Below are 54,588 nucleotides of genomic sequence, written 5' to 3'. Positions count from 1 at the left end.
CCCCCCCCCCCCCCCCCCCGCGTCCGTGGGGTGCCGGACCTGGCAGCACGGACCGCCTGCCCGTCCCACGCCTGAAGGGCGACCTGTCGGCGCGCTCCTCACCGTGCCCTCCGACATGACGGTGCCGCCGTCCCGAGTCAGCTCGGGACGGCGGCACAGGCGGCAGACGTGGCGGCTACCAGCCCCAGGCGTCGCGGAGGGGGAAGCCGAAGGTGCGCTCGAGCGACTCGACCTCGGGGGCGAGCGCACGGCGTACGGTCGCGACGTCGTCGGACGCAGGACGGACCGCCTGGCGGTCCAACGGCTGGTAGAGCACCTTGTGGACCACCGGCGAGCGCTTGACCGCGCCCACGATCCGGGCGCCGTCGTGCTCCCGCACCCAGTCGGCCGTACGGCGCGCCAGCGACGCGAGCGCCACCGAGCGGGCACGCGCGGCCGGCAGCCGGGCCGCCAGGTCCTCCTCGGCGAGCGGGAGCCGCTCCACGTCGAGGAAGTCGGTCACCCGGTCCAGGAAGCCCTGAGGATCTGCCGAGAGGTCGTCGAAGAGGGCGACGTGGACGTTCTCGCGCGGCAGCAGCTCGAGGAAGCGGTCGAGGCCGGTCGCGTAGCGGCCGTGGTCGAGCAGCTCCGGGCGGACCCGCAGCGCCTCGCCGAAGGTGTCGGGGCCGATGCCGTGCTTGCGCATGTAGAGATAGGACGACCAGGCACGCTCGACGGGGTCGCGCAGCGACACCATCACCTTGACCTCGCCCAGCGTCTCGTGGATGCGGGCGGCCGCCTGGGGGTGGAAGAGGTAGTCCTGGCACACCTCCCCCACGACCGGCTCGTCGCGCGCGTCGCGGAACTGGTCGGCGTACCAGCCGGTGCCGCGGTCGTAGTAGCGGTCGAAGTAGTAGAGGTCCTTGGCCGGGGTCAGGTAGACGTCCGGGTGCTTGAGCAGGACCTCGTGGAGCCAGGACGACCCGGCCTTGTCGGGTCCGATGTAGAGGAAGTTCGGCAGCCGGTTCACGACAGGCCACGTCCCAGCCGCCGGGCACCGGTCAGCAGCCGCCGGGGCTCGATGCCCGGACCGGCGACGGCCAGCGCCAGCCACGCGTGCGGGGCGGCCGGGTAGCGGCACAGGGCACGGCCCGCGAGCCGGGCGCCCGTACGGCGCTCACCGGCGCAGGCCCGCGCATAGGCGATCTGGCCGAGGATCCGTGCGTGTCCGCGCCGCGAGTCGGCGAAGTCGGGATGCTTGTCGAGCATGTACTCGAGGGCCGTCGCCGTGTTGACCCAACGGTCGCGGAACCACGACGGCACGTCCTTGCGGATGTCGGCCAGGATCTCCTGGACCGCGCCCACCGACCCGACCCGGCTCGCACGCAGCAGCCAGTCGTAGTCCTCGCCGTAGCCGTGCGGGAGGTCCTCGTCGTAGAGGCCCGCCGTGTCGAACGCCGACCGGCGCATCATCAGGGTCGAGCTGTGCAGCTCCTTGACCCGGTTGCGCAGCAGTCGCTCGTGGGAGACCACGGCCTCCTCGGCCGGCCAGTCGACGTCACCCCGCTCGCCCATGAGGAGCCGGATGCCGGCGCCCACGGCGAGCAGGTCGGGGTCGGCCACCAGCCGTTCCACCTGGCGGCTCACCTTGCTGGGATACCAGAGGTCGTCGTCGTCGCAGCTGGCGACGAGCTCGCCCCGGGCCAGCAGCACCCCGGTGTTGCGGGCACCGCACAACCCGCCAGTGCGGGTGTTGACCACGGGTGTCACCTCCCGGCCGGGGCGCGAGAGCTCCGACAGCGAGGGGTCGATCTCCTCGCGGTCGTGGACCACGATGATCTCCATCTCGCCCGGGTAGTCCTGGCCCACGACGGTGGCCAGGGTCTCCCGCAGCAGCTCCGAGCGGCCGTGGGTCGGGATCACCACCGTCACCAGCGGCGAACGTCTGGTCATGCGTAGCTCCTGTCGGGTCGGGACGTGCGGGCCCGCGGACCACCGGCGTAGCCGTAGGCCGCGAGCATCGGAAGCGTGAGCGCGGTGACCACGGCGCGGTCCCGCGTGGACATGGCGACGGTCCAGCGGTCGTCGCTGCGCAGCTCGATCTCCCCGGACCGGAACCGCGAGGGGTTGCCGGAGAGGCCGTGGCTGGGGGCGAGCACCAGCCGGCCGTCGATGACCGGGAGGTCGGCGGCCGTGAGCGGCAGCCCCAGGTCGGCGGCCGCGGCGAGCAGCGATGCCTCCGGGTCGGCCACGAAGTCCTCGTAGCGCAGTCGCGCGGAGGGCGCCCGGCCGAAGCCGCGGATCGCGGCGACCTCGAGCTGCAGGGCGCTCCACTGGGCCGCGGCGCGGTGGGGCGGGATCCGCCACATCTCGGCGGCGCCGCCCGCGGCGGCGTGCGGGCGCTCGACCTGCTGCCCCCACGACCACGCCACCGCCCGCGGGTCGCGGACCACGTTGAGCAGTCGCAGGTCGATCCCGTCGGCGCCGGCGAGCGCCTGGCCGAGGGCCGGGCCCTTGGAGGCGTCGACCACGACGGTCGCGCCGGTGACCGCGGCGACCGCGGCGTAGAGCCGCCCGTAGGCCTCCTGCAGGTCGAGCAGCGGCCGTGGCGTCGTACGCCGGGAGGAGAGCAGGGCGGGCAGGTGCCGCTGCCGCGCGGCGGCCCGGTGGAGCCCCGCCAACCGCTCCAGCAGCTCCGTCGTCCAGCCGCCGAACGCGACCCGGCCGACCTCGGTCCACACCGGGCACTCCGAGAACGCGAGGCCGCAGCCGCACCGTTCGTCGGCCGGGGCGACCGAGCGCGCGAGGTCGACGAGCTCGCCGACGTTGACCCAGCCGGCGGCCGCGCCGAGCACCCGCTCGACCAGCGTCGACCCGGAGCGTCCGAAGCCCCCCAGGTAGACGACGGTGGTCCGTGACATCAGCCAAGCCCCCTCAGGCTCTCCCGTTCCCGTCGGATCGACGGGTTGTCGAGGTCCAGCCTCGCGACCCCGGCGGGGCCGTCGGGCCACCCCGCGTGAACCTCACTCATATGAGGTAGTCAGCCGGCAGCGGCGAACCGGTGGAACCGCGGGAACCGGTGGGGACGCCGGGCGATCAGGCCGTCGAGCTCGGTCGCGAGCCGGGCCCGCGAGGCCTCGCGCTCGGTGTCGAGCAGCATCGCCGCACCGGGCCGGGCCGCGCGCTCGAGGGCGGTGACGAGCTCCACCTCGAACCGGTCGTGGGTCGTCACCGACCGGACGACGCCGGTGCGGTCCATCATCGCCGCGAAGCGCTGCTGGTGGCCGTCGACGTGCTCGCCGAGGCCGGGGTCGCGCGGCACGCACAGCGGCACGTGCCCGGCGTCACGGGCGTCGAGGATCGTGCCCGGCCCGCCGTGGCACACGACGACGGACGCCTCGTGCAGGAGGGCGACCAGCCGGTCGTGGGCGAGGTAGTCGTGACCCTCGGCCGCCACCGGCGCGGCGGTCGCGCCGTGCTGGACGACGAAGTGGACGTCGCGGTGGTGCCACGCCGCGCGGTCGATCCAGTTGACCATCCGTTCGAACGGGTGGTGGTCGGTGCCCACCAGAGCCAGGACCAGCCCGCTCACAGCCCGCACCGTTCGCTCGGTCGGTCGCTCGCGCCTCGCTCGACTCCGTCGTTCACAGCAGAGGCCCCACGAGGTGCGCGTCGGGGTAGAAGTCCAGCTGGCTCTGCCACTGGACGATCCGGCGCGTGGTGAACGGGCCGCAGAGTCGGCCGGTCATGGTCGGGGTGTCCACCCGGTCGTAGACCTCGATGAACACGGTCGGGATCCGCAGCAGCCAGGCAGCGACGAAGAACGGGACCGCGACGCCGGCGCCGGCGCTCACCACCAGCCCGGGTCGTTCCCTGCGCAGCAGGCGCACCGCGAGCGCGGCGTTGCGCGCGAGGTTGGGCAGGTTGCGCGTGGTCGGCGAGTAGGACGTCACCACCCGTTCGCCGACGAGGCGGTCGACGACGTCGGGCGTGCCGGGACAGACCCACAGCCGTTCGTGGTCCTCCCACCAGCCGCGCATGGCGAGCAGGTGGGTCAGGTGGCCCCCCTGGGTGGTGACCAGGAGGACGTCGGGGCGTCCGGCGGCAGTGTCGTTCATGGTGATCGAATGCTCGGTCGACGGCCGGTCCGGACGGCGGGCGCGGCCGATCCTTCCCCCATTTAGGGCACCCTGAACCCGTGCGCCGGTCCAGACCCGTCGCGCTGCCTACGGTCACGGCATGACGATCGCTCGGCGCGACCTGCTCGGTATCGGCGCCGCCGTCGCACTCTCGATGACGGCGGCCTCCTGCCGTGCCGTGGACGGCGCCGTCGGCAGGGTCCCCGAGCCCGACCCGGGACCCCACGGCGCGGACGGCTTCCTGCCGGAGCAGCTCCCCGACGGCCTGATGTTCTACGGCGCCTCGGTGCCGTGGCACCGCCCGGTCCGGCCGTGGGAGCAGTCGCTCGGACGGCCGCTGTCCACCCACCGCTCCTACTTCACCCCCGGCGCGGAGGAGGTCCAGCACCTGCTCGACCAGTGCCGGGACGACGCCCTCCACCGCCGGCTCCCCCACGTCTCGCTCAAGGCACCGGGTCGCTGGCGTGACGTGGCCGCGGGCAGGAACGACGACTGGCTCCGCAGCATCCTGGTGCCGCTGGGGCGGACGGGGCACCCGGCGCTGTTCACCCTCCACCACGAGCCGGAGAACGACGCGTCGCCGGACGGCCGCACCCCGGCCGACTTCGTCGCCATGCAGCACCACGTGATCCGCCTCGCCGACGAGCTGGCCCCGCGCGTGACCGTCGTCCCCGTCCTCCAGCACTGGACCTTCGACCCGCTGCGCGACGACATCGACCCGTCGGTGTGGGTCGTCCCCCGGGCGAGGGTCCTCGGGCTCGACCTCTACAACCCGTGGTCCGAGGACAACGGGAAGGAGTGGCGCACCTTCAGCGGCAAGCTCGACGAGGTGATCGGCTGGTTCGGCGACAGGCCCCTGGTCATCGGGGAGTACGGCTGCCGCGCGGATCCGGAGAACCCCGGCCGCGCGGCCCAGTGGTTCCACGACGCCGCCGACCACGCGCGGACGCGGGGCGTGATCTCGATGTCCTACTTCAACTCCTCGATCAACGCCGAGGACGGCACGTGGGAGCTGAGCGGCGAGACCGAGGAGGCGTTCAGCGAGCTGCTCGCGGCCGACTGGGTCGCCCGCCCGCCCGCCGTCAGGGCCTGAGCCTCACTCGACGCGGGCGCTCGACCCCAGCTCGAGGAAGACGTCGTCGATCGCCCCCGAGAACTGGTCGTCGCCGTCGTTGACCCCGGGGCTCCCGACCCGGATCGGCTCGCTGCTGGCCAGGGCACCCGACGGGCCCGACTCGCGGGTGACCTCTCCGTCGACCGCGACGCTGACGCCCTCGTCGTCACGGTGACAGACCACCCGGTGCCAGACGTCGTCGGCGACCGACACGGTCGAGGTCACGACGAGCGCCCCCGCATCACCCCGGACCCGGCAGCTCGGCAGCCCTTCGTCGCCGTCCACCTGGAGCTTCCACTGCCCGCCCTCGCTGGCGAACCGACCCTGCTGGACGACGTTGGACCCGTCGGTCGTCTCCGACGGCGAGAGCCTCACGCTGGCTCCCCAGGAGAAGGGCTCGGAGCCGGGTGCCAGCGCCGGGTCGGGCGCGACCTCCACGAGTGCCATCGGGCACCCGGTGTCGTCAGCGCACACGCCGGGAAACTGCAGCGCCCTCCCCCGGCCGTCGGCTCCCTCGACCTGCTCGACCCCGCCGCCGTTCGCCTGGACCACGACGCCGCTGTACGGCGCGTCGTCGCCGGCCGGGAACTCCTCCGAGCCGTCATCGGCGGCCACGGCCTCGTCGAACGGGAGCCACAGCGCTGCCGAGGAGTAGTCGGGCGCGTCGTCAGGGCTCGGGGGCCCCTCCGGAGCACCGCCGTCGGTACACCCGACGAGAGCCAGCAGCGCCGTCGGAACCAGCAGGCCCAGCGCCCGGATCGGTGAACCGTGTCGCACGTCGTCTCCCGTCTACCTCAATTGGGGGATGGGTGGCGCGACCCGGCCTCCCGGCCCCCGTCGAGCCCTAGCGTCGTTCCCACGGCGGCTCCCCTCGAGGACCGCTCGGGGGAATCATCGATCCTGGGGGAACGTGGATGAAGGTCCTCTACATCGTAGGGGTGGGCAGGTCCGGGAGCACGCTGCTGGAGCGCGTGCTCGGGGCCGTGCCCGGCTCCGTCAACGCCGGCGAGGTCAACGCGATCTTCTCGCGGGTCTCGACCCAGGACCAGCGCTGCGGCTGCGGCGAGCCGTTCTCGACCTGCTCCTTCTGGGCCGCGGTCGGCGACCGGGCCTTCGGCGGCTGGGGCGACGTCACCGCGCGGATGGCCCACCTCCAGCCGCGCCTGGTCCGGCAGCGGTTCGTGCCGCAGCTGGCCACGGGCCGGTTCGGGGCGACGTACGCCCGCGAGCTCGACGACTACCTCGACGTCCACCGGCGGCTCTACGACGCGATCGCCGAGGTCGCCGGGGCCGAGGTCGTGGTCGACGCCAGCAAGTCCACGGCCCAGCTCTTCGCCCTCCGCCGCATCGAGGGGCTCGACCTCCGTGTGGTCAACCTCGTGCGCGACGCCCGCGGGGTGGCCCACTCGTGGAGCAAGGCCGGCATCCGCAAGCCCCAGTCCCAGCAGGGTGAGGACATGGGGACCTACGCACCCCACCGCCTGGCCGTGCTGTGGGCGGGGCTCCAGCTGGAGTGCTCGGTCCTCGGCGCGGCGGCGGAGCACCACGCGCGCGTGCGCTACGAGGACCTCGTCGCCAGTCCGCGGCCGACCGTCCGGCGCCTGCTCGAGGAGGTCGGCCTGCCGCCGGCGGCCGACGCCCTCGACCACGTCGACGAGCACAGCGTCCACCTCACGCCCAGCCACGGGGTGGCCGGCAGCCGCACGCGGTTCACCGACGGAGACATCGAGCTGCGGGTCGACGACGCCTGGCGCTCGACCCTGCCGGTCGGCGCCCGCCGTGTGGTGACGGCCGTGACCCTCCCCCAGCTGGTGGGCTACGGCTACGTCGGGCGGCGCACCCGCGACGCCGCGGTGGGGGTAGCGTGATGACGACCGTCCCGACGACGCACTCGCGCGTCCACCCGACCCCGCCACCGGTGGCACACACGCACCGGTCGCGCCCGGGGTGGCCGCTGACGCTGCTCTACATCGGGTTCCCGGTCTGGTGGGCCCTGGGGCTCGCCCAGCTGATGTTCTTCGTCGCCGCCGCCGCGATGGCGGTCATCCTCGTCCGGCGTCGCGAGCCGTTGCGCGTGCCGCACGGCTTCGCCCTCTGGGCGCTGTTCCTGGTGTGGGTGCTGCTCGGCATGGTCGTGCTGCGGGCGCACGCACCCGACACGCTTCCCGGCTTCGGGATGGCCCGGGTGGCCGGTTTCGTCATCCGCGCCGGCTGGTACGCCGCAGCCACCGTCGTGATGCTCTACGTCGTCAACACGGCCCGCGAGGTCACCACGCAACGGATCGTGCGGCTGCTCGCCTACATGTTCGTCGTCACGACCTGCTTCGGCGTCGTCGCGAGCGTCGCCCCGCAGCTCGAGTTCAGCTCGCCCGCCGAGCTGCTGCTCCCCCACGGCATCGCCAAGGCCAACTTCGTCTCGACCCTCGTCCACCCGACGCTGGCCTCCACCAGCGAGTTCCTGGGCTACGAGCAGCCGAGGCCCACGGCCCCGTTCCCCTACTCCAACGCCTGGGGCAACAACCTCGCCCTGTTCCTCCCCTTCTTCGTCCTCGCCTGGTGCGGACGTGACGCGGGCTGGCGGCGTCACGTCGCGCCGTTCGTGCTCCTGGCGGCGGTCGTGCCGATCACCTTCTCCCTCAACCGGGGCCTCTGGATCGCCCTGGCGGTCGCGGCGGCGTACGCCGCGTTCCGGCTGGCCGCCAACGGCCGCCGCCGCGCCCTCCAGGTGCTGGTCGCCGCCGTGCTCGTCGGCGGGACCGCCTTCATGGCCTCGCCGCTCTACGACACCGTCACGCTGCGGGTGGAGACGCCCCACAGCAACGAGCGACGGGCCAGCACCGCCGAGACCGTCGTCGCGGTGACCGCCGAGGGCTCCCCGATCGTCGGCTACGGCAGCACGCGCACGATGCAGGGAAGCTTCAGCTCCCTGGCCGGGGGCGAGACCGACTCGTGCCACCAGTGCGCGGCGCCGCCCCTCGGGACGCAGGGATTCATGTGGCGGCTCGTCCTCACCACCGGTTTCATCGGCACCCTGCTCTGCCTCGCGTTCCTCGGCGTGCAGTTCGTCCGGCGGGCACGCGGCCCGTCGCCGTTGGACGTCGCGACCTGCAGCGCGCTGCTCGTCGCCGTCCTGTGCTTCTTCGTCTACGACTCGTTGGGCTCCGCGCTCTTCACGGTGTGCATCGCCGTCGGCCTCATGGCCCGCGCCGACGCCGAGGAGGCGATCCGATGACCACGGCCGCACCGTCGTCGACCGAGTCCTCGGCCTCCTACGCCGTGGAGGTGGCCCGCCTGCTCTGGCCCGAGCCCTGGGAGCAGCCACGGGTCGTCCGCGGCCGGCGCGCGAACCGGAGGCTCGGCCACAACGCCTACGTCTTCCCGTCCGCGCGACGGCCGCGCATGCTGGTCCCGGCCGACCTCCCGGCCTCGGCCGTGATGGTCGGACACCTGGGGGGTCCTCGCCACGGCGCGATCCGCCCCCTCCGCGCCGTCCTCGCGCGCTCGGTCCGATCGGGGGCGCTCGCCGCAGCCGGGTGGCCCCTGCTGACGGTGCGGGGCGAGGACGCCGGCGCCGACTCGATCGAGCGTCATCTCAGCAGCGCGCTCGGCACCCGGGTCCGGGTCGGGGTGATGCTGGGCACTCGCCGTGTCACCCAGAAGCCGGTGCTCCCCGTCTTCGCCGTCGAGGGCGGCCTCCTGGGCTATGCGAAGGTCGGCCACAACGACCTCACCGCCCCGCTCGTACGACGCGAGGCCGCTGCGCTCGCCGCGCTGGCCCAGCGACCGCCGGCCGGTTTCCGGCTCCCGACCCTGCTCCACCACGGTCGCTGGTCGGGGCTCGAGGTGCTGGTGCAGTCGCCGCTGACGTCCCGGCCGGGGGAGTCCGTGCCGGCAGCGGCCCGGATCGCGGCCACCCGCGAGCTCGCGGGTCTCGGCGGGACCGAGCGCTGCGACCTCGGCGACTCGGCCTTCACCCGACGGCTGGTCCGCGAGGTCGAGGTCCTGCCTTCGTCGCCCGAACGCACCCGACTGGCGCGTGCACTCGACTCCGTCCTGACCGGTCACGGTGCCGATGCCCTCACGTTCGGCGGCTGGCACGGCGACTGGGGCCCGTGGAACATGGGCATGGCCGACGGGACCCTGCTGGTGTGGGACTGGGAGCGCTACGACCCCCGCGTCCCGCTGGGCTTCGACGCGCTCCACCACTGCGCCCAGCGGCTGCGGCCGGGCAAGCCCGGCGCGATGGAGCGTCGTCACGAGTTCCGCCTCGCCGTCCCCGAAGCACTGTCCGCCGTGGAGGTGCCGGCGGCCGAGCACGACCTCACCTCCGCGCTCTACCTCGCCGAGATCGGAGCGCGCTACGTCGAGGCGCTCTCCCACGGCGAGACCCCTGATCTGCACCGGCGGACCGCCTGGGTGCTGTCCCTGCTCGAGGAGCTCGCCGGGCTCCCGACCCCGCCCTCGTCGGAAGGACGACCATGACCGTGCGCGCTGCCATGCCCCACCCCGTCAAGACCTGGGGGCGGGCCGTCTCCGTCAGGGTCGGCACGGCCACCTCGTCCCAGCGCCAGCTGCCCGGCTTCGTCATGGTGGGTGCCCAGAGGGCCGGGACGACCTCGCTCTACCGCGCCCTGATGGCCCACCCCCAGGTCCACGCCGCCAACTTCCACAAGGGCGTCAACTACTTCGACGTCAACTACCACCGCGACTTCTCGTGGTACCGCGGACACTTCCCGACCTCGGCCTCGCTCCGCGCACGCACCCGCGGAGCCGCCGGACCGCCGGTCACGTTCGAGGCGAGCGGCTACTACATGTGGCACCCGTGCGCACCCGAGCGCCTCGCCCGCCACCTGCCCGACGTGAAGGTGCTGGCGATGCTCCGCGACCCGGTCGAGCGCGCGTTCTCCGCCTGGAAGCACGAGCACGCGCGCGGCTACGAGACCGAGTCGTTCGAGCGGGGCCTCGAGCTCGAGGACGAGCGCCTGGACGGCGAGGTCGAGCGGATGGTCGCCGACCCGGGCTACCAGAGCTTCAGCCACCGCCACCACGCCTACCGGCGTCGGGGGCAGTACGCCGAGCAGCTCGCCGCGCTGCGTCGTCACCTCCCCGCGGACCAGATCCACGTGGTCGACAGCGAGGCCTTCTTCGAGCGGCCCGAGGAGACCTTCTCCGACGTCCTCTCGTTCCTCGACCTGCCGATCGCGTTCCCGGAGACCTTCGACCGGTGGAACGGCAGGCCGAGCTCTCCGATGTCGGCGGAGACCCGTGAGCAGCTGCGCGACCACTTCGCACCGCACGACAGGGCACTGGCCGCCATGCTGGGACGAGAGCCGGCATGGCTGACCTGACTCCGCGACCGGGCCTCCCGCTCTGGTCGGACCACCTGAGGTTCCTGCGCCGCCACCGTGCCGTGGTCGAGGCCTCCGTGGCGCTCGGCATGCTGGTCGGCGTCGTGATGGCGCTGACCCAGCAGGCGACCTGGTCGTCGACCGCCTCGATCTCCCTGACGCCGGTGCCGGTCTACGTGAAGACCACGGCCGACGAGCTGGTGCCTCCCGAGGTCACCATCGACACCGACGCCCAGCTGCTCGGCAGCCCGGAGGTGCTCGGGGCGATCGCCCGCGAGCTGGACGTGGACCCGTCCGAGGCCGCCGACCACTTGGCCGTCTCGGCATCGCCGCAGACCCACGTCCTGCACGTGACCGTGTCCGGGGCCTCCGCGACCTCCGCCCAGGCCGCCACGGCCGCGGCCACCCAGGCGTTCGTCGCGCTCCGGGGCGAGACCCTGGGAGCCCTGGCCGAGGAGCAGCTCCAGCAGCTCCGGCTCGCCGTCACGGACCGCGAGAGCGAGCTCGTCGGCGTCACCGGGCGACGCATCGTCCTGGCCGACGACGAGCTGCAGCAGGAGGTGAACGACCTGCGCACCGCCCTCGAGGAGCTCGAGGACGCCCGGACCAACCCGGCGGCCGTGATCGACCCGGCCGACGTTCCCCGCACCGTCGACTACCCCAACCTTGAGGTCCCCGTGGTGTCGGGGGCAGGGCTGGGTCTGATCGCCGGCCTGCTCCTCGGGGCGGCTCGCGACCGGCTCGGCACCCGGGCACCGCCACGCAGGCGGGCCCACCACGACCACCTGTTCGTCACCAGCCACGAGGACCACCACCATGCACACTGAGCACACACGTCCACCGGCTCACCCGGTCACGCGGGCCGTCCGGCACCACCTGGTCCTCGTCGTCGTGTGCGCGCTCCTCGGCGGCGCGCTGGGCTGGGCCTGGCTCGCAGCCGCACCGCCGACCTACACGAGCACGGCGACGGTCCTGGTCAACCCGGCCGACGGCAATCCCTACTCCTCCTCACCGTCCTCCGTGCGTCAGGACGAGGCGACCAGCCTGGAGACGGAGGCCCAGGTCGCGGGATCGGTCGAGGTCCTGAGCGAGGTCGCCGACGACACGCAGGTGCCGCTCGCCCAGCTGGAGCGGGGGGTCGCCGTGACCGTCCCGCCGAACACCCAGGTGCTGCAGTTCAGCTTCACCGCGGCCGACCCCACCGTCGCGCGCACGGTCACCGACGCGGTGGCAACCACCTACCTCGACAACCGCGACCGTCGCTTCGACGACCTCAACGACGCGCGGCTCGACCGGGTCGAGCAGCGGACCCTCGAGGTCGTCGACGACCTGCGGGCCGCCACTGCTGCTGCCCAGGAGGGGCGCCCCGGGGAGCAGGCCTTCCAGCGTCGACTGGCCGACACGCTCAGCAGCGAGCTCGTCAGCCTGCGCGCCCAGCGCACCGCGCTGGAGAACAACCGGTCCCCCGGTGGAAGTGTCATCTCCCCGGCGTCGCGGCCGACCGGCTCGGGAGGACTCGTCGGGCTGGCCTTCCCCGTCGGCGGCCTGCTGCTCGGACTCCTCGTGGGAGGTGTGATCGCCTACGTCCACGACCGGACCCGGGGCCGGGTCCACACGGCTGCCGAGGTCGCCCGTGCCGGGCTCCCCGTGGTGGCCGCGGTCGGCCGGCCCGGGGCCCATGGCAGCGCGTCGGGCTCGCCGGACCAGGAGGCCGAGATCGCTGTGCGGCGCACGCGGACGGCCCTGCTCGAGCACGCTCCCCGTCCCGATGTCATCGCCGTGGCTCCGGCTGGCGGCGGACGGCCCGACGCCGGCGTCTCCGAGGCCGTCGCCGCGTCGCTGGCGCGGTCGGGCCACCGGGTCGTCCTCGTCCAGACCGAGCCAGCACCCTCCTCGGGGGGTCTCGCCGTCGGTGAGCGCGGCCTCGCGGAGGCCCTGCTCCACGACCGTCTCAAGCCGCTGGAGCTGCTCCAGCCCAGCGTCGACCCCTTGCTCTGCCTGCTGCCCGCGGGCAACGTCGACGACCAGAGCCGTGACCTGCTCACCTCCGACCGGGTGCGGACCGTGCTGCAGCCACTGGTCGACGCGGGACACCTCGTGGTCCTCGCCGCCCCGGGCCTCGAGAGCGCCGACGGCGAGGAGATCCTCGGCGCCGCCGACCTCGGACTCGTCGTCGTGACCCGGGGCCGCACCCGGACCCGGTCGGTCTCCCGCGCGGTCGACGTCACCTCCACCGTCGGACCTGAGCTGGTGTCCTTCGTGGTGGAGCCGAGCACCTCTGCCCGCCTGCACCGGCAGGCCTCCGGCTCCGGTCCGCGGCACGTGCCCGACACCGGTGACGTCCCCCTCCCCGACCTGGTCGGCGAGACGACCACGGAGCGGTCGGCCACCCTCCCCTCGTCCATGCCGGGCTCGGGCACCAAGTCGACGTCGAAGCGCAACCGCAGATGACCGTCGTCGACGCCACCGCCCCCGGTCACCACGGCCAGCTCGAGAAGCTGGCACGCCGGGGCACCGCCAGCGTCCTCGGTGCAGCCTGCAGCGCCGTCTTCGGCGTGCTCGTGGTCGTCATCGTCACCAACGGGTTCGACCCGACCGTCGCCGGCACCCTCTTCGCCGCCACCTCCGTCTTCCTCATCCTCGAGGCCGTCGCCGTCCTCGGCACCGACACCGGCCTGGTCAAGTGGCTGCCGACGCTGCTGGCCACGGGGCGCGGTGTCGACGTGCGCCGCACGCTGGTGGTGGCGACGGTCCCGGTGCTGCTCACCTCGGTCGCGACGGGGGTCGTCCTCCACCTGGTCGCCGGCACCCTGGCCCCTGTCATCGTCGGCGACGACGCGGCAGCCACGGGCCAGGCGATGCTCCGCGCACTCGCGGTGGTGCTGCCGGTGGCCACGCTGCACGCGCTGCTCCTCGCGGCGACGCGGGGCATGGGCACGATGCGCCCCACGGTGGTCGTCGAGAACGTCGGGCGCTTCGGGCTGCAGGCCCTCGCCGTCCTGGCCGTCCTGCTCCTCGACGGTGGCTCGACGGCGCTGGCGCTTGCCTGGGGCCTGCCCTACCTCCCGGGCCTGGTGGTCACGGCGGTGTGGCTGCACCGCCTGGTGCGCCGCGCGAGCCCCCCCGCCACAGCCGGGGCGGTGCCCGAGGCATGGTCGACCTTGGCCCGCGCGTTCTGGGCCTACACCGCGCCGCGGGCGCTCGCCCGGGTCGTGCAGGCGGGACTCAAGCGCTCCGACGTCGTGATGGTCGCCGCGCTGGCCTCCCCCGCGGCCGCTGCCCTCTACACCGCCGCCACGCGGTTCGTCGTGCTCGGGCAGCTCTTCGTCCAGGCCGTGCAGCAGGCGCTCTCGCCCCAGCTGAGCTCACTGTTCGCCAAGCGCGAGACCCGCGCGGCCGACTCGGTGTTCCAGGCGGCGACGCAGTGGAGCATGCTCGCCGCCTGGCCGCTCTACCTCGTCATGGCAGGGTTCGCGCCCACCTTGATGCTCGTGTTCGGCGAGGGCTACGACGTGGCCTCGGACGTGGTCGTGATCTTGTCCCTGACCATGCTGCTCGCCACGGCGTGCGGGCCGGTCGACTCGGTGCTGCTCATGTCGGGCCGGAGCTGGTTGAGCCTGGCCAACAACGCCGGCGCCCTGGCGCTCAACGTCGGTCTCAACCTGGCCCTGATCCCCCTGCTCGGCATCCGGGGGGCTGCGATCTCCTGGTCCGTGGCCATCGTCGTGCGCAACCTGCTGCCGCTGGTCCAGGTCAGACGTCAGCTCGGCATGAGCCCGCTCACCCGCAGCAGCCTGCTCGTGGCGCTCACCGCGGTCGCCTGCTTCGGCGTCATCGGAGTCGTCGGCCTCGTGCTCGACCCTTCGACGGTGGTCGCCTGTGCCCTCATCGGCCTCGGGGTCGCCGCCTACGGTGCCAGCACCTGGTCGCTACGCGACCGGCTCGGACTCGCGGCCTTCCGCTCCACCCTGCGCACGCGGCAGTCCCGGACCGCCGCCGTTCCGCGCTGAGGGTCCGCGGGGCTACATCGCCCGCGGGTCCTCGAGCGTGCGCTGGAACGCGCGCAGCCGTGCTCCGTCGAGCCGCCAGTCACGCTCGTCGGTGGAGTTCCAGATGCAGCCGAACCAGACCCGGTGGGTGCTCAGGAGGGCCTCGCCCGCGCTCGCCACCGTCTCCGCCGAGTGGCCGTTGTACTCGCCGACACCGATCGGCATGTGTCGGTGACCCCGGCGGCGCAGGTACCTGCGCAGCGCCTTGATCCGGTCGCCGGGTGCCATGGGACCGGGATTGTCGGCCGTACCGCCCTGGTAGGTGTCGATGCCGAACCAGTCCCACAGCCGCAGCATCCGGTCGGTGGCGAACTGGTCCATCACGTCCTCCTGCCGGTCGAGCAGGAACCCGTTCAGGATGGGGCCGACCCGCAGCCGACCCTGCTTGAAGTGGGGCAGGATCTGCCGGTTGGCCCGGACGAACTGCCGGGGCGACATGTCGGTGTAGGGCTCGTGCCAGAACGCCACCGCGGTGGGCTTGTTGAACGCCGCCAGCCGGTCGGCTGCCTGCTGCGCCACGCGGTTCCAGTCGCCGCGGGCTGCGCCCTCGATGTCCCCGCCCACCTTGTAGGAGACGACCGGGAGCATCCCGTCGCGGTGCGCCTGCTCGATGGTCCGGAGCTGGCTCTCGGGACCCCGAGCGAGGTCGGCGTAGATGCGTCGTGCCGTCAGGCCGGGACCGACCTGCTCGACCTTCTGCGCCCACAGGTCGTTGGGGGTGCTCATGCCGATCAGCGGCGTACCGCGCCGGAGGACCGCCTTGAGCCCCGTGCGCTGGCGTCGGCGGGCCTCGCTGCCGGCGAGCGTCTCGGCCAGCGCTCCACCACCGGCCAGCGTGGTCGTGCCGACCACGCCGGCACCCACGGCTCCTCCTGCGAGGCGCAGGGCGTTGCGGCGGGACATGGTTTCCATCGAGATCTCCGTTTCGGTGCACGCGGGACGACGTCCGGGGCACGCAGGCGACACCGGGCAACGCCCCGCAGGGGGGTGTGTCCGGTCCGGCGCCCCGTGGGGGTGGGGCGGGACCGGGTCGGCGCGTCCGCGGCGATGGCCCCCGGCTCGCACGGACTGGCGCGACGACGGACCGGACTCTAGGTGAGTCCCGGCCCGACGAGCGACCCGCGACGCGTCCGCGGGGGCCCGACGTGGGCAACCGCTGGCGTCCTGACCCCGCTCTCACCTGCGGTGTTGCGCGCCGACTAGCGAAAATGGGGGAACCTGCGGACCGGACGGCCGAGCCGTCTAGTCCGCAGGTCCCCGCGAGGTTCGCGAGCGCCTACGGGGTGCCCGCGGTCGCGACGCTCTTGGTCAGGCTTCCCGACCGGCCCCAGACGTCGGTGGTCGTGAGCGTGACCGTGTAGGTGCCCGCCGTCGCGTAGGTCCGGGAGGGGCTGGCGGACGTGCTCGTGCCTCCGTCGCCGAAGGTCCACGCGTAGCGGATGGCGTCGCCCTGCGCGTCGACGGTGCCGGCGCTGCTGAACTGGCAGCTCGTGCCGCTCGTGCACGTGGCGGTGAACTGCGGGACCGGTGCGGTGTTCCCGGCCGGTTCCACCAGGTTCACGGTCCGGGTCGTCGAGGCCGACTTCCCCCATCCGTCGGTGGTGGTGAGGGTGATCGTGTAGCTGCCCGTCGTCGCGTAGACGTGGGCGGCCGGCGCCGAGCCCGTGCTCGCCGTCGTGCCGTCGCCCCAGTTCCACGAGTAGACGATCGCGTCGCCGGTGTTGGGGTCGGCCGTCCCGGCACTGCTCACCGAGCAGGTGAGCCCGTTGCAGCTCTGGGCGAAGGTGGGCACCGGTGCGACGTTGCCGCTGGGCTCGATGATCACGACCGTCTGAGCCGCCGACGTGGCCGAGGCCTGCCACTCGTCCCGGACCGTCAGCGTCACGGGGAAGCTGCCCGGGGCGGTGAAGGTCTTGGTCGGCAGCGGTCCCGTCGCCGTGCCCTGGGTGCCGAAGCTCCACGAGTAGGTCAGCGAGCTGGTGTTCTCGTCGGTCGACCCACGGCCGTCGAAGGTGCAGACGTTCTGGTTGCAGGTGTAGGTGAAGCTCGGCACCGGCGGGTTGTTCGACGGCTGGGTGACCGTGATGCCCGTGGAGATCCGTTCCACACCGATCTGGTTGTGGACGTCGACCGGGCGCACCCGCACGGTGTAGGTGCCCGCAGGGATCACCGGTGTCGTGTAGGAGTAGTTCGAACCGGCGCTGCCCGGGCTGTTCAGGAAGGCCGTCCGATAGCTCGCCGTGGTGCTGGTGAAGGCTCCCGTGGAGCTCATGTAGCGGCCGGCGGAGTCGACCACCGCGACCTGGACGGAGGCGATGCCGGCGTACGGGTCGGCTGCGTCCTCGGCGCGGCCGGTGACCACGATCTTCCCGGCGTCGAAGCTGGCCCCGGTCTGCGGCTGGCCCAGGGTGTCGGACAGGGCCGGGAAGCCGTCGCCCGGGTAGGTCGCCCACGAGGCGGTCGCCGGTGACGCGTCCTGCTGGTCGCGGGTGTCGAAGGCGAGCGCGGTGAAGCGCCAGTTGCCGCCGGAGGGCAAGGTGATCTGCGGCAGGGACCAGGTGGTCGCGGTCCCGCCCGGCGTGCCGAGCGTGGCGGTGCGGTAGGCGGCGGCGGCCGCCATGGTTCCGTTCGCCTGCAGGTAGCGACCCGTGTCGCGGTCCTGGAGGCTCACCTGCACCCGCGCGACGCCGGTCTCGTCGGAGGCCGTGCCGGACAGGTTGACGTTGAGCGAGCCGTCGGTGGGCGGCGTGAAGCTCATCGTCGCGTCCGGCGGGCCGTCACCGGGGTACTGCGCGTTGACCGTGAGACGGCCCTGGTTGGTCGTCGAGGTCGACAGGTCGGTGTCGTCGGTCGCCCGGACCGAGAACGTGTAGGTGCCCGGTCGGAGGTTGAACGGCGTGGTCCAGCTCCAGTTGTAGTTGGCGCCGCTGATGTCGACCGGCGAGATCCGGCAGCGACCGGCGCTCACCGTCGTGCCCCAGCTGCAGTCGTTGCCGAGGTTCTCCCCCGTGGAGGAGTTGCGCAGCGAGATCTCCACGTTCTTCAGGCCGGTGTCGTCGGAGGCGGTGCCCGCGAACGTCATCGGGCTCCCCGGCTCCACCGTCACCGGGTTCGCGGCGAACGGCGGGTTCATGGCGACCGGCTGGGTCACGGTGACCGACGGGGCCACCGCGTTGGAGTCGACGGTGAAGTCGCGCGTGGCGCTGCGGAGGTCGGCCTGGCCGGCGGTGTCGACGGCCGTCGCGCTCCCCCGCCAGACGCCCTCGTGCGGGAGCACGACGTCGTAGGTCCAGGTCGCGCTGGTCGCGCCGATGACGTCGGGCTGGCCGCGGAAGGTGTTGTAGATGTCGTCGACCGTGCCGTCGTTCTGGAGGTAGCGACCCTGCTCGTCGCGGAACCAGTAGGTGAGCGAGTTGACGCCCTTGTCGTCCGACGCGGTGCCGGTCATGGTGAAGCTGGTGGAGGTCTGGATGCCGCTGGGACCGCTGATCGACGTCGTCGGGGTCTGGTCGGTGAGTCCGAAGGACTCGATCTTCTTCGTCGCCTGCGTGGAGTCGCCGGTGCCACCGGTGGCCGCCGTGAACGCCTGGGCCGAGACCAGCAGCTCGCGGTTCCCGGTGACGGTGGCCGGGATCGTCCAGCCACGCGTGGTGCCACTGCCCGACAGGGTGGCGTCGAGCGTGTTGGCCGTGGTGCCGAAGGTGGTGAAGGACGTTCCGTTGTCCTGGAGATACTGACCGGTGTTGCGGTCGCGCACCTGCACCTGCACCCGGCCGACGGTGCCACTGGCCACGCGGGCCGTGCCGGTGATGTCGAACGGTGTGCCGTCGGTGACCACCCGGCCCTCGATCGGGGCAGTGATCGTGGTGTCGGGCAGCGTCGGCGGGTTCGTGACGGTGTTGAAGTCGAAGAACCCGATCCGTCCGGTGCGGACTCCGCCCTTGAACATGCCGTCGCCACCGACGAGGAGTCCACGCGGGGTGGCCTCCATGGCCTTGTCGCCCTCGAAGGAGTTCGAGCCGCCCGTGGGGTTCCACTCGATCGACTTGCCGTCGGTCGGGTTGAGGGCGGCGATGTGGTCGCGACGCACCACCTGGTCACCGAGCCCGTAGCCCGAGAGACCCTGTCCGGTGCCGTAGCCGACGTTGTCGAGGCCCGGCCACGGGTCGTCGGACGTCGGCGACTCGATCCACGAGAAGTGGCCGCCGACGTAGACCGCGACCTCGGTGATCGCGACCGAGTAGATGCTGTCGAAGTGGCGAGAGATCCACAGCGGCTGCACGTCGGAGTCCTGCAGCGACGACGCGGTGAGCGGGTAGGCGATCGCCGTGTCGCTGATCGGCGGGGCGTCGCCTCCGGAGCCGCTGGTGACCACGAAGTAGGAGTCGTCGGGGGCGATGTCACCGGCGACGATGCGGGTCACTCCGCCGACCCGCGCCAGGTTGGCGTCCCAGAGCTGGCTGCGGAACGGCAGCAGCTCCTTGGTGGCAGTGTCGATGATGCCCATGCCCAGGCGGTCCTGGCCGTCGATCTGGCGGCCGGTGTGGATGACGAGCAGCTTGGTCTCGTCGTGGGTGAGCTTGAGCTGCGGCACGCCGAGCTGGCCGTTGACGCCGATGCCGCCCGAGAGGTTGTTGTCGAAGGACTGGTCGACCACGCCGGACGCCGCGTTGACGGCGGCCACCCCGGTGCGGAGCACCCCGTTGATGCGACTGAACCGGCCACCGACGTAGAGCGTGCTGTTGGTGGCGGCCAGCGACTGGACCGCGTTGTTCGTGCTGTTGGTGAAGCCGAAGGTGCTCAGCGGGGCGCCGGTGGTCAGGTTGAGGCTGGCCACCTTCTGCTTGGCGACCCCGTTGACGGTGTTGAAGGTGCCTCCGACGAACAGCTTGGTGCCGTCCGGCGTCGCCTCGACGGCGGCCACGCCGCCGTTGAAGGTGGGCCGGAAGCTGGCGTCGACGAGGCCGGTGTTGAGGTTGTAGCTGGCGAGCCCCGCCTGGTTGTAGGTCGTGGTGTTGGTGGCGGTGTTGTTCTGGATCGAGGTGAAGCTGCCGGCGATGAACACGCGGTTGAGCGACGGCACGACCTCGATGTCCCAGATCTCGCCGTTGCTGATGCGGGGCGTGTCGGTGCGGGGCCGGTCGGGCACCAGCCGGTTGTGGTTGGGCTGCCCGGTCAGCACGGGCGCCACCGTCGGGTTGGCGGTGCGTGTCGCCGGCGCAGACTGGAGACCCTGGTTGTCGGTCACACGGAGGGTGATCGTCTTGGCACCGCCGGTCACGTAGGTGTGCGTCGTCGACACCCCGGTGCCGGTGGTCCCGTCGCCGAAGTCCCAGGCGTAGGACGCGATGGACCCCGGCGCGGTGTCGGTGGAGCCCGACGCGTCGACAGTGCAGGTCGCCTGCGGGCAGCTCACGGTGAAGGAGGCGACCGGCGCGACGTTGGGCTCGGCGGTCTGGTCGGGGGCGAGCACCACGGTCCACATGGTCGCCTTGCGGCTGGAGAGGGCGCTGGTGGCGGTCACGCCGGCGGCCTGGCCGGTGGACACCGGAGCGCCGAAGTCGGAGGCGACGGCACTGATGCGACCGGTCCCGGTGTTGGCGATGGTGCTGCGCCGGGTCTGGCTCGCGGGCAGGGTCCAGCCGGCCGTCGCGCTGCTGGCCTTGTCGGCCCAGTAGGAGACCTGGTGGGAGCCGGCGGTCGCCACGGGTGCGCCGGGCGTCGTGTGGGTGGTGCGGTTGGTGGTCTCGGCGGCGGACGCGAACGCGTCGACGGGGTCAGCGCCGGTGCCGTCGTAGGCGAGCAGGCTGACGGTCGCCTTCGTGGTGGCCGAGAACGTGACGGCCGCGTTGCGTCCCGCGTCGTTGGCCGCGGCCACGCGGCTGTAGAGCGTCGTGCGCGTGTCGGTGCTGGCGAGCCGCGACCCCTCCAGCGTCCACCCGGCAGGAGGGCTGGTGATCGACACGCCTGCCTTGTTGCTGGTGACGAAGAGCAGCATGCCGTCGCCCTCACGCACCTCGGCCGGGATCGTCGCCCGGGCGGTGCTCTGGTTCCACGCGGCCTGCGCCGCTGCCCGGAAGGTGATGGTGTCGGCCGCCTGCGCCGGCGAGACCGAGACCCCCACCACGGCGAGCGCCGAGGCGACCAGCGCGAGCGCCGAACCCGCTGCCCAGCGACCCCGCTGGACCCTGCCCACATTCCACGATCGCCGCATCACGGCACCCCTGTCGCTCGCACTTCAGCACGCACCGCCGTCGAGGCGGTCCCTGCTGCGGAACGTAGGACCGCGTCAGGGGCGTCATGGCCGGTCGACAAGGGGATCCCCATAATCGATGACCCTCGTCACACCGCCGTCCGGCGGTCCTCGATCGCCCCACAGTGGGCCCATGACACGCGCGCGCCCCCTCCGACTCCTGGCGCTGTGGAGCGCCGCGGCGGCTCTCGCCCTGCCCGTGGCCCCGCAGGCCGTCGGTGCCGACATGCCCCCGGCGCGGATCGCGTCGGCGGCCAGTGCTCCCGGTGTTCCCTGGACCTGGGGAGGCAACAGCTACGGCGAGCTCGGGAGCGGGACGACGCAGTCCCGGCTGACGCCCGGTCCGGTGACCGGTCTGGCCGACGTGGTCGACCTCCACGGTGGGCGCGAGCACGTCGCCGCGCTGCGGGCGGACGGCACGGTCTGGACGTGGGGCAGCAACCAGCAGGGACAGCTCGGCCTCGGCACGACCGGCAACCGGTCGGTCCCGACGCAGGTGACCGGCATCAGCGGTGCGACCGCGGTGGAGACCGGGCACAACCTCAGCCTCGCCCTGATGGGTGACGGCACCGTCCGTACGTGGGGCCTCAACGCCGACGGGCAGCTCGGCGACGGCACCACGACCCTGCGGCGGAGCCCGGTCACCGTCGTCGGCCTCGACGACGCCGTCGCCGTCGCGGCGGGTCGCAACATGAGCTACGCCCTGCGCGCCGACGGCACCGTGGTCGGGTGGGGCCGCAACGACGAGGGACAGCTCGGCGACGGCACCCGGACCCGCCGGCTGACGCCGGTCCGGGTCGGTTCGCTGACCGACGTGGTGGCCATCGCCGGGGGCCGCGACCACGGCCTGGCGCTGAGGGGTGACGGCACCGTGTGGGCCTGGGGGTCCAACGACTACGGCCAGGTCGGCAACGGCACCACCACCGACCAGGACTCCCCCGTCCAGGTCACCTCCGGCGTCAGCCAGGTCATCGCCGGCGCCCACCACTCCTACGCGCTGCGGACCGACGGCACCGTCGCCGCCTGGGGACGCAACTACCGAGCCAACCTCGGCGACGGCACGACCGCGACGCGCACCCGTCCGGTCAGCGTCCGCAACCTCACCTCGATCGTCTCCATCGGCTCGGGCCGGGACACCGGCGTCGCCGTGCGTTCCGACGGCCGCGTCCTGGCGTGGGGCGGCAACGCCTCGGGCCAGGTGGGCGACGGCACCACGACCAACCGGTCGACCCCCGTCCTGGTCCCCGGGGTGACCGACGCCGTCCTGGCCGGCGGTGGCGGCGCGGCCTACTCGGTCGTCCTCGTCGCCGACGGCGCACCGCCAGCACCCCAGGACCCGGTCGCGGTCTTCACCACCTCCTGCTCGGGGCTGACCTGCACCTTCGACGGGCGCGGGTCCTCCGACGCCGACGGTCCGCTCAGCGGCTACACGTGGGACTACGGCGACGGCCAGGGCGCTTCGGGGACCGCGGCCTCGCGCACCCACACCTATGCCGCCGCCGGCACCTACCGGGTGACCCTGACCGTGACCGACGGCAGCGGCGCCACCGGCTCGGTGGGCCACGACGTCGTCGTGCAGGAGGCGTCCCCGGGGACGGGACCGGTGTTCTGGAGGGCGGCCTCCTCCGACTCCAACACGGCCCGGCCCGCCGTCGGCGTCCCGGCCACGGTGCGGAGCACCGACCGGCTGGTGCTGGTCGTGACGACCAACCGGACCGCGACCCTGACCACCCCCAGCGGCTGGACCCTCGCCGGGACGGTCACGGACGGCACCGAGGTGCGCTCCTGGGTCCTCACCCGGGCAGCCGGTGGCGTCGCCGGCACCACCCAGACCCTCACGCTGGACGCCATCTCCAAGACCAGCCTGGTGCTGCTCGCCTACGAGGGCGCCGGCGCACCGTCCGCCGTGGTCGGTCAGCCCGAGACCGGCAGCGGGACCACCCACACCGCGCCGGCCGCCCCCGTGACCCAGGCCGGGTCGACGGTCGTGCGCTACTACGCTGACAAGACCTCGACGGTCCACGGCTGGACGCTGCCGCCGGTGCTGACCCAGCGGGCGACGACGACGGGCAGCAGCGGCGGGATGCTCACGGCGGTGGCCGGCGACCAGGGCGGCGTCGCCGCTGGAACGGTTCCGGCCCTAGCCGCGACCGCCGGGGCGAGCGCCTCCAAGGCCGTGGCGTGGACGATCGTGCTGCCACCCTCGTGAGGCGCGCGATCCTCAGCCGTTGAAGGTCTGCTGGGTGCGCTCGAGCCCGTCGAGCACCAGCGACTCGACGGCATCGGCGGCCCGGTCGACCTGGAACGGCAGCTCCTTGCGCTCGGTCGAGGAGTAGTTCGACAGCACGAAGTCGGCGACGTCCTGGCGGCCGGGTGGCCGGCCGATGCCGGCGCGGACCCGGAAGAAGTCGCCGGTGGCGAGGGAGGACCGCATCGAGCGGAGCCCGTTGTGGCCGTTGTCGCCGCCCCCGAGCTTGACGCGCAGCGTGCCGAAGGGGAGGTCGAGCTCGTCGTGGACGGCGACGACGCGGCCAGGGGGGATCTTGTAGAAGCTCGCCAGAGACTTGACCGGTCCCCCGGTCTCGTTCATGTAGCACCGCGGTCGGGCGAGCACGACCCGCGCGGTGGTCACTCCCGGGCTCCCGAGCCGGCCCTCCACGACCTCGGCCCGCCCGGACTTGTGGGCGCGGAAGGGTGACCCGAGCCGACGCGCGAGCTCGTCGGTCACGAGGTAGCCGACGTTGTGGCGGTGGCCGGCATAGGAAGGGCCGGGATTCCCCAGCCCGACCACCAGCCAGACCTCGGACCCGGTGGGGGTCGCGGTCTGGTCGGCGGTCATGGCGGAAGTATCCCGGCCCGTCCGGACGCCTGCGTCAGCAGGTCGCCCCGGTCACTCGGCGGAGTCGCCCTCGGCGGCGGCCTCGTCGCCCTCGCCCTCGGCCGACTCGCCCTCGGCGGCAGCCTCGTCGCTCTCCTCGTGCTCGATGCCGGCCTCGGCCTCGGCCTCCTCCAGCTCGGCCTCGAGGGCCTCCTCGGAGATCTGCTGCGCGACGTTGACGATCAGCAGCTCGGGGTCGGAGAGCAGGGTGCTGCCCGACGGGATGGTGAGGTCGGAGGCGTGGATGAGGGTGCCGACCTCGGCGCCCTCGACGGAGACCTCGAACCACTCGGGGATGTGGGTGGCCTCGGCCTCGACGGAGACGACGGCGTTCTCGGTGACGACCAGCGTGTCGGGACCGGCCTCGCCGACCACGTGGATCGGGACGTCGACGTGGACCTTCTCGCCACGACGCACCGCGACGAAGTCGATGTGCTCGATGACGCGGGTGATCGGGTCGACCTGGATCTGCTTGGTCAGGGCCAGCTGGCTCTTGCCCTCGATCTGCAGGTCGAGCAGCGCGTTGGCGCCGCCGTGCTTGATCGCGATCCAGGTGTCGTGACCCGGGAGGGTGACGTGGACGGGGGCCTCGCCGTGGCCGTAGATGACGGCGGGGACCTTGTCGTCGCGACGGATCCGGCGGGCGGCGCCCTTGCCGAACTCGGTGCGCGGCTCGGCGGTGATCTTGTCAGCCATGCTTGCTCTCCTCGTGGTGTGCTGCGAAGTCAGGGGCCCCGCGAGGAGGGAGGTCGCGCGACAGCGCGGCCGGTGGCCCGCCCTGTCGATCACGGACCCGGAGGTCCCTCGCCGAGGCAACCGTCCGATCCTAGGCGAGCACCCCGCCGGGCGACCAATCCCGGAGCCGCATCTGCCCCGGGAGCGAGCCGGAGGAACCTGCTGACGACCCCGCCCTCGTCGGGTAGCGTGGGCGCGTCTCGGGGACCGGCCTGTGCACGGACAGACCCGGCGCACGGTGGGCGTCGGTCCCCACACTCAACAAGGGGGAACCCAGTCGTGGCCAACGTGAACGTGACCTACGAAGAGATGAAGAGCCAGGCGACCAAGCTCGCCGCCGGCCGCCAGGAGATCGAGAGCAAGCTCAACGAGCTCAAGGGCCAGGTCGACAACCTGGTCGCCGGCGGCTTCGTGACCGACTCCGCCTCCGCCGCCTTCCAGACCTCCTACGAGGAGTTCACCAAGGGCGCCTCGCAGACGATCGAGGGCCTCGACGGCATGGGCCAGTACCTCACCAAGGCGGCCGAGACCTTCCAGAGCGTCGACAGCGAGCTCGCCTCCGCGCTCAAGGGCTGACGCAAGCCCTCATCGCTTCACCGCACCACCGGCCAAGGGCCGCTGCCTCCCGGCAGCGGCCCTTCGTCATGCCCGCCCCAGAGGGTCAGAGGAGGGTGGCGACCTGGCGGAGCTGCCCGTCGCCGAGGTGGAGCCAACCGGTGCCGGCCTGGGTCGGCTTGCCGATGACCTGGCGGGACACGCGGGTCCCGATCAGGTCACCGTCGCCGAGCTCCTGCGGCGACAGCAGGAGTCCCTGGCGGCACTTGCGGGCGTCGACCTGCCAGCCCGAGAAGCCCGCGCAGAGGCCGTCGCGGTGACCACCGAGGAGCAGGAAGACCCCGGCGCGCTGGCCCTTCGCCACCACCCCGTAGAAGTCGTTGGCACCGGAGTCCTTGAGGACTTCGCCGTCGTCGACCACGAGCAGGACGGGGCCGGTGGCCCCCTCGAGCAACGCCTCGTAGACCTCGGCGGTGGCCGTCGCCTCGGTGACCACGCCCAGCACCCCGGGCGCTCCCTCGAGCTCGCGGACCGCACCCGGACGGGGTGCCACCGCCAGCACCTGTCCCCCGGTCTCGACGAACCCGCGGGCTGCGGCGGCCAGGACGGAGCTGCGTCCGGAGCGGTTCGGTCCGGCCACGATGAACGCCGGGGCGTGCAGGTCGGCCTCGAGCAGGGCGAGCTCGTCACCGCCCACGCCGACCGCCAGGACCGGCGCCTCGGGCGGCGTACGGCGCAGCCCCATCGCCAGCTCGAGACCGGCACGCTGCGGCAGGACGTCGACCCGGAACGGCCGTACGTCCTCGGACGAGGACGCCTTCGACTCCTCGGCCAGCGCCTGCAGGAACGCCGCCTGCGCCTGGCCCGAGTCGTCGCCGGCCAGCAGCGCGACCTGGGTCTCGAGCATGCCGGCGGCGAAGCCGCGCCCGGCCGCGATCCGGTCGGGCATCTGCCGCGGGGGCAGGTTCACCAGGCCGTAGTCGGTCTTGTCGGCGAAGCGCAGCGTCAGCTTGTTCTCGGTCGTCGAGACGATGCGCGAGTTGTTGGCCATCGACCGGTCGCCGGTGATGATCGCGTGGACGCCGACGCTCGCGCCCTCGCGGAGGATCCGCAGCACCGCGTTCATGATCTCGTCGCTCTCGCCCAGGGTCGGCACGAAGCCCTCCCAGCGGTCGAGCATCAGCACCAGGTGGGGCAGCGCGTCGCCCGGGCTCGCCGCACCGGCGCGCTGCTCCCGCACGTCGGCGTAGCCGGCACCGGCCAGCAGTCCCTGCCGCCGGTCCATCTCGCCGGTGATGCGAGCCAGCAGCCGGGCGGCACGCTCGGTCTCGGTGCGGTTGACCACGGCACCGCAGTGCGGGAGCGACCCGAGCGGGTTGAGGGCGCCGTTGCCGCAGTCGAGGCCGTAGACGTGGACGTCGGAGGCGTCCGTGAGCCGCGCGATCGACGCCGCGACCGTGCGCAGCACCTGGGAGCGGCCGCTCTTGGCCGAGCCGAAGACCAGCAGGTGCCCGTCGGCGTCGAGGTCGAGCGCGGCCACCTCCTGCGCCTGGTCCTCGGGCAGGTCGCGGCGCCCGTAGGGCAGCGGGGGTACGACGCCGCGGACGGCCTTGCCGGACACCACCTCGTCCCACAGCAGGTGCTCGGGCAGGGCCTCGAGCCACGGGCTGCGCTGCTCGCCGATGCCGTCGGCCTCGGCCGCCTCGACCGCCGCCTGCACGAGGGCAGCGAGGTCGGTGTCGGCCACCTCGTCGCCCCCGCCGCGCTTCGGCGGCGCCGGCGGCTGGTAGCCGAGCGAGGTCCACGAGACCGGGGCGAGGAACGGCGGTGCCACGTCGGTGGCCACCACGCCGGGTCGCCGTCCGCCGACCCGGCCGGCCTGGAAGGCCAGCAGCGCCCCGGCGCCGAGGCGCGCGTAGCCGCGTCCCGGGGAGCTCTTCGGGATGCGTGCGGACTCGGGGCTCTGGAGGACGTCGGTCGAGTCGGCGGTGTCGGCCACCCGCAGCGCGATCCGCATGTTGGTGTTGGCGCGGATCTCCGGCGACACCGAGCCGCTGGGCCGCTGGGTCGCGAGCAGCAGGTGGATGCCGAGGCTGCGACCGAGCTGGGCGATGCTGACCAGCCCGGTGACGAACTCGGGCAGGTCCTTCACGAGCTGGGCGAACTCGTCGATGACCAGCAGCAGCCGCGGCAGCGGGGGCCGGTGGGGTTCCTTGGCCTGCAACAGCTGGTAGTCCTCGACGTCCTTGACCTTCGCCTCGTCGAGGAACCGCTGGCGCCACTTCAGCTCGGCGTTGAGCGAGGCCAGGGCCCGCTCCACGAGGTGCTTGTCGAGGTTGGTGACGTTGCCGACCGTGTGGGGCAGGTGGATGCAGTCCTTGAACGCCGCGTTGCCCTTGTAGTCGATCAGCACGAAGTTGAGGTGGTCGGGCCGGTTGGCGATCGCCAGCGACGCGATCATGGTCTGGAGCAGCTCGGTCTTGCCCGACCCGGTCATGCCCGCGATCAGCCCGTGCGGCCCGTCCCCCGCGAGGTCGAGCGCGAACGGGCCCTGGAGCCCGACGCCCAGCGTCATGGTGGTGCTGCGCGGCTGGGCACGCCAGCGGCCGCGCACGGCCTCACCCGTCGGCGGCTCCAGCCCGATGACCTCCAGCAGCCGCGCGCTGTCGGGCAGCGACTCACCACCCGCCCCGGCCGCCCCGACGTCGCGCAGGGGGGACAGCTCGCGGGCGAGCTGGTCGCACCAGTCAGCGGTCACGCCGTCGAGCAGGACCTCCGGCAGCGGCGCGTGGCCGGTCCGCCGCAGGGCGGCGTAGGACGGCTGTGCGGCGTCGACGGAGACGGTGGCCGTCGCGCGCTCGGGGAGGGAGCGGACGTCGTCGCCGGTGCACACGGCGTAGATGCCGACGGCCGGACCGTCCTCGAGCACCTGGGTGAGCCCGATGGTGCCGCGGAGCTCGCGGAACCCGTGGACGAAGACCACGTGGGGCGCGAAGCTCTCCGCGCGCAGCCGGGAGTCCTCTCGCCCCATCTCCTGGCGTGCCTTGACCATCGCCGTGAGGTTCGCGACCTGTGCCGTCACTGTCTCGGGGTCGTTGCCGACCAGCGCGAGGCAGGCCTCGGTGGTGTCGGGGCGCAGGTGGGGCAGCCAGCGCAGCCAGTTCCACTCCGGGCCGCCACGGCTGCTGACGAAGCTCATCGAGAGGTCGCGCGGGGCGTGGTAGGTCGCCAGCTGGGCGATGACCCACCGCAGCGAGGCGTCGACCCGGTCGTCGGGACCGGCGATGCCGACGACGCGGCTGTCGGTGATCGACACGCCGACCGGGATCGCGTGGAGCCGGTGGTCGGACCCGTCCTCCGCCCCGGTGACCTGGACCGTGGAGGGCACCTCGCTGGTGCCGAAGCGGATGTGGAACGCGTCGTCGTCGTGACGGCGGCGCTCCCACAGCCGCTGGCCGGGGAGCAGCCCGGTGACCAGGGTCGCGGCGGGGTCGGGCAGCTCGTCGCGCAGCCGCTGCGACTCCGAGCGCAACGCGTCGTCGAGGGCCTGCTGGGCGGCAGCGAGGTCGGCCTCGTACTGCTCGAGCGCCTCGCGGTAGTCCTTCGCCGACCCACGCTTGTCGGTGATGTAGTTGGCCCCCATCATGATCGGGCTCATCGTCGCCATGATGAGGAAGTAGGGGCTCATGAAGTAGGCCATGACGCAGCCGAGGATCAGCGGGATCACCATGGCGACGACCGGAAACTTGCGGGCCTTCTGCTTCTGGGGCGCCGTCGGCACCTCGACCGTCGGCGCCGCGTGGAACGGCAGGATCCGCGGCGGGCGCAGGAAGTTGAGCCAGCCGGGCTCCGCCGGCTCGACGGTCGCGTGGGCGTCCGTGGCCTGGCGCAGGACCAGCTGGGAGTCGCCGGCGCTGAGCACCTCCCCCACCGCCCACTCCGCGGCCTCGTGGGCGGTCAGCTCCTCGCCCTCGAGCCGTGACCCGTTGCTGGAGCCGAGGTCGGTGACCTGGACGGAGTCGGCGGTCACCGCGATCCGCAGGTGTCGCCGCGACAGAGAGTGGTCGTTCCAGCTGAGGACGCCGCTGCGGCCCGCCTCGTGGACGCCGATGGGTAGCCCGAAGACCCGACCCGCGTCGGGCCCACCCACGACGTGGAGCTGCAGCCCGGCGGTCGGCAGCGGCGGGGCGGCGGTGTCGACGCCGTCGACACCGACGCGTACGCCGTCGCGCAGGCCGAGCTCGCCGACGGGACCGGCGGCCGAGCGCGGCAGGTCGACGCCGTGCTTGGGCGGGACCGACACGGCGCCCGCGGCGTGCCCCTGGGCCGCGAGCCGGCCGACCAGCTCCTCGCCGGCCAGCGCGTCGTCGCAGTCGACCAGGACGTCGGTGGAGCCACGCGGGCCCTCGACGGTGACGGTGATGCGCATCGGTCAGCCTCCCAGGGCGTCGATGGAGAAGGGGCCGCCGATGATGCCGTCGTACTCGCCGACCTCGGCCTCCAGCGTGCAGTCGGTCGCGGTTCGCACCACGCTGACCTTGAAGTTCTCGACCGACATCGCCCCGCCGCAGTTCTCCCGCAGCTTCACGTTCTCGAGGCCCCCGGCGACGGCCATGAGCTCGGGTGACGGGTCGCCCGTGACCGCGGTGTTGAAGAGCGGCGCCGTGATGCTCTCGGTGCCGTCGACCCACTGGGGGATGAGTCGGACCTCGACGTCGCGCGAGCGCATCGTCAGACCGTCCTGCACCTCCATCCGGATGGCGGCGAGGCGCTGGACGGGGAACAGCCCGGGCACCACGGCGTCGGACTCGAGGTCGGCCTGCGTCGTGTCCGCTGCCCGCTGCAGCCAGGCGTCGACGGCCTCGGGGTCCTCACCGAGGTCGAGGTCGACGGAGGCGACCACGTCGATGCTCTGGCCGGCGTCGAGGACGCCGCCGACGTCGACGCTGAACCCGCACGGGTCGGCGATGCCGGTCGCCCGCACGCTGGTCGGAGCCTGGTCGGTCCCCGCCCAGGTCACGTCGGGGCAGGCCTCGCCGTCGGCGACGGCGGGCACGGACTCGAAGAACGGTCCGGTGAGGGGTGCGTCGGCGGCGGTGTAGGTGATCGCGAGCTCACCGAGGCCGGTCTCCGGGTCCCACGTCATCGCACGGTCGACGACCAGACCCGACGGCAGGTCGTCACCCGGCAGCAACCCTTCCTGCGCGGTGACGCCGGTCGTGGGATCGCCGTCCTCGCCGGGCCCGCTGCTCCCGCCGAGGGCCTGCGCGACGGCGATCCCGCCACCTCCCAGGACGGCGAGGGCGACGGCCCCGATCAGCCAGGGGACCCACCGCCTGCGCGGCTTCTCCGGCTCGGCGACCGCTGCGGGCGTGAGGACGGGTGCGTGGTGGACGGGGGCCGCACGCCCGACCGAGGTGACGTCCTCCCCCGCGACCGGCGCGGGGGCGAAGGCCACGACGTCGCCGGTGGCCGCGAGCGGGTCGAACGCCTCGCGCCCGGCGTGGAGGTTGGTGGCGCCGGGGTCGAGCTCGCTGGGCTGCCCCTGCACCCGGATCGGGCTCGGCCGCAGCGCGGTGTGGAGGGCCGGCCCGAAGCTCTCCGGGTGGGCCTGGACCGGCAGCGAGGGCTGGTCGAGGACGTGGTCGGGGAGCTCGCGCAGCGCCTCGGCCGTCGCAGCAGCGGTGAGCCGGACCCGCGGGTCCTTGCTCAGCATGGTGGCCACGACGTGCCACAGCTCGTCGTCGACCGGGATCCGCGGCGGCTCGGCACTGACGTGCCGGTTGCCGATCGTGTGGGCGGTGCCCGACCCGGCGAACGGCGTACGGCCCGAGAGCAGCTCGTAGAGCAGCACCCCGGCGGCGTAGACGTCGGAGGCAGCGCTGAACTGGCCGTGGACGAAGAGCTCGGGCGGCATGTAGCCGGGCGTGCCGAGCAGCCCCGTCGCCATGACGGTCGACTCCTGCGCAAGCCGCGCGATGCTGAAGTCCGAGAGCTTCACCCCACCGGGCGCGGCGATGTCACCGGAGAGCAACGCGTTGTCGGGCTTGACGTCGCGGTGGAGACAGCCCTGCGCGTGGGCCTCGGTCAGGCCGTCGAGCACGGCGCAGGTCGCGGCGACGGCGTCGCGGCGACCGAGCGTCCCCTGCGCCTTCAGCCGGCCGCGGAGGTCGCCGCCCTCGACCAGCTCCATCAGGATGCCCAGTCGGTCGCCCTCCACCACGAGGTCGTGCACCTGCACGATGTTGGGGTGGCGCAGGTTCATCAGGATCGAGCGCTCCTGGATGAACCGGGTCACGATCTCGGTGTCGCGCGCGTACTCGGCGCGCAGCACCTTCGCGGCGAGCTCCTCACCGCTCTCGCGGTCACGAGCACGCCACACCTCGCCCATGGCGCCGGTGCCGAGCAGGTCGAGCAGCTCGTAGCGGCTCCCGAGGGGGCGGGGTGCGTTCATCCAGGGATCACCCCGCCGACGGCGCCGCGAACCAGAAGAGGGACGCGGTGCCGTCGTTGGGACGCACGCCGGGGTCCTGGCTGGTCGCGTTGAGCTCGACCACGGACTCGGCGGGCAGCGCCTCGGTCGCGGAGAAGTCGAGGGCCGGCCCGACCACTCCGTCGGCGGCGTCGACCTGGAGCCCGTCGAGCGCCGAGAGGACGTCACCGGGTGAGGCCGAGCCGGCCTGCACGGCGGCGGTCACCAGGGCGACCACGGCGTCGTGGCTGGCGGTGTCGGCGCCGGTGGCCACCTCGGCGAACGGCACCGAGTCGAACAGGTCGAGCCGCTCGGTGTCGCTCATCATCCGCAGTGCCGAGAAGTAGGACGCCACGGCGTCGGCCCGCTCCCCGGACGTCAGGGTGGTGGCGTCGGAGGCGTCCACACCGGCCGTCACGAAGCGCGCGGAGGTGGTGCCCTGGGCGTCCTCGACCTGGTCGGCGAAGTCGGGGCTCAGCGCCTCGGGCGAGAGCACCAGCGGCAGGTCGGTGACCGACCCCTGGAGCCGGCTGACCAGCTGGGCCTGGCTGGGGGCGGACGCGGCGATCACGACGCTGTCGGCGCCGCTGCGTCGCACCGCCTGCTTGACGGCCCTGACGACGGCGTCGCTGTCGCCCTCGGCGTAGTCGGCCCGGCCGACGGCGTCGACACCGGGGAGCGTGACGCCGTCACCGGTGACGAGGAACGGCGTGGACAGCTCGGCCTCGGCCATCGCGCTGCTGAGGGCCGTGCCGACGGCGGTCGAGGTCGGGCCGGTCAGCCACGCCCCGGCCGGGAGCCCGGCGGCGTCGCGGACGTAGGGCAGCAGCACGGCGGTGTCGGCGGCGGCCGCGTCGTCGAGCGCCGGCAGCAGGTGGTCACCGGTCGTGGCGGCCACGATGCCGGATACCCGGGCGTTGACCAGCTCCTCGACGGCGGCCCGGGCGCCCTCCTCGGTGCCCCGGTCGTCGGCGACCCGGAGCTCGACGGGCTGCCCCCCGAGCTCGAGCCGGTAGGCCGCGACCTGGGTCCCCTCGGCGGGGACCAGCACGTCGGCCCCTTGACCGGGGTCGGAGCTGAGCGTCGCGATGACGCCGAGCGTCACCGGCTCCGCGGTGGGCTGCGCGACCTCGAGCTCCACCGGGGGCTGCTCCACCGGCGAGCCCTGCGGCTGCGGGGCGGCGTCGTCGGAGCAGCCGGTGAGGGTCGCGGCGATCACGCCGCCGGCGAGGGCGGCGACCAGGGTGCGGCGCACAGTCAGTTCTCCCCGAGCGAGAAGGTGAAGACGGTCAGGTGGCTGCTACCGGCCGGGAGGTCCATCCCGAAGGCCGGGTAGGCCTCGAGCAGCTCCAGCGACCGCGAGAGCTGCGCCTGCTGGAGGTAGACGTCGGCGAGCGCCGTGCTGCGGACGCCGGCGAACTCCGACGTCGTGGCGTTGGCCTTGACCACGCCCTCGGTCGCGGTGCCGGTGTCGGCGGCCCCCTTCGAGAGCGCGCCGAGCAGGCCGGAGCCCTCCTCGTCGCGGGTGCCGAGGTCGAGCAGCACCTCGTTGAGGTCGGACTTCAGCGCCTTCTCGGCGGCCACGAGGTTGCGGTTGGAGTCGGCGACGGTGCCCTCGATGCGCCGGACGGCGGCCGTGATGCGCTGGTCGAGGGAGGTCGACAGCTTCTCCTCCTCCGCCGCGAGCCGATCACGCTGGGCGGCGACCGAGGCCCTGCCCTGCTTGCGCAGCGCCTGGTCGGACTCCTGGAGCGCCAGGCTCAGGGTGTCGACGAGCTCGTCGACCTTGGCGTTGGCCTTGTCCTTCGCGCGGTCGATCGCACCGACGTTCGTGTCGAGAGCGCCCTCCGTCTCCTCGAGGATGTCGGCGCCCGCCTCGAAGGCGTCGTCGATCCGATCCTCGATGCCGATCTGGTTGCACTCCATCTGCTTGTGGAAGAGCCTCATCAGCTCGAGCGGGTCGGGGGCGAGGTAGTTCGCCGGCTTCGGGTTCTCCTCGGTGTACTCCGGGAACTCGAACGACGTCACCGCGGCGCACTGCCTGATCGCGTTCTCGTTGACGGCCGGGTCGGCCACGAAGCCGAGGGTCGGCCACTCGTCGAAGCCCGGCCCGAAGTAGGGCTCGTCGCCGTCGGACAGCTTGGCGATCACGAGCAGCAGCTCGTCGATCTTGTTGCGCTGGCCCTGCCCGTTGTCGTTGAGCAGCCCGTCGACGGTCGACTTCAGCCCGTTGACCTGGTCGACGACGCTCCCGACAGCGGAACGGCCGGTGTCGGCGAGGTCACCGATCTCCGCCAGGGACGCCTGGGTGGCGCTCACCTTCGCCGCGAGCGGCTCGGCGCCCTCGACCGGCTGGTCCGCGCAGTCCACGCCGGTCAGCATCGCGCTGACCTCGTCGTACTGCGGGCGGGTCGGGTCGTCGGCGGCGAGGGCGGACTGGATCGTGCACACGCTCGCCCGGACGTCCTCGACCTGGCCGGCGGCGCCGCCGTTGGTGGCGAGCGCGTCGGTGGCGGAGGCGTCGATGCCCTCGATCAGCGCCGGGAGGCCGTCCTCGCCGTCGCCGAGCTGCCCCTGCATGGTGGCCAGGGTGTTCTGCATCTGGCGAAGGCGGAACGTGACGCTGCCGCCGCCACCGCTGCCGCCGTTGAGCTCGTCGGCGAGGTCCTGGATGGTCTCGACGAGGCCGCCGAGCGTGCCGACCGAGCTGCTGAGGTAGCCGAGCAGGTCGCCGTCGAAGTCGTCGGCGAGGTCGGTCCCCGCCTGGCGCAGCAGCCCGGCCTCCGCGAGGAGGTCTGCCTGGGTCTGCTTGATCGAGCCGATCACCGTGTCGGCGCCGGCGGTGTCGTCGGGGGTGCCGATGGCGGCGTTGAGACCCTCGGTGATCGCCGCCTTGCAGTCGTCGGTCGCGGTCTGGATGGTGCGCAGCTGGGAGGAGATCGCCATCATCTGCTCGGTGATGCTGCGCTTGGTGCGCAGCTTCGGGATCGCAGCACCGCACTCGATCGACTCCACCTCGGGAAGCTGTTCGAAGTCGGCGGGGTCACCCAACAGGGTCTGCATCCGGCCCACCGTCTCGCCGAACTGGGCGACCGTGTCGGCGCTGGCACGCTCCATCTCGCTCGACATCTGCGAGGAGAGCGAGTCGATGTCACCGGCCAGGCCCGAGAGCGAGGAGGAGACGAGGGACGCGCTCGACTCGAGGTCGGCGATGGTCTTCTGACCGAGCGTCGCGGCGGTGCTGCCCAGCTCGCGCTGGATCCGGGCGAGCACGGCGCTCGCGGCGGTCAGCGTCGTGTTGACGTTGCTGACGAGCTCGATCGTCGAGGTCTCGAGCTTGAGCGTGGAGCTGGGGTCCTCGGAGAAGGCCGCCTCGAGCAGGGCCTGCACCGACGGGTCGGTGACCAGGCCGGGCTGCACGGACAGGTCGAAGGTCGGGACCTCGAAGTCGTCGGTGTCCTGCACGAGCCGGAAGGTCGCGCTCGACCCCAGGCGCGGCGGGGCCAGCAGCGCCGCCCACTGGACGTCGGCCGACTTGCCCGCGCCGCGGCCCAGGACGCCGTTGGTCACGTCGCCCGGCCGGACGTCGTCGGCGGTCACGACGCTGCCGAGCGCGTCCTCGCCGAGGTCGGCGGAGGCGACCACGGTCAGCGGCGTCGCGACCAGCGCGTTCTGCTGCCGCTGGGCGCCGTCGAAGTTGTAGACCACGGGCTCGGGCCGCGCCGTGACGTTCTGGACGGTCACGTCGATGACCACGCGCCCGGACTCCCCCTCGATGTCGGAGAGGTCGGTGCCGGCGCGGTCGCCGAGGCGATAGCTGGTCAGCACCCGGACCGGCAGGTCGGCGGCGACGGTGCCCGGGTCGAGCGACGCGCTGTCGCTCGACAGCTCCTCGTCCTCCCCCGCACGGACCGTGGTGGAGGTGATGCCCGAGATGGCCGAGTCGGACCCGAGCGTGATCGCGACCGACTGGAGCACCTTCTCTGGTGCGGCGACGGCCGGCGTACCGCCGGTGGCGACCACGCCACCCACGAGAGCCACGGCAAGAGTCGTCTGGAGCACTCGCCGGACCCGAGCCCGCGCGAAGACGATGTTCGACATGTGTGATTGTCCCTGTAGTCAAGGGGGTTCGGGTCAGCCCACACTTACCCGATCGGTCCACGCCCCGTCTCGTGGACCTCGGCACTCTAACCGGACGACCACACCGGTGTCCCAATTCCCCCGGATCCCGGGACCGACCGGGCACGGTCACGTCCGCGGGCACGACTAGGGTCGAGGCCGTGTCCCTGACCCTCACCGAGGCCCGAGAGCGGGCAGCCCTGGTCTCCGGGGTGTCCTACGAGCTCCACTTCGACCTGACGACCCGCGGCTCCTACCACTGCCGCGCGGTCGTCCGCTTCACCACCTCACGGCCCGGCGCCTCGACGTTCCTGGAGCTCGCGAACGCCGAGGAGGTGACGGTCGACGGCAGCCCTGCGACCTACGACGGCCGGCGGATCGCCCTCGACGACCTCGCTGCCGACCACCAGGTCGTGGTCGAGGCGCGGATCCCCTACGTCACCGACGGCGACGGCATGTACACCTTCACCGACCCGGCCGACGGCGAGACCTATGTCGGCGCCTACGTCGGGATGGACGTCGCCCAGCGGGTCTTCCCCTGCTTCGACCAGAACGACCTCAAGGCGCCGGTCACGGTGTCGGTCACCGTGCCCGACGGCTGGACGGTGCTCGCGAACGGCCGCACGGACCGCACCGAGCCCGCGGGGGACGGTCTCGTCACGTGGCACGTCGCCACCACCCCGCCGATCCCGCTCCCGATGTTCACCGTGTGCGCCGGTCCCTTCCACTCGGTGACGTGGGAGCACGGCGGGCTGCCGTTCGGCTGGCACGCACGCGCGTCGCTGGCGGGCCAGCTCGACCGCGACGCCGAGGAGCTGCGTCGCGTGACCGAGGCCTGTTTCGACCACTACCTCGAGCTCTTCGAGGAGCCCTTCGCCTTCGGCTCCTACGACCAGGCGTTCGTGCCCGGTCTCAACTGGGGCGCGCTCGAGAACCCCGGCTGCGTCACCTACCGCGACGAGATCCTCCCGGTCGGCACCCCGACCCGCAACGAGCGCCGCAAACGAGGCATGATCATCGCCCACGAGATGGCCCACCAGTGGTTCGGCAACCTCACGACGATGACGTGGTGGGAGGACACCTGGCTCCAGGAGTCCTTCGCCGACTACATGGGCTTCCGCGTCGCCTCCGACGCCGCCGGCTTCGAGGACGCCTTCGTCGACTTCTCGATCGGCAAGAAGGTCGGGGGGTACGCCGCCGACGAGCGGCGCTCGACCCACCCGGTCGCCCCGCTGGCCGAGGAGGTGCCCGACGTCGACGCCGCGACCGGCAACTTCGACGCCATCTCCTACGCGAAGGGCAACTCGGCGGTCCGACAGCTGGTGACCTGGCTCGGCGACGAGGACTTCCTCGCCGGCGTGCGCGCCTACTTCTCCCGCCACCGGTTCGGCAACGCCACCCTCGACGACTTCGTCGACGCCCTCGACAGCGCCACCGACCGTGACGTCCGCGGGTGGGTCACGGCCTGGTTGCGCAGCTCCGGCTTCGACACCGTCCGCGTGACCCGCGACGGCGACGACGTGGTCCTCACCCGGGAGGGCAGCCGCCCCCATCGCTTCGAGGTGGCCCGCTACGACGCCGAGCTGCTGCCACTCGACGGCGCCGTCGTCGACCTCGCGGCCGAGCCGGTCCGACTGCCCGGTGCCCCGGTCGTCGTCCCGAACGCCGCCGGCGAGACCTTCGCCCGGCTCCGTCTCGACCACCGGAGCTGGGAGGCGCTCTCCGCCGACCTCGCGCTGGTCGAGCGTGACGACACCCGAGCGATCGTGTGGTCGACCGCGATGGACATGGTCCGGTGCGGCGACCTGGCCGCGGTCGACTTCCTCGGTCTCGTCACCCGCCACCTCCCCCGCGAGCGCAACGCGACGCTCGTCGACGCGGTGCTCGGGTGGAGCGCGGACGCCCTCCTCCCGCGCGCCCTCGCTCCCGACGAGGTGACCGACGCCCTCGCCCAGCTGGCTGCGGCGTGCGAGTCCGGCCTCGCCTCGGGTCCCGACGCCGACGTCGCGGTCGCGCTCACGCGGCGGCTGGCGACGACCTCGCCCGACTCGATGCTCCTCGGCCAGTGGCTGGTGGACCGCGAGACCCACACCGGGATCGAGGTCGACCAGCACCTGCGCTGGCTCGCGGTGCAGCGGCTCGCCTCGCTCGGGGCGCTCGAAGCCGAGGCGATCGCCGAGGAGCGGGAGGCGGACGGCACGATCCAGGGGGTGCTGGGCGCTGCCCACGCACTGGCCGCGATCCCCACGCCGGAGGCCAAGGACGCCGCGTGGCAGCGGCTGCTGGGCGAGCCGCCACTGTCCAACCGCGAGTTCGAGGCGACCGCCGCCGGCTTCTGGCACCCCGAGCACACCGCGCTCGTCGCCGACCACGTCGGCCGCTACCTGACCGACGGCCTGGCCGTCGCCCGGCAGCGCGGGCCGGGCTTCGAGGACATGCTGGGCCGGGCCTTCCCGGGGATCCCGCTCACCGACGACCAGGTCGGCGCCGTCCGCGCGGCGCTCGAGGGCGACGTGCCGCCGATCCTGCGGCGCTTCTGGGACGACCGCTACGACGACGTCCTGACCGGCCACCGCTGACCGTCGTACCCGACCTCAGGGTCGTGATCTCGCCGATCCACGACGCTCAGGTCGGGTACGACGTGCTCAGGCGTGGCCGTCGAACATCGAGGTGACGCTGCCGTCCTCGAAGACCTCGCGGATGGCGCGGGAGAGCAGCGGGGCGATCGAGAGCGTCGTCAGCTTGTCGAACTGGTGCTCTTCCGGCACGGGCAGCGTGTTGGTCACGATGATCTCGACGGCCGAGGAGTTCTTGAGCCGGTCGACGGCCGGATCGGAGAGGATCGGGTGGGTCGCGGCGATGATGACGCCCGCGGCGCCGTCGGCCATGCAGGCCTCGGCCGCCTTCACGATCGTGCCGCCGGTGTCGATCATGTCGTCGGTCAGGATGCAGATCCGGCCCTCGACCTGTCCGACCACGCGGTTGGCCACGACCTCGTTGGCGACGTCGATGCGACGGGTCTTGTGGATGAAGGCCAGCGGTGCGCCGCCGAGCCGGGCCGACCACCGCTCGGCGACCTTGATCCGGCCGGCGTCCGGGGAGACCACGGCGAGCGGCTGGTCGCCGTACTTCTCGTTGACGTAGTCGGTGAGGATCGGCAGCGCCATCAGGTGGTCGACGGGCCCGTCGAAGAAGCCCTGGATCTGGTCGGCGTGGAGGTCGACGGTGATCAGCCGGTCGGCGCCGGCCGTCTTGAACATGTCGGCGACCAGGCGCGCCGAGATCGGCTCGCGACCGCGGTGCTTCTTGTCCTGCCGGGCATAGCCGTAGAACGGCATCACGACGGTGATCCGCTTGGCGGAGGCACGCTTGAGGGCGTCGACCATGAGCAGGTGCTCCATGATCCACTCGTTGATCGGAGCCGTGTGGCTCTGGATCACGAAGGCGTCGCAGCCCCGGACCGACTCCTCGTAGCGGACGTAGAGCTCGCCGTTGGCGAAGGCCCGCGCGTCCTGGGGGACCAGGCCGCTGCCGAGGAGCGAGGCCACCTCCTCGGCGAGGGCGGGGTGGGCCCGGCCGCTGAAGACCATGAGGTTCTTCTCGGTGGTGCGCTTCATTCCGGTCACGTGCGCCTGCTCCTGGGTCGCCGGATGGGTGCCGTCAGGATTCTGGCCCAGATCAGGCCCCGGACCCAACACCGGGGTCCGGCTGGTGTCCACCGGGTGTCTCCCGGGCCACATCCGCGGCCCGCTCGGCCGCCTTGCGGGCCGCGTGGCCCTCGAGGTTGCGCTGGGGTCCGCCGCTGACCGCCAGGGCACCGTCCGGCACGTCACGGCGTACGACGGTGCCGCCGCCGGTCATGGCTCCGTCGCCGATGTGGACGGGGGCGACGAAGGTGTTGTTGGCCCCCGTCCTCGCTCCCTCCCCGACCACCGTGCGGTGCTTGTTCACCCCGTCGTAGTTGGCGAAGATCGTGCCGGCTCCGATGTTGGTGCCGGCGCCGATCTCGGCGTCGCCGACGTAGGACAGGTGGGGCACCTTCGCCCCGTCACCGATCGTCGCGTTTTTCGTCTCGACGAAGGTGCCGACCTTGCCGCCCGCGCCCAGGGTGGTGCCGGGCCGCAGGTAGGCGAACGGTCCGACCGTCGCGCCCGCGCCGACGACGGCCAGCTCACCATGGGTGCGGACGACGCGGGCACCCTCGCCGACCACGCAGTCCTTCAGCGTCGTGTCCGGTCCGACCACCGCGTCCTCGGCGACCTCCGTGGCGCCGAGCAGCTGGGTGCCGGGCAGGATCGTGACGTCGGCGGCCAGGGACACGTCCGCGTCGATCCACGTCGTCTCGGGGTCCATGACGGTCACCCCGTCCTTCATCCAGCGGGTCACGATCCGCTGGTTGAGCATCCGGCCGAGCGCGGCCAGCTGGGCGCGGTCGTTGGCACCTTCGGTCTCGGTGACGTCGTCGATCGGGTAGGCACCGACCGTCAGCCCATCGTCCTGCGCGATCCGGACGGTGTCGGGCAGGTAGTACTCGCCACTGGCGTTGTCGTTGCCGATCCGCGGCAGGGCTCCGGCGAGGAACCCGGCCTCGAAGGCGAAGATCCCGCTGCTGATCTCCCCGATCTCACGCTGGTCGGGGGTCGCGTCCTTCTCCTCGACGATCGCCACGACGTCGCCCTCGGCGTCGCGGACGATCCGGCCGTAGCCGTAGGGCTCGGGCAGCACGCCGGAGAGGATGCTGACCGCGCGCTGCGCCGCCTCGTGCTCGGCGAGGAAGGCCCGCAGGCTCTCGCCGCGCAGCAGCGGGGTGTCGCCGGTGGCGACCAGCACCGTGCCGCTGTCCACCCCGGCGGCCTCGACGGCGACCCGTACGGCGTGCCCGGTGCCCTCCTGGGTCTCCTGCACCGCGAGCACCGCGTCGGGTGCGATCGAGTGGACATGAGGACCGACCTGCTCCCGCTGGTGGCCGACGACGGCCACGACCCGTCGCGGACCGAGCTCCTGCACGGCGGCGAGGACGTGGCCGATCATGCTGCGCCCGCCCACCTCGTGGAGGACCTTCATGGTCTTCGACTTCATCCGGGTCCCGCCCCCGGCGGCCAGCACGATCACGGTGAGGTCGTCGGTCATGCCGCTCACCCTAGACGTGGGCGGGGAGGACGAGGTCGGCGAGCCGTGCCGGCTCCGCCGCGCGCTCGTAGGCCACTCCCTCGGGCAGCCAGCGGGTGCGCCACAGGTCGAGCTCGGCCTCGTCGTCGCCCTGCTCGCGGTTGCGCGCCACCGCCCGGGCACCGGCGGTCACGGGGTCGAGGTCGATCCAGACGGTCAGGTCGAACAGCCCGACCGTGTCCGGCCAGAACAGCCGGATCCCCTCGACCAGGACCACCGACGGCATCGGCACCTCGTGCACGCCCTCCTCCCCTGACCACTGGCGGGTCGGGTAGCGCAGCCGGTCTCCGGCCGGCCCCGTCCGGAGGGAGGAGAGCAGCTGCCGCACCACCGGCCAGTCGTGGAGGTCCCGCAGACCCTCCGCGTCGCGGGCGCCCGCGGCGTACAGCCGGTCGAGCGCGACGACCTGGGCCGGCGCCTGGCCGAGGAGGCCGGCGACACCCCGCGCGAAGGTCGTCTTGCCAGCACCTCCGTGGCCGCTGATGCCGACCACCCTCGGTCGGCCCGAGACACCTCCTGGCGCCCGGATCGCGTCGAGCACCAGGGCGCGCGCGACCGACGTCTCCATGCCTCGAGCATGGCCGTCCCGGTGTGGTCCCGCCACCGGGTTTCGCCGGCGACGCGGGCCCGCTCTGTCCCGGCCACGAGACACCGTCCCCAATGCGGGGGAAGAACCCCGCACGGTGCCTGCTCCCCCGGGTGCGGGACGAGAGTGGGGCACCTGAGGTGAGTCCGAGCGGCGGACTCCAGACCGGGTCCTGAGGCGGTACGGAATGAGGTTCTCGAAGGCAGCCATCGGGGGCGCAGCGGCAGTGGCCTGCCTCGCCCTCTCGGCGCCACAAGCAGCAACGGCGGACGGCCCAGTGAGCGTCCTCGACCTGCAGCTCAACGAGTCGAGCGGCGCCACGACGGCGGTGGACGCCTCCGGCTTCGGCCACCACGGCGCGATCGGCCGTCACATCCGCATGAACGGCTCGTGGGCCGATTGGGACCGGCACCCGCCGGCCGAGGGCATCTACTACGGCGCCGACCACCTGATCATGGTCGACGACGCACCCGACGGCTCACTGGACCCCGACTCGGCCGACTTCACGATCGAGTTCCGGATGCGCTCGACCGACAAGTTCGGGAACATCCTCCAGAAGGGTCAGGCCCGGGCCGTCGGCGGTCAGGTGAAGTTCCAGCAGCCCCAGGGCTACATCAGCTGCATGTTCAAGTCCCCGCAGGTCCGCGCCGCCACGAAGTCGAAGACCTTCACCAGCGACGGCCAGTGGCACGTGATCCGCTGCGAGCGGACCGCGTCCCAGGTCGCGCTCTACGTCGACGGCGTGCTGAGCAACCGGATCCGCAAGTGGAGCGGCAACATCAACAACAAGAAGCCGTGGACCATCGGCGGGAAGTTCGAGTGCGACACCTCGTTGTCGACGACCGGCGCCGACAGCTGCGACCTCTACCCGGGTGACATCGACTACGTGCGGATGTGGAAGGGCTGACCCCGTCCCACGCCTGACCCGACCTGACCCGGCCGCGACCCCGTCACGGCCGGGTCAGGCCGCGTCCGGGCCTCCCCACGATCGGGTATCCCGCCGCGCTGCCCGGAGCGCGGACCCCCGCCGTCACTAGCGTCGGGACATCCATCCGCGCGACTCAGGAGCCGCTGTGACCTCGCCATCGCTCCACCGACGGCCCTTGCTGGTGACCGGCGTGCCCCGGTCCGGCACGACCTGGCTCGCCCGGCTGCTCGCCACCGCGCCGGGGACGGCGCTCGCGGGCCGGGAGCCGATGAACCCCCGCGGCCGCCAGTACGCGCTCGGCGGCACGCTGGACGCCTGGACCCGCCTCCGCGAGCCCACGGCCGGCCAGCGCCGCCGGTTGCGCGCGGCCTACCGGGGCCTGAACCCGTGGGTCTACAGCCGCTACGGCGCCCGGCAGTACGCCGCGCCCCTCCCCGGCACCCGGGTCGTGGTGAAGGACCCGTGCGCACTGCTGGCGATCGGGCCGGTCGCGCAGATCACCGGCGCGGTCCCGGTGCTGGTCTACCGGCACCCGGGTGCGGTCCTGGCGAGCTTCCGGCGGATGGGCTGGCGGCCACGGGTCGACGAGGTCCGCGAGCTGCTCCCGGGACTCGCTCCCGCCGATGCGGACCCCGCGACCGAGCTGGCCTCGTTCTGGGCGGCGATGCACACGGCGGCGCTCGCCGATCTCGACCAGGTCCCGGGAGCGGTCGTCGTCTCCCACTCCGAGCTGGCCCACTCCGGCGCCGCGGGCGGGGAGCGACTCCTCGACGCCGTGGGTCTCCGAGCGAGTGCACGGACGGCCGAGGAGCTGACCAAGGAGGGCACCCGGGTCACCGTGGCGGCCGGCCGGCTCCACGACTTCGATCGGTCGCCCCAGGCTGTGGCCGAGGCCTGGCGCGCCGACCTCTCCCCCGAGGACCTCGACATCGTCGAGCGGATCGCCGGGCCGACCCTGGCCGCCCTCGACCTCACGCGGCTCCAGCTCCCCGGGTAGGAGTCGAACCTACGTCGCTAGTCCTGATTCAAAGTCAGGCGGGCCCTACCGGCAGACCAACCGGGGAATGCGCCCCCAAGGCTAAGGCCCACCCCCGCCGCGCCGCGCGCTGCTCTCCCCATCGCACACCACCACGGCCTAGCCTTCCGGCATGGACCTGCCCGTGATGCCGCCCGTGCAGCCGATGCTGGCCAAGGCGGTGAAGGGTGTCCCGCGTGAGGAGGGCTTCAGCTTCGAGCCGAAGTGGGACGGTTTCCGCTGCCTGGTCTTCCGCGACGGCGACGAGGTCGAGCTGGCGAGCCGCAACACCAAGCCGCTGACGCGCTACTTCCCCGAGGTCGTCGCGGCCGTCCGTGAGCAGCTGCCCGAGCGGTGCGTCCTCGACGGCGAGCTCTTCGTCGCGAGCAGCGGCGACGGCGGCGCCCGGCTGGAGTTCGAGGTGCTGCAGGAGCGCATCCACCCGGCCGAGTCGCGCATCGACAAGCTCTCACGGGAGACGCCGGCCGGCTTCGTCGCCTTCGACCTGCTCGCGCTCGGCGACACGGCGTACGTCGACCGTCCCTTCGCCGATCGTCGCGCGGCGCTGGAGAAGGCGCTCGCCCACCTCGCCGACACCGAAGGCCCGTGCCACCTCACCCGCACGACGACCGACCCCGACGAGGCGCAGACCTGGTTCGAGCGGTTCGAGGGTGCCGGGCTCGACGGCGTCATGGCCAAGCCGCTCGCGGCGCCGTACGCCCAGAACGGCCGCACCATGCTGAAGATCAAGCACGAGCGCACCGCCGACGTGGTGCTCGCCGGCCTGCGCGAGCACAAGACGTCCACGCCGGAGCGACCGCTGCTCGGCAGCATGCTGCTGGGTCTGTACGACGCCGGCGGGGACCTCCAGCACATCGGGGTCAGCGCCAGCTTCACAGCGTCGCGGCGGGCCGAGCTCTGGGACGAGCTCCAGGAGCTCGTGTGCCCGATCGAGGAGCACCCGTGGGGCCGCTGGCAGGAGTTCCTCGTCGCCAACCCGGGCCGGGTGCCCGGCACCCAGAGCCGGTGGAGCCAGGGCAAGGACCTCTCGTTCGTGCCGCTCCGGCCCGAGCGCGTGCTCGAGGTGAAGTACGACCACATGGAGGGCCGTCGCTTCCGCCACACCGCCCACTTCAAGCGGTGGCGCGACGACCGCGACCCCGAGTCCTGCGGCTACGGCCAGCTGGAGGAGCCAGCCGGCTACGACCTCGCTAAAATCCTCACAGGAGGTGCGTGATGACCTACGACGTCGTGCTGCTGGTCGAGCGGGCGCTGTCCGCGACCGACGCAGAGCAGGTGCGGTCCCTCCACGAGGGGGTCGAGGAGGGGCCCGTCCACTACCACGTGCTGGTGCCGCTGGAGGATGCCGCGGCCCGCATCGAGTCGGCGCTCGGCTCGCTCTCGGCCGGGGAGGTGATGTCGTCGCCTGCGATGGCGATGAGCGACGTAGACCTCGACGCCGTGCGCAAGGACTGCCGCGACCGCTCCCAGCACGACCTCGACCGCACCCTCGAGGTGCTCCACGCCGCCGGCGCGACGGCCGAGGGCCGGATCGTCTCCGACCCCCCGATCGACGCCCTGTCCGCGGTCGTCACCGAGGTCGACGGCCGCGAGGCGATCATCCTCACCCGGCCCCACGTGGTCGCGGAGTTCTTCCACGTCGACTGGACGTCACGCGCGCGCCGCAAGATCGGCGTGCCGGTCCTCCACCTGCTCGAGCACGAGACGTTCGACGAGCAGGCCGGCGGAGGAGAAGGCGTGTCCGGGTTCTGATCCACCACTGATTCCGAAGGCTCCGCCCCCGGTCGGCGACCGCTCTCGGTTCTGTTACCGACTTGTGGACGCCACGTGGGCGTGTGCAGGAACTGGGTCACCTACCGTTCTTGATGTCAGCTTCTCCGTCGCTGACAGCGGTGGTTTCGAACCGGGGGGTTCCGAGGCACCGACAGCGGTCCCAGATCCGGGGGGGTCCTGGCCGCTGGCAATTGAACATCGACGGCACCTTGCACCGGGGGGGTATGAGGCGCCGGACCGGATCCACCCGAGAGGACCCGGTTTGCGAGGAGGAGGCCCGCTTGGCCAGACCAGGCGGGTCGCTTCTCATTTCGGGGCGCCTCCCGGCGCCGGATCAGTCGGCGATGCGGTTGCCGTCCTCGTCCCAGTGGTCGGCGACCTTGCGGCTCGGCTGCACCCGCGGCGGCTCCCCCGGCATCTTCGGATAGTCGGGCGGGTAGTTGAGCTCGACCTCGCCCTGCTCGCGCCACAGGTCGAGCAGCGGGGTCAGGTCGTGGGCGACGTCGTCGATCGCCTTCCACGCGTCGCCGTCCGCGAGTCGCTCGGGGACGGTGAAGAGGTTGAGCCCTCGCGGGTCGTCGAGGCCGGCGAGCTCCTCCCACGACACCGGGGTCGACACCGGCGCGCCCTCGATCGGTCGTAGGGAGTAGGCCGAGGCGATGGTGCGGTCGCGGCAGTTCTGGTTGTAGTCGACGAAGATCCGCTCTCCCCGCTCCTCCTTCCACCACGCGGTCGTCACCTGGTCGTCACGCTTCTCCAGCTCGCGGCCGAAGCCGATCGCGGCGTGGCGCACGTCCACGAACTCCCACTCCGGCCGGATCCTGACGAAGACGTGGACGCCGCGGTTGCCCGAGGTCTTCACGAAGGCCGTGATGCCGAGCTCGGCGAACAGCTCCCGGGCCACGCCGGCGACCCGCACCGCGTCGGAGAAGGTCGTGCCGGGCTGCGGGTCGAGGTCGATCCGGAGCTCGTCGGGACGGTCGACGTCGGCGCGGCGTACCGGCCACGGGTGGAAGGTGAGGGTGCCCATGTGGGCGCACCAGACCGGCACCGCGATCTCGGTGGGGCAGATCTCCTCGGCCGTGCGGCCGGAGGGGAAGGTGATGCCGACCGACTCCAGCCAGTCGGGCGCGCCCTTCGGCACCCGCTTCTGGTAGAACGCGTCGGCGTCACGGTCGAAGGGACCGGTCGCGAGCTTCATCCCGGGACGTACGCCGCTGGTCCAGCGCTCCAGCGCCGTCGGGCGGTCGCGCAGCGCGCGCATCAGCCCCTCGTCGACCGACGCGACGTACTCGGCGACCATCAGCTTGGTCACCTCGGGTGTCCCCGCGGTCGCCTCGTAGATCACCCGGTCCGGGGACGAGACGCGCACCTCGCGGTCGCCGGCGACCACAGTCGCCGCGGGAGCCTTGGCCATGCGGCCAACCTAGCCGCCGATCAGCGAGTTCGGCTCGAACCGCGGCTGCTGGTCGAGGTCGTCGCGACCGGGGCGGACGAACTCGAAGCCGGAGGTCGCCACGCGCTGCCACGACGGGTCCGCGTCGGGCGCGTCGCACAGCTCCTCGGCGCAGGCGGCGTGCATCGGCGGCAGGTGGAAGGCGTTGCGCGCGACCTCATCCGGCGTACCCACGAAGACGACGGGCCGCCCGAGCGTCATCGCGCAGCCGCCGCAGATCCGGGAGAGCGCGCACTGGGTCACCCAGGACCGGTCCTGGACGCGGTGTGCCTCACGCAGGCTCACGCCGCACCCCTCCCCCGCGACCAGCCGCCGAGCTCGCGGCGTCGCGGCTGGCGCTCGTCGTCCGTACGCCGCCGCCGGTCCCGCGCGGGCGTCGGCGGCTCCGGCTGGTCGCTGCTGGTCCAGCCGTTCGGCACCGACAGCTTGATGATCGTGCGCAGCGCCTGGCCGTACTGCCGGTGCAACGGCCCGACCGTGTAGGGCAGGTCGTACTTCGCGCAGAGCTCCTTCACCCGGACCGAGATCTCCGCGTAGCGGTTCGACGGCAGGTCGGGGAAGAGGTGGTGCTCGATCTGGAAGCCGAGGTTGCCCGACAGGATGTGGAGCATCGGTCCGCCGTCGAAGTTCGCGGCGCCGAGCACCTGGCGCAGGTACCACTCCGACCGGGTCTCATCCTCGAGCTCCTCCTCGGTGAAGTGGAGCGCGCCGTCGGGGAAGTGGCCGCAGAAGATGATCACGTAGGACCACAGGTTGCGGGTGACGTTCGCCGCCGCGTTCGCGGCCAGGGTGGTCCGCCACTGCCTCCCCGACAGAGCGGGGTAGACGACGTAGTCCTTCAACGCCTGGTTGCGGCCCTTGCGCGCGATCTGCTTGAGCTGGCGCGCCATCTCCTTCGGGTCCTTCTCGCCCTTGCGGATCCGCTCGATGTCGAGGTCGTGGAGCGCGACGCCCCACTGGAAGAGAGCAGCGAGCAGCGCGTTGTAGACCGGCTGGCCGAGGTTGGCCGGGTGCCACTTCTGCTCGCGGGCCATCCGGAGGATGCCGTAGCCGATGTCGTTGTCGTGGCCGAGGACGTTGGTGAACTGGTGGTGGACGTAGTTGTGGCTGTGCTTCCACTGCTCGGCCGGCTGCGCAGTGTCCCACTCCCACGTCGAGGAGTGGATCTCGGGGTCGTTCATCCAGTCCCACTGGCCGTGCATGACGTTGTGGCCGATCTCCATGTTCTCGAGGATCTTGGCCAGCCCGAGCAGGGAGGCCCCCGCGATCGCGCCGGGGACCCGCGTCCGCCGCGAGTGGGGCGTCGTCGCCAGCACCACGCGGCCGGCGGCGGCGAGGCCGCGCTGGACCTTGATCAGCCGGTTGATGTACGCCGCGTCGGCGGCGCCGCGGGACTCCTCGACCTCCGCGCGGATCGCGTCGAGCTCGCGGCCGAGCTGCTCCACCTCCTCGTCGGTGAGGTGCATGTATTCCTGGACGTCGCTGATCGCCATGTCTGTCTCCTAGATGTCGAGCACGCAGTCGCCGACCGCGGCGGTCACGCAGGTCTGCACCTGCTCGTTGGGCTGGGCGTACTCCTCGCCGTTGCGCAGGTCGCGCACCCGGCCGGAGACGAGGGTGAGGGTGCAGGTGTGGCAGATGCCCATCCGGCAGCCGTAGGGCATGCCGACCCCGGCCTCCTCCCCCGCCTCGAGCACCGTCGTGGCCCCGTCGGCCTCGATGGTCTTGTTGCTGGTGCGGAAGCTGATGGTGCCGCCCTCACCGCCCTCGCCGCCGAGCTCGAGCGAGAACCGCTCGAGGTGGAGGCGGTCGGCGACGTCCTCGCGGTCGTAGTGCTCGGTGAGGGCGTCGAGCATCGGGCCCGGCCCGCAGGCCCAGGTCTCCCGGTCGCGCCAGTCGGGGCAGATCCGGTCGAGGTCGGTGGCGGGGTCGAGCATCCCGTCGGTGTCGGTGTGCTGCGCGTGGAAGGACAGCGCCGCGTGCTTCGCCGAGAGCTCGTGGAGCTCGTCGCGGAAGATCATCCGGTCCTCGGTGGGCGAGGAGTAGTGGAGGACGACGTCGGGCACGGTGCCGCGGCGGTCGAGGGTGCGCAGCATCGCCATCACCGGCGTGATCCCGCTGCCGCCCACGAGGAAGAGCACGCGCTCCGGGGGCGGGTCGGGCAGCACGAAGTCGCCCTCAGGGGCCGCGAGCCGGACCACCGTGCCGGGCTCGAGCCCGTTGACGAGGTGCGAGCTCAGCTTGCCCTCCGGCATCGCCCGCACGGTGATCGAGATCGTGCGTCCGGAGCGCGCGGGCGAGCTCACGGAGTAGGACCGCCACTGGTACTTCCCGTCGACCGGGATCCCGATGCCGACGTACTGGCCGGGGCGGTGGTTCCAGCGCCAGCCCCAGCCGGGTCGGATGACCAGCGTGGCGGCGTCCTCGGTCTCCGGGACGACCCGCTCGACGCGGCCGCGCAGCTCGCGCGCCGTCCAGAGCGGGTTGAGCAGCCGCAGGTAGTCGTCGGGGTGCAGCGGGGTCGTGAGCGACCGGCCCGCACGGCGTACGCGGGTCCACGGCACGGAGGTGGTGGCCATCCGGGCAGTGAACACGTGTCCACTGAAGCACGTCAACCACCCCTCGGTACATTTGAGCCATGTCGTACGACGTGGAGAAGACCGACGAGCAGTGGCGCGAGGAGCTCTCGCCCGAGGAGTACGCCGTGCTCCGCCAGGCCGGCACCGAGCGTGCCTTCACCGGCGAGTACACCGACACCGAGACCACCGGCATCTACCGCTGCAAGGCCTGCCAGGCCCAGCTGTTCGAGAGTGACACCAAGTTCCACTCCGGCTGCGGCTGGCCGAGCTTCTACCAGCCGATCACGGACACGATCGAGTACCTCGAGGACAACACCCACGGCATGAAGCGGGTCGAGGTCCGGTGCGCCAACTGCGGCTCCCACCTCGGCCACGTCTTCCCGGACGGCTACGGCACCCCCACCGGTGACCGCTACTGCATCAACTCGATCAGCCTGACGCTCGAGCCCAAGGCCTGAGCCGGCCGGCTCAGCCGGCGAACCAGCCCGACGGGCTGAGCTCGGAGCCCAGCCGCGGCACGTACTGGTCGAAGTAGATCCGCGAGATCAGCTCGCGCCGGGAGCGGACGTCGGCCTTGTCGAAGACCGACTTGAGGTGGTCCTGCACGGTGTAGGTCGACACGTGGAGGGTGCCGGCGATCTCCTTGGTGTCGACGCCCTGCAGCACGAGCTGGGTGACGTCGCGCTCGCGCTGGGTGAGCCCGAACGCAGCGACGACGAGCGCCACGATCTCCGGTGGCCGCGCCTCCTCGATCGTGACCACGACGTCGCCGTCACGGTCCCCGACCGCGCTGAGCGGGGAGGCGTTCAGCACCAGCCACATCCCGCTGGTGGCGCGCACGCGGCTACGCGGGGGCGTGTCGACCTCGCCACGGGCGTAGCGCCGGGCCGCACCCACCAGGGCCGAGATGGGGGCGAGCGGGTCCCCGGACGCCTCGCCGGCCACGAGGTCGGCGAGCCTGGCCTCGGCCCCCACGCTCGTCTGCACCACCTCGTCGTGGGCGTCGACGATCAGCACGGCGGGTCCCGTGGCCGGCACCACGGGGGCGGCCTGCGCCAGCCGCGACAACATCCCCGTGCGCACGCCGCGGGCGAACCAGCCGGACAGGGTGGAGAGGAAGGCGACCTCCTCCGCAGAGAAGGTCGGGTCGTCGGGGCCGCGGAACAACGCCATGGCGCCCCAGGCCTGCGATCCGGCACGGAAGGCCAGCCGGGCCTCGTCGCCGAACCCGAACCGCGGCACCATGAACTCGTTCATGCGGGCCGACCGCGCGACGTCGCCGTGGGTCAGGTGCACGCCTCGCGCCGGGACCTCGGCGACGGCGAGCTCGGTGAACGCGGTGGGCTCGACGGCGCCGTACTCGCGCAGCCCGAACTCGTGGTCGTGGCTGTTGACGTCGCGGAGGTGGCCGTACTTCCGCGCACTCGTGAGCAGGTGGGTGCTGGGGTCGTGGGTGGCCAGGCACGCGGCCACCCACGGGGTGGCCCGACCCACTGACTCGACGGCCTCGGCCAGGAACGTGTCGAGGTCCAGCCCGGCGTGCGCCACGACCTCGACGTCACGGCGAACCCGCTCGAGGGTCAGGGCACTGGTCACGCTGCCGAGTGTGCGGCTCCCCGGTCTCGGCGACCATCCCACATTTCTGGGTGGACCAGACCACCGGACCTGCACGCCGGCAGCTCCCCGGGCCGTCGGGATGGTCGCGGCACGCCGCCGGGCCGCACCGTTCTCGTCATGACCACCACCACCGCACCGGTCGACGAGCGGGGCCGCCTGCTCCACGACGACGACCCGGCCGCCCAGGTCGCGCTGGCCACGGCCCGTCTGGAGACCGCGCTCGACGACGAGGGCCGCAGTGTCCTCGACCTCCGCACCGTCCGGGTCCTCACGCCCGCGCCCGCCGCCGTCGCAGACGTGCTCGACGTCGTCTCCGAGCGGCTCGACGCCCTCGGCTCCGAGGCATCGGTCGAGCTGGTCGAGGTCCCGTCGCTCGCGACGCCGGGCCTGGTCGCGCTCCAGCCGGTGCTCGCCGGACGCCTGCTCGTGCTCGTCGCGCACCCCGACGACGAGGCATTCGGGTGCGGATCCGTCATCGCCCACGCCGCCGCCCACGGGATGCGGACCACCGTCGTCTGTGCGACGCGGGGCGAGCTCGGCGAGCCGGCGCCCGGCAGCGGACTCACCCGCGCCGACCTGCCCGGTGCGCGCGAGCGCGAGCTCCGGGCGGCCTGCGCCCTGCTCGGCGCCGAGTCCGTCGAGGTCCTGGGCTACCTCGACTCCGGCGTCGACGGCGATCCCGCGGCCGGGTCCCTGGCGGCGGCCGACCCCGGCGACCTGCGCGACCGGCTGGCCGCCGTGATCGACCGGGTACGCCCGGACGTCGTGGTCACCCTCGACGCCAGCGACGGCCACCGCGACCACGCCGCGGTGCGTGACGCGACGCTGGCGGCCCTCGACCTGGTCGGGCACCGCCCGGGCGCGACCTACCTCTTCTGCCTGGCTCGCAGCCTGATGACCGAGTTCACGGGCAGCGACCACCTCGGCACGCCCGACGCCGACCTCACCGCCCTCGTCGACGTCGCCGACCTGCTCGACCTGCGGTGGCGGGCGATCCGCGCCCACGCCTCGCAGGTGCCGCCGTTCGACGCGATGTCACCGGCCCTGCAGCACGGCTTCCTGGCTGTCGACCGGCTGCGCCGCGTCGACCCCGTCTGGGAGGGCGGCCCGGTCGCCACCTCCTGGCTGCCACCCCACCTGACCACCGTCTCGGGAGACACCCACCACACCGAAGGAACCAGCATGACCACCACCACCTCGACCCTTCCCGCCGAGTCGCTGCGCCACCTCTGCGGAGGCGCGGTCCACCTGCCCGGCGACCCGGCGTACGACAGCGCACGGACGCCGTGGAACGTCGCCGTCGACCTGCGGCCCGCGGCCGTGGCCCTGCCCCGCGACGTCGACGACGTCGTCGCGGTGGTGCGTGCCGCGGCGGCGGCCGGGCTGCGCATCGCGCCGCAGAGCACCGGGCACGGCGCGGCGCCCATGGCCGGGACCGATCTCTCCGACGTCGTCCTGGTCAAGCTCGTCGGGCTCACCGGCGTGAGCGTCGACGCCGAGCGTCGTACCGCGCGGGTCGTCGGGGGGACCCTGTGGCAGGACGTGGTCGCGGCCACCGCGCCCCACGGACTCACCGCGCTCCACGGCAGCGCCGGGGATGTGGCGGTCGCCGGCTACGCCCTCAACGGCGGGCTGTCCTTCTACGGTCGCCGCCACGGGCTCGCGGCCAGCTCGATCCGCGCCGTCGAGGTCGTCACCGCGGCCGGCGAGCTCGTGCGTGCCGACGCCGACCACCACGCCGACCTGTTCTGGGCGCTGCGTGGCGGCGGTGGCAACTTCGGCGTCGTGGTCGCGATCGAGATCGGGCTGCTGCCGATCGCCGACGTCGTCGCCGGCATGCTGCTGTGGGACCGCGAGCGCGCGCCGGAGGTCGTCCGTGCGTGGGCGGAGTGGACCCGGGAGGTGCCGGAGTCGGTGACCACGTCGCTGCGGGTCATGAGCTTCCCGCCGCTGCCCGAGCTGCCGCCCTTCCTCAGCGGGCGTCAGCTGGTCGTGGTCGACGGCGCGCTGCTCGAGGACGACGAGCGGGCCGCCGAGCTGCTCGCCCCGCTGCGGGCGCTCGCGCCGGAGATGGACACCTTCGCGCGGATCCCGGCGGCCGACCTGCTTGCCGTCCACATGGACCCGCCGGCCCCCACACCCTCGGTCGGCGACCACTGCGTGATCGGACGGCTGGAGGAGGGCGCCGTCGAGGCGCTGCTCGCCGAGGTCGGACCCGGCACGGCGACGCCGCTGATGTTCGCGGAGCTGCGCCACCTCGGCGGGGCGCTCGGCCGCCCGGCGCAGGGCGGGGGTGCGGTCTCGTCCGTGCCCGGCGACTACGCCGTGCTCGCGCTCGCGATCGCCGCGACCCCTGAGATGGGCGCCGCGGGTGCAGCCGCGGCGCAGCGGCTCGTGGCGGCCCTCGCACCGTGGGCGGTGCCCGGCCGGGTGCTCACCTTCACCGAGCGCACGGTCGAGGACCACGCCGGTGGCCACCTCGCGGCCACCGCCCGCCTGGCCGAGCTGCGAGCCACCCACGACCCGGAGCGGCGCCTGGTCGCCTCCCACCGGGTCTGAGCCGACGCCTCCCTCGTGGACACCGACACGCCGACCGGGCGATCGCACGCCCCTGGATCCCGCCGAGCGGTCGATCCGAGGCCCCGTGAGGACCTGCGATCGCCCGGTCGGCGAGGTTCTGGGGCCTCTGACTGCCCGGTCGGCTCAGGGGAGGCGGGAGATGAGGTCCGTGGGGGCGACGCGGGGACCGGTGTAGAAGGGGATCTCCTCGCGGACGTGGCGGCGGGCGGTCGAGGAACGCAGGTGACGCATCAGGTCGACGATGCGGTGCAGCTCGTCGCACTCGAAGGCCAGGATCCACTCGTAGTCGCCGAGGGCGAACGAGGCGACCGTGTTGGCGCGCACGTCGGCGTACTCGCGGCCCATCATGCCGTGCTCGACGAGCATCTCGCGGCGCTCCTCGTCGGGCAGGAGGTACCACTCGTAGGAGCGCACGAAGGGGTAGACGCAGACGTAGCCGCGCGCCTCCTCGTCGGCCATGAACGCCGGGACGTGGCCCTTGTTGAACTCCGCGGGCCGGTGCATCGCGAGCTGGCTCCACACCGGGTCGAGCCGGCCACCGAAGGCGGTGCGCCGGAACCGGTTGTAGGCGTCCTGCACCTGCTCGGGCGTCTCGGCGTGCCACCACACCATGACGTCGGCGTCGGCGCGGAGGCCGGAGAGGTCGTAGACCCCGCGGGTCACCGTGCCGTCGGCGTCGAGCTTGCCGAGCAGGTCGTCGACCTCGGCCGCCTCGGCCGCGCGGTCGGCGTCACCGAGGACGTCGCGCAGCCGGAAGACCGACCACAGGGTGTAGCGGATCGTCGCGTTGATCTCGCGGGCGCTGGCGACCTTGTTGACCATGTCCTCATTGTGCCTGCGTGAGGGAGGCCACAGCAGTGCGGGCCGACCCGATCACCGCCGGGATCCCCACCCCGTCGTACGCCGCCCCGCAGACGGCGAGTCCCGGGACCCGGGACACGGCCGACCGGACGCGCGCCACGCGGTCGACGTGGCCGACGGCATACTGCGGCAGTCCGCCGCCCCACCGCTGGACGTGGCTGTCGACCGGGGGGGCCTCGAGCCCGACCGCCTCGCGCAGCTCGGCGAGCGAGCTGGCGACGAGCTCCTGGTCGCTGCGCTGGAGGTCGGCCTCCTCGCGGTGGCGACCCACGGAGGTCCGCAGGAGCAGCAGCCCCTCCCCGGCCGACCGCACCCAGTCCCACTTGGCGAAGGAGAAGGTGGACGCCTTGATCCGGCGCCCC

The 54,588-nt window shown here is 72.8% G+C and carries 41 protein-coding genes and 1 tRNA gene (1 of these 42 cut by a window edge); 17 read left to right on the top strand and 25 right to left on the bottom strand.

All coding sequences use genetic code 11. The annotated features are described in order from the left end of the window. Positions 1 to 175: 175 nt before the first annotated feature. From ABD091_RS14055 to ABD091_RS14035, 5 genes are all read right to left on the bottom strand, one after another. Positions 176 to 1,009 (bottom strand): sulfotransferase family protein, encoded by an 834-nt coding sequence (locus tag ABD091_RS14055; RefSeq protein ID WP_343919474.1) that lies wholly within the window; start codon positions 1,007 to 1,009, stop codon positions 176 to 178. Beyond that, positions 1,006 to 1,932 (bottom strand): glycosyltransferase family 2 protein, encoded by a 927-nt coding sequence (locus tag ABD091_RS14050; RefSeq protein WP_343919472.1) that lies wholly within the window; start codon positions 1,930 to 1,932, stop codon positions 1,006 to 1,008. The genes ABD091_RS14055 and ABD091_RS14050 overlap by 4 nt, the downstream gene beginning before the upstream one ends. Further along, on the bottom strand, positions 1,929 to 2,900 hold the full coding sequence (locus ABD091_RS14045) for a sulfotransferase (RefSeq protein ID WP_343919470.1): 972 nt from the start codon (positions 2,898 to 2,900) through the stop codon (positions 1,929 to 1,931). Before ABD091_RS14045 ends, ABD091_RS14050 begins: the two co-directional genes overlap by 4 nt. 119 nt (positions 2,901 to 3,019) lie before the next feature. Beyond that, positions 3,020 to 3,571, bottom strand: coding sequence for a glycosyltransferase (locus ABD091_RS14040; protein ID WP_343919469.1), 552 nt, complete (start codon positions 3,569 to 3,571; stop codon positions 3,020 to 3,022). A gap of 52 nt (positions 3,572 to 3,623) precedes the next feature. Then, a complete protein-coding gene (locus ABD091_RS14035) occupies positions 3,624 to 4,097 on the bottom strand; it encodes a UDP-N-acetylglucosamine--LPS N-acetylglucosamine transferase (protein ID WP_343919468.1) in 474 nt (157 codons plus the stop codon). Between the two features lie 121 nt (positions 4,098 to 4,218). On the opposite strand from ABD091_RS14035, the gene ABD091_RS14030 reads away from it, so the two are divergent. After that, complete coding sequence (locus tag ABD091_RS14030; RefSeq protein ID WP_343919467.1) at positions 4,219 to 5,211, top strand: hypothetical protein; 993 nt, start codon at positions 4,219 to 4,221, stop codon at positions 5,209 to 5,211. Positions 5,212 to 5,214: 3 nt separating this feature from the next. On the opposite strand, the gene ABD091_RS14025 is transcribed toward ABD091_RS14030, so the two are convergent. Next, positions 5,215 to 6,009 (bottom strand): LamG-like jellyroll fold domain-containing protein, encoded by a 795-nt coding sequence (locus tag ABD091_RS14025; RefSeq protein ID WP_343919465.1) that lies wholly within the window; start codon positions 6,007 to 6,009, stop codon positions 5,215 to 5,217. 137 nt (positions 6,010 to 6,146) lie between these two features. On the opposite strand from ABD091_RS14025, the gene ABD091_RS14020 reads away from it, so the two are divergent. The 7 genes from ABD091_RS14020 to ABD091_RS13990 are packed head-to-tail and all read left to right on the top strand — an operon-like array spanning position 6,147 to position 14,590. Continuing rightward, entirely contained in the window at positions 6,147 to 7,100 is a 954-nt protein-coding gene (locus tag ABD091_RS14020; RefSeq protein ID WP_343919463.1) for a sulfotransferase, read from the top strand. Between the two features lie 50 nt (positions 7,101 to 7,150). Continuing rightward, positions 7,151 to 8,464 (top strand): hypothetical protein, encoded by a 1,314-nt coding sequence (locus tag ABD091_RS14015; RefSeq protein WP_343919461.1) that lies wholly within the window; start codon positions 7,151 to 7,153, stop codon positions 8,462 to 8,464. After that, positions 8,461 to 9,714 (top strand): hypothetical protein, encoded by a 1,254-nt coding sequence (locus ABD091_RS14010; protein ID WP_343919459.1) that lies wholly within the window; start codon positions 8,461 to 8,463, stop codon positions 9,712 to 9,714. The genes ABD091_RS14015 and ABD091_RS14010 overlap by 4 nt, the downstream gene beginning before the upstream one ends. After that, positions 9,711 to 10,580, top strand: a complete 870-nt coding sequence (locus tag ABD091_RS14005) for a sulfotransferase family protein (protein WP_343919457.1) — start codon at positions 9,711 to 9,713, stop codon at positions 10,578 to 10,580. Before ABD091_RS14010 ends, ABD091_RS14005 begins: the two co-directional genes overlap by 4 nt. After that, entirely contained in the window at positions 10,568 to 11,407 is an 840-nt protein-coding gene (locus tag ABD091_RS14000) for a GumC domain-containing protein (RefSeq protein ID WP_343919455.1), read from the top strand. The genes ABD091_RS14005 and ABD091_RS14000 overlap by 13 nt, the downstream gene beginning before the upstream one ends. After that, a complete protein-coding gene (locus ABD091_RS13995; protein ID WP_343919453.1) occupies positions 11,397 to 13,031 on the top strand; it encodes a Wzz/FepE/Etk N-terminal domain-containing protein in 1,635 nt (544 codons plus the stop codon). Before ABD091_RS14000 ends, ABD091_RS13995 begins: the two co-directional genes overlap by 11 nt. After that, positions 13,028 to 14,590: a lipopolysaccharide biosynthesis protein gene (locus tag ABD091_RS13990; protein WP_343919451.1), complete on the top strand. Its 1,563-nt coding sequence runs from the start codon at positions 13,028 to 13,030 to the stop codon at positions 14,588 to 14,590. Before ABD091_RS13995 ends, ABD091_RS13990 begins: the two co-directional genes overlap by 4 nt. A gap of 12 nt (positions 14,591 to 14,602) precedes the next feature. On the opposite strand, the gene ABD091_RS13985 is transcribed toward ABD091_RS13990, so the two are convergent. Next, entirely contained in the window at positions 14,603 to 15,541 is a 939-nt protein-coding gene (locus ABD091_RS13985; protein ID WP_343919449.1) for a hypothetical protein, read from the bottom strand. Between the two features lie 364 nt (positions 15,542 to 15,905). After that, positions 15,906 to 20,825, bottom strand: a complete 4,920-nt coding sequence (locus ABD091_RS13980) for a PKD domain-containing protein (RefSeq protein ID WP_343919447.1) — start codon at positions 20,823 to 20,825, stop codon at positions 15,906 to 15,908. Positions 20,826 to 21,015: 190 nt separating this feature from the next. Between ABD091_RS13980 and ABD091_RS13975 the strand changes: the two genes are divergently transcribed. Next, positions 21,016 to 23,091, top strand: a complete 2,076-nt coding sequence (locus ABD091_RS13975) for an RCC1 domain-containing protein (RefSeq protein WP_343919445.1) — start codon at positions 21,016 to 21,018, stop codon at positions 23,089 to 23,091. A 12-nt stretch (positions 23,092 to 23,103) separates the two neighbouring features. Here the strand turns inward: ABD091_RS13975 and pth are convergent, their stop codons facing one another. Together pth and ABD091_RS13965 are read right to left on the bottom strand one after the other, a co-directional pair. After that, a complete protein-coding gene (gene pth / locus ABD091_RS13970) occupies positions 23,104 to 23,721 on the bottom strand; it encodes an aminoacyl-tRNA hydrolase (protein WP_343919443.1) in 618 nt (205 codons plus the stop codon). Positions 23,722 to 23,772: 51 nt separating this feature from the next. Then, on the bottom strand, positions 23,773 to 24,456 hold the full coding sequence (locus ABD091_RS13965) for a 50S ribosomal protein L25/general stress protein Ctc (RefSeq protein WP_343919441.1): 684 nt from the start codon (positions 24,454 to 24,456) through the stop codon (positions 23,773 to 23,775). 318 nt (positions 24,457 to 24,774) lie between these two features. On the opposite strand from ABD091_RS13965, the gene ABD091_RS13960 reads away from it, so the two are divergent. Further along, entirely contained in the window at positions 24,775 to 25,071 is a 297-nt protein-coding gene (locus ABD091_RS13960; protein WP_343919439.1) for a WXG100 family type VII secretion target, read from the top strand. 85 nt (positions 25,072 to 25,156) lie between these two features. Here ABD091_RS13960 and ABD091_RS13955 read toward each other — a convergent pair whose 3' ends face one another. Genes ABD091_RS13955 through ABD091_RS13940 form a run of 4 tightly spaced genes read right to left on the bottom strand, consistent with a single transcriptional unit; the run spans position 25,157 to position 35,623 of the window. After that, a complete protein-coding gene (locus ABD091_RS13955) occupies positions 25,157 to 29,479 on the bottom strand; it encodes a type VII secretion EssC family protein (RefSeq protein ID WP_343919438.1) in 4,323 nt (1,440 codons plus the stop codon). Positions 29,480 to 29,482: 3 nt separating this feature from the next. Next, the gene (locus ABD091_RS13950) at positions 29,483 to 31,504 is read right to left on the bottom strand and encodes a serine/threonine-protein kinase (RefSeq protein ID WP_343919436.1); all 2,022 of its coding nucleotides are present in this window, start codon (positions 31,502 to 31,504) and stop codon (positions 29,483 to 29,485) included. Positions 31,505 to 31,511: 7 nt separating this feature from the next. Beyond that, positions 31,512 to 32,777 (bottom strand): type 1 periplasmic-binding domain-containing protein, encoded by a 1,266-nt coding sequence (locus tag ABD091_RS13945; RefSeq protein ID WP_343919434.1) that lies wholly within the window; start codon positions 32,775 to 32,777, stop codon positions 31,512 to 31,514. 2 nt (positions 32,778 to 32,779) lie between these two features. Further along, positions 32,780 to 35,623 carry a hypothetical protein gene (locus tag ABD091_RS13940; protein WP_343919432.1) on the bottom strand — a complete coding sequence of 948 codons (2,844 nt, stop codon included), beginning with the start codon at positions 35,621 to 35,623 and terminating at the stop codon, positions 32,780 to 32,782. Positions 35,624 to 35,802: 179 nt separating this feature from the next. Between ABD091_RS13940 and pepN the strand changes: the two genes are divergently transcribed. After that, complete coding sequence (gene pepN, locus ABD091_RS13935; protein WP_343919430.1) at positions 35,803 to 38,220, top strand: aminopeptidase N; 2,418 nt, start codon at positions 35,803 to 35,805, stop codon at positions 38,218 to 38,220. 66 nt (positions 38,221 to 38,286) lie between these two features. Here pepN and ABD091_RS13930 read toward each other — a convergent pair whose 3' ends face one another. The 3 genes from ABD091_RS13930 to ABD091_RS13920 form a co-directional block, all read right to left on the bottom strand. Continuing rightward, positions 38,287 to 39,258 (bottom strand): ribose-phosphate diphosphokinase, encoded by a 972-nt coding sequence (locus ABD091_RS13930; RefSeq protein WP_343920948.1) that lies wholly within the window; start codon positions 39,256 to 39,258, stop codon positions 38,287 to 38,289. A gap of 61 nt (positions 39,259 to 39,319) precedes the next feature. After that, positions 39,320 to 40,771 (bottom strand): bifunctional UDP-N-acetylglucosamine diphosphorylase/glucosamine-1-phosphate N-acetyltransferase GlmU, encoded by a 1,452-nt coding sequence (glmU, locus tag ABD091_RS13925; protein ID WP_343919428.1) that lies wholly within the window; start codon positions 40,769 to 40,771, stop codon positions 39,320 to 39,322. 10 nt (positions 40,772 to 40,781) lie between these two features. Beyond that, positions 40,782 to 41,378, bottom strand: coding sequence for a uridine kinase family protein (locus tag ABD091_RS13920; protein ID WP_343919426.1), 597 nt, complete (start codon positions 41,376 to 41,378; stop codon positions 40,782 to 40,784). 295 nt (positions 41,379 to 41,673) lie between these two features. On the opposite strand from ABD091_RS13920, the gene ABD091_RS13915 reads away from it, so the two are divergent. Both ABD091_RS13915 and ABD091_RS13910 read left to right on the top strand, forming a co-directional pair. After that, entirely contained in the window at positions 41,674 to 42,303 is a 630-nt protein-coding gene (locus tag ABD091_RS13915) for a LamG-like jellyroll fold domain-containing protein (RefSeq protein ID WP_343919424.1), read from the top strand. A gap of 166 nt (positions 42,304 to 42,469) precedes the next feature. After that, a complete protein-coding gene (locus ABD091_RS13910) occupies positions 42,470 to 43,321 on the top strand; it encodes a sulfotransferase (protein WP_343919422.1) in 852 nt (283 codons plus the stop codon). Here the strand turns inward: ABD091_RS13910 and ABD091_RS13905 are convergent. Beyond that, positions 43,310 to 43,388, bottom strand: a tRNA-Gln gene (locus ABD091_RS13905). The two genes, ABD091_RS13910 and ABD091_RS13905, sit on opposite strands and share 12 nt — an antisense overlap. A gap of 84 nt (positions 43,389 to 43,472) precedes the next feature. Between ABD091_RS13905 and ABD091_RS13900 the strand changes: the two genes are divergently transcribed. Further along, positions 43,473 to 44,576, top strand: coding sequence for an ATP-dependent DNA ligase (locus tag ABD091_RS13900; RefSeq protein ID WP_343919420.1), 1,104 nt, complete (start codon positions 43,473 to 43,475; stop codon positions 44,574 to 44,576). Continuing rightward, positions 44,576 to 45,112, top strand: a complete 537-nt coding sequence (locus ABD091_RS13895) for a hypothetical protein (RefSeq protein ID WP_343919418.1) — start codon at positions 44,576 to 44,578, stop codon at positions 45,110 to 45,112. Before ABD091_RS13900 ends, ABD091_RS13895 begins: the two co-directional genes overlap by 1 nt. A gap of 355 nt (positions 45,113 to 45,467) precedes the next feature. On the opposite strand, the gene ABD091_RS13890 is transcribed toward ABD091_RS13895, so the two are convergent. The 4 genes from ABD091_RS13890 to ABD091_RS13875 are packed head-to-tail and all read right to left on the bottom strand — an operon-like array spanning position 45,468 to position 49,168. Further along, a complete protein-coding gene (locus ABD091_RS13890) occupies positions 45,468 to 46,550 on the bottom strand; it encodes a DNA polymerase domain-containing protein (protein WP_343919416.1) in 1,083 nt (360 codons plus the stop codon). A gap of 9 nt (positions 46,551 to 46,559) precedes the next feature. After that, positions 46,560 to 46,874 (bottom strand): hypothetical protein, encoded by a 315-nt coding sequence (locus ABD091_RS13885; RefSeq protein WP_343919414.1) that lies wholly within the window; start codon positions 46,872 to 46,874, stop codon positions 46,560 to 46,562. Beyond that, positions 46,871 to 48,082 (bottom strand): fatty acid desaturase family protein, encoded by a 1,212-nt coding sequence (locus ABD091_RS13880; protein WP_343919412.1) that lies wholly within the window; start codon positions 48,080 to 48,082, stop codon positions 46,871 to 46,873. The genes ABD091_RS13885 and ABD091_RS13880 overlap by 4 nt, the downstream gene beginning before the upstream one ends. A 9-nt stretch (positions 48,083 to 48,091) precedes the next feature. Then, positions 48,092 to 49,168, bottom strand: a complete 1,077-nt coding sequence (locus ABD091_RS13875) for a ferredoxin reductase (RefSeq protein ID WP_343919410.1) — start codon at positions 49,166 to 49,168, stop codon at positions 48,092 to 48,094. A gap of 59 nt (positions 49,169 to 49,227) precedes the next feature. Between ABD091_RS13875 and msrB the strand changes: the two genes are divergently transcribed. Beyond that, entirely contained in the window at positions 49,228 to 49,626 is a 399-nt protein-coding gene (gene msrB / locus ABD091_RS13870; RefSeq protein ID WP_343919408.1) for a peptide-methionine (R)-S-oxide reductase MsrB, read from the top strand. A 10-nt stretch (positions 49,627 to 49,636) separates the two neighbouring features. On the opposite strand, the gene ABD091_RS13865 is transcribed toward msrB, so the two are convergent. Further along, positions 49,637 to 50,764, bottom strand: a complete 1,128-nt coding sequence (locus ABD091_RS13865) for a response regulator transcription factor (protein WP_343919406.1) — start codon at positions 50,762 to 50,764, stop codon at positions 49,637 to 49,639. A gap of 138 nt (positions 50,765 to 50,902) precedes the next feature. Between ABD091_RS13865 and ABD091_RS13860 the strand changes: the two genes are divergently transcribed. Then, on the top strand, positions 50,903 to 53,344 hold the full coding sequence (locus ABD091_RS13860) for a PIG-L family deacetylase (protein WP_343919404.1): 2,442 nt from the start codon (positions 50,903 to 50,905) through the stop codon (positions 53,342 to 53,344). A gap of 144 nt (positions 53,345 to 53,488) precedes the next feature. On the opposite strand, the gene hemQ is transcribed toward ABD091_RS13860, so the two are convergent. Both hemQ and hemG read right to left on the bottom strand, forming a co-directional pair. Continuing rightward, entirely contained in the window at positions 53,489 to 54,187 is a 699-nt protein-coding gene (hemQ, locus tag ABD091_RS13855) for a hydrogen peroxide-dependent heme synthase (protein WP_343919402.1), read from the bottom strand. A gap of 4 nt (positions 54,188 to 54,191) precedes the next feature. After that, positions 54,192 to 54,588: the final stretch of a protoporphyrinogen oxidase gene (hemG, locus tag ABD091_RS13850; protein ID WP_343919400.1), read on the bottom strand. The gene runs 977 nt beyond the window's last position; the window shows 397 of its 1,374 coding nt (coding positions 978–1,374); its start codon lies beyond the right edge, outside the window; its stop codon occupies positions 54,192 to 54,194.

It is taken from the genome of Nocardioides aestuarii, from assembly GCF_039527245.1.
In the GTDB taxonomy this organism is placed as follows: Bacteria; Actinomycetota; Actinomycetes; order Propionibacteriales; family Nocardioidaceae; genus Nocardioides; species Nocardioides aestuarii.
The sequence above is the reverse complement of the archived record's forward strand: the minus strand, read 5'-3'. Positions and strand labels throughout refer to the sequence as shown.

Bases quoted from the DNA above. Each gene is read 5' to 3' on its own strand.
- ABD091_RS14050 (WP_343919472.1), bottom strand. From the start codon at position 1,932: ATGACCAGACGTTCGCCGCTGGTGACGGTGGTGATCCCGACCCACGGC.
- ABD091_RS14045 (WP_343919470.1), bottom strand. From the start codon at position 2,900: ATGTCACGGACCACCGTCGTCTACCTGGGGGGCTTCGGACGCTCCGGG.
- ABD091_RS14035 (WP_343919468.1), bottom strand. From the start codon at position 4,097: ATGAACGACACTGCCGCCGGACGCCCCGACGTCCTCCTGGTCACCACC.
- ABD091_RS14030 (WP_343919467.1), top strand. From the start codon at position 4,219: ATGACGATCGCTCGGCGCGACCTGCTCGGTATCGGCGCCGCCGTCGCA.
- ABD091_RS14020 (WP_343919463.1), top strand. From the start codon at position 6,147: ATGAAGGTCCTCTACATCGTAGGGGTGGGCAGGTCCGGGAGCACGCTG.
- ABD091_RS14010 (WP_343919459.1), top strand. From the start codon at position 8,461: ATGACCACGGCCGCACCGTCGTCGACCGAGTCCTCGGCCTCCTACGCC.
- ABD091_RS14005 (WP_343919457.1), top strand. From the start codon at position 9,711: ATGACCGTGCGCGCTGCCATGCCCCACCCCGTCAAGACCTGGGGGCGG.
- ABD091_RS14000 (WP_343919455.1), top strand. From the start codon at position 10,568: ATGGCTGACCTGACTCCGCGACCGGGCCTCCCGCTCTGGTCGGACCAC.
- ABD091_RS13995 (WP_343919453.1), top strand. From the start codon at position 11,397: ATGCACACTGAGCACACACGTCCACCGGCTCACCCGGTCACGCGGGCC.
- ABD091_RS13990 (WP_343919451.1), top strand. From the start codon at position 13,028: ATGACCGTCGTCGACGCCACCGCCCCCGGTCACCACGGCCAGCTCGAG.
- ABD091_RS13985 (WP_343919449.1), bottom strand. From the start codon at position 15,541: ATGGAAACCATGTCCCGCCGCAACGCCCTGCGCCTCGCAGGAGGAGCC.
- ABD091_RS13975 (WP_343919445.1), top strand. From the start codon at position 21,016: ATGACACGCGCGCGCCCCCTCCGACTCCTGGCGCTGTGGAGCGCCGCG.
- pth (WP_343919443.1), bottom strand. From the start codon at position 23,721: ATGACCGCCGACCAGACCGCGACCCCCACCGGGTCCGAGGTCTGGCTG.
- ABD091_RS13965 (WP_343919441.1), bottom strand. From the start codon at position 24,456: ATGGCTGACAAGATCACCGCCGAGCCGCGCACCGAGTTCGGCAAGGGC.
- ABD091_RS13955 (WP_343919438.1), bottom strand. From the start codon at position 29,479: ATGCGCATCACCGTCACCGTCGAGGGCCCGCGTGGCTCCACCGACGTC.
- ABD091_RS13950 (WP_343919436.1), bottom strand. From the start codon at position 31,504: ATGAACGCACCCCGCCCCCTCGGGAGCCGCTACGAGCTGCTCGACCTG.
- ABD091_RS13940 (WP_343919432.1), bottom strand. From the start codon at position 35,623: ATGTCGAACATCGTCTTCGCGCGGGCTCGGGTCCGGCGAGTGCTCCAG.
- ABD091_RS13930 (WP_343920948.1), bottom strand. From the start codon at position 39,258: ATGAAGCGCACCACCGAGAAGAACCTCATGGTCTTCAGCGGCCGGGCC.
- glmU (WP_343919428.1), bottom strand. From the start codon at position 40,771: ATGACCGACGACCTCACCGTGATCGTGCTGGCCGCCGGGGGCGGGACC.
- ABD091_RS13920 (WP_343919426.1), bottom strand. From the start codon at position 41,378: ATGGAGACGTCGGTCGCGCGCGCCCTGGTGCTCGACGCGATCCGGGCG.
- ABD091_RS13900 (WP_343919420.1), top strand. From the start codon at position 43,473: ATGGACCTGCCCGTGATGCCGCCCGTGCAGCCGATGCTGGCCAAGGCG.
- ABD091_RS13895 (WP_343919418.1), top strand. From the start codon at position 44,576: ATGACCTACGACGTCGTGCTGCTGGTCGAGCGGGCGCTGTCCGCGACC.
- ABD091_RS13890 (WP_343919416.1), bottom strand. From the start codon at position 46,550: ATGGCCAAGGCTCCCGCGGCGACTGTGGTCGCCGGCGACCGCGAGGTG.
- ABD091_RS13880 (WP_343919412.1), bottom strand. From the start codon at position 48,082: ATGGCGATCAGCGACGTCCAGGAATACATGCACCTCACCGACGAGGAG.
- ABD091_RS13875 (WP_343919410.1), bottom strand. From the start codon at position 49,168: ATGGCCACCACCTCCGTGCCGTGGACCCGCGTACGCCGTGCGGGCCGG.
- msrB (WP_343919408.1), top strand. From the start codon at position 49,228: ATGTCGTACGACGTGGAGAAGACCGACGAGCAGTGGCGCGAGGAGCTC.
- ABD091_RS13860 (WP_343919404.1), top strand. From the start codon at position 50,903: ATGACCACCACCACCGCACCGGTCGACGAGCGGGGCCGCCTGCTCCAC.
- hemQ (WP_343919402.1), bottom strand. From the start codon at position 54,187: ATGGTCAACAAGGTCGCCAGCGCCCGCGAGATCAACGCGACGATCCGC.